56 protein-coding genes (1 of these 56 running past the window's edge) are annotated in these 57671 nt (G+C 36.9%); 2 read left to right on the forward strand and 54 right to left on the reverse strand.

The features are described from left to right. Positions 1 to 284 precede the first annotated feature (284 nt). The 5 genes from MWH28_RS01260 to MWH28_RS01280 form a co-directional block, all read right to left on the reverse strand. The gene (locus MWH28_RS01260) at positions 285 to 1442 is read right to left on the reverse strand and encodes a divergent polysaccharide deacetylase family protein (protein ID WP_248617449.1); all 1158 of its coding nucleotides are present in this window, start codon (positions 1440 to 1442) and stop codon (positions 285 to 287) included. Between the two features lie 91 nt (positions 1443 to 1533). Further along, positions 1534 to 2706 (reverse strand): S41 family peptidase, encoded by a 1173-nt coding sequence (locus tag MWH28_RS01265; RefSeq protein WP_248617450.1) that lies wholly within the window; start codon positions 2704 to 2706, stop codon positions 1534 to 1536. 285 nt (positions 2707 to 2991) lie between these two features. Further along, positions 2992 to 3831 (reverse strand): metal ABC transporter permease, encoded by an 840-nt coding sequence (locus tag MWH28_RS01270; protein ID WP_248617451.1) that lies wholly within the window; start codon positions 3829 to 3831, stop codon positions 2992 to 2994. Further along, positions 3831 to 4580 carry a metal ABC transporter ATP-binding protein gene (locus tag MWH28_RS01275; protein WP_248617452.1) on the reverse strand — a complete coding sequence of 250 codons (750 nt, stop codon included), beginning with the start codon at positions 4578 to 4580 and terminating at the stop codon, positions 3831 to 3833. The genes MWH28_RS01270 and MWH28_RS01275 overlap by 1 nt, the downstream gene beginning before the upstream one ends. Next, positions 4580 to 5503, reverse strand: a complete 924-nt coding sequence (locus tag MWH28_RS01280; protein ID WP_248617453.1) for a metal ABC transporter solute-binding protein, Zn/Mn family — start codon at positions 5501 to 5503, stop codon at positions 4580 to 4582. Before MWH28_RS01280 ends, MWH28_RS01275 begins: the two co-directional genes overlap by 1 nt. A 398-nt stretch (positions 5504 to 5901) precedes the next feature. On the opposite strand from MWH28_RS01280, the gene mntR reads away from it, so the two are divergent. Then, positions 5902 to 6318, forward strand: coding sequence for a transcriptional regulator MntR (gene mntR / locus MWH28_RS01285; protein ID WP_248617454.1), 417 nt, complete (start codon positions 5902 to 5904; stop codon positions 6316 to 6318). Positions 6319 to 6527: 209 nt separating this feature from the next. On the opposite strand, the gene deoC is transcribed toward mntR, so the two are convergent. The 22 genes from deoC to MWH28_RS13040 form a co-directional block, all read right to left on the reverse strand. After that, complete coding sequence (gene deoC / locus MWH28_RS01290; protein WP_248617455.1) at positions 6528 to 7181, reverse strand: deoxyribose-phosphate aldolase; 654 nt, start codon at positions 7179 to 7181, stop codon at positions 6528 to 6530. Positions 7182 to 7468: 287 nt separating this feature from the next. After that, positions 7469 to 8407, reverse strand: a complete 939-nt coding sequence (locus tag MWH28_RS01295) for a transketolase family protein (protein WP_248617457.1) — start codon at positions 8405 to 8407, stop codon at positions 7469 to 7471. 10 nt (positions 8408 to 8417) lie between these two features. After that, positions 8418 to 9230: a transketolase gene (locus MWH28_RS01300; protein ID WP_248617458.1), complete on the reverse strand. Its 813-nt coding sequence runs from the start codon at positions 9228 to 9230 to the stop codon at positions 8418 to 8420. Positions 9231 to 9232: 2 nt separating this feature from the next. Further along, positions 9233 to 10084 (reverse strand): YitT family protein, encoded by an 852-nt coding sequence (locus MWH28_RS01305; protein WP_248617459.1) that lies wholly within the window; start codon positions 10082 to 10084, stop codon positions 9233 to 9235. Between the two features lie 204 nt (positions 10085 to 10288). Continuing rightward, on the reverse strand, positions 10289 to 11020 hold the full coding sequence (locus tag MWH28_RS01310; RefSeq protein ID WP_248617460.1) for a WecB/TagA/CpsF family glycosyltransferase: 732 nt from the start codon (positions 11018 to 11020) through the stop codon (positions 10289 to 10291). Next, complete coding sequence (csaB, locus tag MWH28_RS01315) at positions 11010 to 12107, reverse strand: polysaccharide pyruvyl transferase CsaB (RefSeq protein WP_248617461.1); 1098 nt, start codon at positions 12105 to 12107, stop codon at positions 11010 to 11012. Before csaB ends, MWH28_RS01310 begins: the two co-directional genes overlap by 11 nt. Before the next feature lie 592 nt (positions 12108 to 12699). Continuing rightward, positions 12700 to 14517, reverse strand: coding sequence for a DUF5693 family protein (locus MWH28_RS01320; protein WP_248617462.1), 1818 nt, complete (start codon positions 14515 to 14517; stop codon positions 12700 to 12702). A gap of 451 nt (positions 14518 to 14968) precedes the next feature. Then, on the reverse strand, positions 14969 to 15667 hold the full coding sequence (locus MWH28_RS01325) for an LmeA family phospholipid-binding protein (RefSeq protein ID WP_248617463.1): 699 nt from the start codon (positions 15665 to 15667) through the stop codon (positions 14969 to 14971). Between the two features lie 21 nt (positions 15668 to 15688). Then, positions 15689 to 16414 (reverse strand): ZIP family metal transporter, encoded by a 726-nt coding sequence (locus MWH28_RS01330; RefSeq protein ID WP_248617464.1) that lies wholly within the window; start codon positions 16412 to 16414, stop codon positions 15689 to 15691. A 45-nt stretch (positions 16415 to 16459) separates the two neighbouring features. After that, positions 16460 to 17555 (reverse strand): peptide chain release factor 2 gene (prfB, locus tag MWH28_RS01335; RefSeq protein ID WP_248617465.1). Its coding sequence is split into 2 segments (ribosomal slippage): positions 16460 to 17482 and positions 17484 to 17555, totalling 1095 coding nucleotides; the frame shifts between segments, so codons are not numbered across the junction. A gap of 284 nt (positions 17556 to 17839) precedes the next feature. Beyond that, on the reverse strand, positions 17840 to 20419 hold the full coding sequence (secA, locus tag MWH28_RS01340) for a preprotein translocase subunit SecA (protein WP_248617466.1): 2580 nt from the start codon (positions 20417 to 20419) through the stop codon (positions 17840 to 17842). A gap of 286 nt (positions 20420 to 20705) precedes the next feature. Beyond that, positions 20706 to 21254, reverse strand: coding sequence for a ribosome hibernation-promoting factor, HPF/YfiA family (gene hpf / locus MWH28_RS01345; protein ID WP_248617467.1), 549 nt, complete (start codon positions 21252 to 21254; stop codon positions 20706 to 20708). A gap of 209 nt (positions 21255 to 21463) precedes the next feature. Then, positions 21464 to 21667 carry a cold shock domain-containing protein gene (locus MWH28_RS01350; protein WP_248617469.1) on the reverse strand — a complete coding sequence of 68 codons (204 nt, stop codon included), beginning with the start codon at positions 21665 to 21667 and terminating at the stop codon, positions 21464 to 21466. 108 nt (positions 21668 to 21775) lie between these two features. Further along, positions 21776 to 21979, reverse strand: coding sequence for a cold shock domain-containing protein (locus MWH28_RS01355; RefSeq protein WP_248617469.1), 204 nt, complete (start codon positions 21977 to 21979; stop codon positions 21776 to 21778). Between the two features lie 128 nt (positions 21980 to 22107). Then, positions 22108 to 22836, reverse strand: coding sequence for an amino acid ABC transporter ATP-binding protein (locus tag MWH28_RS01360; RefSeq protein ID WP_248617470.1), 729 nt, complete (start codon positions 22834 to 22836; stop codon positions 22108 to 22110). Further along, positions 22823 to 23482 carry an amino acid ABC transporter permease gene (locus tag MWH28_RS01365; protein WP_248617471.1) on the reverse strand — a complete coding sequence of 220 codons (660 nt, stop codon included), beginning with the start codon at positions 23480 to 23482 and terminating at the stop codon, positions 22823 to 22825. The genes MWH28_RS01360 and MWH28_RS01365 overlap by 14 nt, the downstream gene beginning before the upstream one ends. 316 nt (positions 23483 to 23798) lie before the next feature. Beyond that, on the reverse strand, positions 23799 to 24554 hold the full coding sequence (locus MWH28_RS01370) for a basic amino acid ABC transporter substrate-binding protein (RefSeq protein WP_248617472.1): 756 nt from the start codon (positions 24552 to 24554) through the stop codon (positions 23799 to 23801). Between the two features lie 648 nt (positions 24555 to 25202). After that, the gene (locus MWH28_RS01375) at positions 25203 to 25604 is read right to left on the reverse strand and encodes a four helix bundle protein (protein ID WP_248617473.1); all 402 of its coding nucleotides are present in this window, start codon (positions 25602 to 25604) and stop codon (positions 25203 to 25205) included. Between the two features lie 90 nt (positions 25605 to 25694). Continuing rightward, entirely contained in the window at positions 25695 to 26006 is a 312-nt protein-coding gene (locus MWH28_RS01380) for a flagellar biosynthesis protein FlgN (protein ID WP_248617474.1), read from the reverse strand. A gap of 336 nt (positions 26007 to 26342) precedes the next feature. After that, positions 26343 to 27302 carry an Rpn family recombination-promoting nuclease/putative transposase gene (locus tag MWH28_RS01385; protein ID WP_248617475.1) on the reverse strand — a complete coding sequence of 320 codons (960 nt, stop codon included), beginning with the start codon at positions 27300 to 27302 and terminating at the stop codon, positions 26343 to 26345. A gap of 229 nt (positions 27303 to 27531) precedes the next feature. After that, the gene (locus MWH28_RS01390) at positions 27532 to 27903 is read right to left on the reverse strand and encodes an Rpn family recombination-promoting nuclease/putative transposase (RefSeq protein WP_248617476.1); all 372 of its coding nucleotides are present in this window, start codon (positions 27901 to 27903) and stop codon (positions 27532 to 27534) included. A 2-nt stretch (positions 27904 to 27905) separates the two neighbouring features. Then, entirely contained in the window at positions 27906 to 28220 is a 315-nt protein-coding gene (locus tag MWH28_RS13040) for an Rpn family recombination-promoting nuclease/putative transposase (RefSeq protein WP_428323567.1), read from the reverse strand. Positions 28221 to 28401: 181 nt separating this feature from the next. Here MWH28_RS13040 and MWH28_RS01395 point away from each other — a divergent pair, with 181 nt between their 5' ends. Next, entirely contained in the window at positions 28402 to 29658 is a 1257-nt protein-coding gene (locus MWH28_RS01395) for an RNA-guided endonuclease InsQ/TnpB family protein (protein ID WP_248617477.1), read from the forward strand. A 63-nt stretch (positions 29659 to 29721) separates the two neighbouring features. Here the strand turns inward: MWH28_RS01395 and MWH28_RS13045 are convergent, their stop codons facing one another. The 27 genes from MWH28_RS13045 to nuoF all read right to left on the reverse strand — a co-directional run. After that, positions 29722 to 29991 carry a PD-(D/E)XK nuclease family transposase gene (locus MWH28_RS13045; protein WP_428323568.1) on the reverse strand — a complete coding sequence of 90 codons (270 nt, stop codon included), beginning with the start codon at positions 29989 to 29991 and terminating at the stop codon, positions 29722 to 29724. 188 nt (positions 29992 to 30179) lie between these two features. Next, positions 30180 to 31046, reverse strand: coding sequence for a tyrosine-type recombinase/integrase (locus MWH28_RS01400; RefSeq protein WP_248617478.1), 867 nt, complete (start codon positions 31044 to 31046; stop codon positions 30180 to 30182). 385 nt (positions 31047 to 31431) lie between these two features. After that, positions 31432 to 31626 carry a hypothetical protein gene (locus MWH28_RS01405; protein WP_248617479.1) on the reverse strand — a complete coding sequence of 65 codons (195 nt, stop codon included), beginning with the start codon at positions 31624 to 31626 and terminating at the stop codon, positions 31432 to 31434. Between the two features lie 104 nt (positions 31627 to 31730). Beyond that, positions 31731 to 31934: a hypothetical protein gene (locus MWH28_RS01410; RefSeq protein WP_248617480.1), complete on the reverse strand. Its 204-nt coding sequence runs from the start codon at positions 31932 to 31934 to the stop codon at positions 31731 to 31733. A 54-nt stretch (positions 31935 to 31988) separates the two neighbouring features. Continuing rightward, positions 31989 to 32366 (reverse strand): flagellar protein FlaG, encoded by a 378-nt coding sequence (locus tag MWH28_RS01415; RefSeq protein ID WP_248617481.1) that lies wholly within the window; start codon positions 32364 to 32366, stop codon positions 31989 to 31991. A 187-nt stretch (positions 32367 to 32553) separates the two neighbouring features. Further along, complete coding sequence (locus tag MWH28_RS01420) at positions 32554 to 33141, reverse strand: DUF8042 domain-containing protein (RefSeq protein WP_248617482.1); 588 nt, start codon at positions 33139 to 33141, stop codon at positions 32554 to 32556. Between the two features lie 18 nt (positions 33142 to 33159). Then, positions 33160 to 33588 (reverse strand): flagellar export chaperone FliS, encoded by a 429-nt coding sequence (gene fliS, locus MWH28_RS01425; RefSeq protein ID WP_248617483.1) that lies wholly within the window; start codon positions 33586 to 33588, stop codon positions 33160 to 33162. Between the two features lie 144 nt (positions 33589 to 33732). Next, positions 33733 to 34101, reverse strand: a complete 369-nt coding sequence (locus MWH28_RS01430; RefSeq protein WP_248617484.1) for a hypothetical protein — start codon at positions 34099 to 34101, stop codon at positions 33733 to 33735. 26 nt (positions 34102 to 34127) lie between these two features. After that, positions 34128 to 35828: a flagellar filament capping protein FliD gene (gene fliD, locus MWH28_RS01435; protein WP_248617485.1), complete on the reverse strand. Its 1701-nt coding sequence runs from the start codon at positions 35826 to 35828 to the stop codon at positions 34128 to 34130. A gap of 347 nt (positions 35829 to 36175) precedes the next feature. Further along, a complete protein-coding gene (locus tag MWH28_RS12785) occupies positions 36176 to 38401 on the reverse strand; it encodes a flagellin N-terminal helical domain-containing protein (RefSeq protein WP_282580087.1) in 2226 nt (741 codons plus the stop codon). 548 nt (positions 38402 to 38949) lie between these two features. Then, positions 38950 to 39207, reverse strand: a complete 258-nt coding sequence (gene csrA / locus MWH28_RS01450; protein WP_248617486.1) for a carbon storage regulator CsrA — start codon at positions 39205 to 39207, stop codon at positions 38950 to 38952. 122 nt (positions 39208 to 39329) lie between these two features. Next, positions 39330 to 39773 carry a flagellar assembly protein FliW gene (fliW, locus tag MWH28_RS01455; protein WP_248617487.1) on the reverse strand — a complete coding sequence of 148 codons (444 nt, stop codon included), beginning with the start codon at positions 39771 to 39773 and terminating at the stop codon, positions 39330 to 39332. Between the two features lie 181 nt (positions 39774 to 39954). After that, on the reverse strand, positions 39955 to 40314 hold the full coding sequence (locus MWH28_RS01460) for a four helix bundle protein (protein ID WP_248617488.1): 360 nt from the start codon (positions 40312 to 40314) through the stop codon (positions 39955 to 39957). Between the two features lie 283 nt (positions 40315 to 40597). Continuing rightward, positions 40598 to 41146, reverse strand: a complete 549-nt coding sequence (locus MWH28_RS01465; protein WP_248617489.1) for a DUF6470 family protein — start codon at positions 41144 to 41146, stop codon at positions 40598 to 40600. A gap of 175 nt (positions 41147 to 41321) precedes the next feature. Then, on the reverse strand, positions 41322 to 43235 hold the full coding sequence (flgL, locus tag MWH28_RS01470; RefSeq protein WP_248617490.1) for a flagellar hook-associated protein FlgL: 1914 nt from the start codon (positions 43233 to 43235) through the stop codon (positions 41322 to 41324). Between the two features lie 17 nt (positions 43236 to 43252). Continuing rightward, complete coding sequence (flgK, locus tag MWH28_RS01475; RefSeq protein ID WP_248617491.1) at positions 43253 to 44653, reverse strand: flagellar hook-associated protein FlgK; 1401 nt, start codon at positions 44651 to 44653, stop codon at positions 43253 to 43255. Positions 44654 to 44878: 225 nt separating this feature from the next. After that, positions 44879 to 45349: a flagellar export chaperone FlgN gene (flgN, locus tag MWH28_RS01480; RefSeq protein WP_248617492.1), complete on the reverse strand. Its 471-nt coding sequence runs from the start codon at positions 45347 to 45349 to the stop codon at positions 44879 to 44881. A 344-nt stretch (positions 45350 to 45693) separates the two neighbouring features. Then, on the reverse strand, positions 45694 to 45987 hold the full coding sequence (flgM, locus tag MWH28_RS01485) for a flagellar biosynthesis anti-sigma factor FlgM (RefSeq protein ID WP_248617493.1): 294 nt from the start codon (positions 45985 to 45987) through the stop codon (positions 45694 to 45696). 248 nt (positions 45988 to 46235) lie between these two features. Further along, positions 46236 to 46646 (reverse strand): flagellar protein, encoded by a 411-nt coding sequence (locus MWH28_RS01490; protein ID WP_248617494.1) that lies wholly within the window; start codon positions 46644 to 46646, stop codon positions 46236 to 46238. A gap of 217 nt (positions 46647 to 46863) precedes the next feature. After that, the gene (locus tag MWH28_RS01495; RefSeq protein WP_248617495.1) at positions 46864 to 47586 is read right to left on the reverse strand and encodes a ComF family protein; all 723 of its coding nucleotides are present in this window, start codon (positions 47584 to 47586) and stop codon (positions 46864 to 46866) included. Between the two features lie 247 nt (positions 47587 to 47833). Then, on the reverse strand, positions 47834 to 49678 hold the full coding sequence (locus MWH28_RS01500) for a DEAD/DEAH box helicase (protein WP_248617496.1): 1845 nt from the start codon (positions 49676 to 49678) through the stop codon (positions 47834 to 47836). A 337-nt stretch (positions 49679 to 50015) separates the two neighbouring features. Further along, complete coding sequence (locus MWH28_RS01505; RefSeq protein ID WP_248617497.1) at positions 50016 to 51431, reverse strand: aspartate ammonia-lyase; 1416 nt, start codon at positions 51429 to 51431, stop codon at positions 50016 to 50018. A gap of 177 nt (positions 51432 to 51608) precedes the next feature. Next, complete coding sequence (gene sigH / locus MWH28_RS01510) at positions 51609 to 52280, reverse strand: RNA polymerase sporulation sigma factor SigH (RefSeq protein WP_248617498.1); 672 nt, start codon at positions 52278 to 52280, stop codon at positions 51609 to 51611. Positions 52281 to 52370: 90 nt separating this feature from the next. Beyond that, entirely contained in the window at positions 52371 to 53507 is a 1137-nt protein-coding gene (locus MWH28_RS01515) for a DUF362 domain-containing protein (RefSeq protein WP_248617499.1), read from the reverse strand. A gap of 17 nt (positions 53508 to 53524) precedes the next feature. Further along, positions 53525 to 53650 carry a hypothetical protein gene (locus MWH28_RS12790; RefSeq protein WP_282580089.1) on the reverse strand — a complete coding sequence of 42 codons (126 nt, stop codon included), beginning with the start codon at positions 53648 to 53650 and terminating at the stop codon, positions 53525 to 53527. An 820-nt stretch (positions 53651 to 54470) separates the two neighbouring features. Beyond that, on the reverse strand, positions 54471 to 57173 hold the full coding sequence (gene fdhF, locus MWH28_RS01520) for a formate dehydrogenase subunit alpha (RefSeq protein ID WP_248617694.1): 2703 nt from the start codon (positions 57171 to 57173) through the stop codon (positions 54471 to 54473). A 241-nt stretch (positions 57174 to 57414) separates the two neighbouring features. Continuing rightward, positions 57415 to 57671 carry the 3' portion of an NADH-quinone oxidoreductase subunit NuoF gene (nuoF, locus tag MWH28_RS01525; RefSeq protein WP_248617500.1) on the reverse strand. Its footprint extends 1543 nt past the window's final position, so 257 of the gene's 1800 nt are visible here — the last part of the coding sequence; the start codon falls outside the window, past its right edge; the stop codon is at positions 57415 to 57417.

Below are 57671 nucleotides of genomic sequence, written 5' to 3' on the forward strand. Positions count from 1 at the left end.
CGGTTGACAGTGGATAGAAAAAATCTAAGAGCTGATTTTTTCATCACGAAGGGTTTAAAGAACCCGAAGGAAAACCTTAAAATCAAAACCACTCTAAACCTGTAATTTTAAAACTTTTCATGGGTTTTAAGATTTTGATCTTAACTGTAAACTGTAAACCGTAAACTGTCAACTCTATATTGTGGCACTTTTGTGCCACAATATAGAAAGAAGCACCCCTCAACCAGGCACTTCCCTATTTTAACCTATAATGATTTTACTCAAACTCAGACTTAGCCTTAAACTTATTTCACAATCTGCGAAACATAAACTAACTTGATCCCCTTTTCCTCTAAAACTGGAATCACTTCCTTAATCGCATTGGCTGTATTTGTCCGTACATGGCCAATCGTTACTAACTTCCCTCTTTTTAAAGCAACATCAACTAACATCAGCAGCATCTCTTCAACAGCTTCTTGCTCATCAACATTATCAATAAACAGATAATTTTCAGCTGTTGGAATTCCTGCTTCCCTAGCCTTGTTGACCCCTACTGATTGACTAGAGGTACTACTATCAATAAAGTATAACCCTTCTTCTTTTAAAACTTTCATTACTTCTGTCATTACCCTAGGATCTTCAGTTCCTTTCGAACCCATATGATTATTAATCCCTGCTACTGGAGGTAAATGCTCCAAACTTCCTCGTAACTTTTCTCTAATCTGCTCAGAATCCATTGTAGTATCAATCATTCCTGGCTCAGGTTCAAGTTCAGAATTATGAGCTTCAAAAGGTTGATGCAACATAATCTCATAACCTAACTCTTTAGCCTCTTCAGCCTGCTTTACAGACTGAGACAAGTAAGGCAAAACAGCCATGGTCAGAGGACGATCAACACTAAAAATATCACTAGTTGATTGCCGACTATAACCTAAATCATCGATAACAATTGCCATCTTAGCTTCTGGCCTCTCTTGAACAAATTGAACTGAGTGGGTTTCAATCAAGAGCTCACCAACCTCGAAACCAAAATCAACCTCCAAAATGCGCTTCTCGGCTTGCTCTTCCCAGTCAACTTCGACAACTGGAAATACAGCTTTAAAGTTGGTTATAATTTCATCTTTGATTTCAGGTAATAGCCTTCCTTCTGCTCCAAAGAGAGGCGTTTCTAACTTATAATAGTTGTGTTCCCAGACAAGAGAAGAATTATTCTTTTCTTCTTCCTGTTCTACTTGCTGTTGTTCTAAAATTAGTTTGTTCTTATCTAAATTCAATTCTGTCAAAATTTCTTTGAATTCTGCTTCAAACTCAACAACAGCCGCTTCGTAATCAACAGTAACTTCTTTTATTTCTTCTGGCTTATCCTCTTCTAATATCACTTCTGTATTTAAATTGAAGACAATAGTGATAACAAACATTACCAAATAGAACAAACAGATAGCTAACTTCTTCTTCTCTTTCATCAAAAAATCCCTTCTATATAATCTGAAATTAATTTTTCACCTAACAATTTCAAGTTTAAAAGAGTTTAGATTGATTATATTGACCAAGTCATTAATTCAATTTATTTAATAACTCCTCTATCGCTACTTCCAACTGTTCATCTGCTTCAGTTTCTAAATCAAACTCAACTACAATATCAGGTTCAACACCAACTTGATCTATCTTATTTCCTGATGGTGTATAAAATCGTGCAGTAGTCATCTTAACAGCTGAACCATCAGACAATGGGCTAACACTCTGGACAGAACCTTTACCAAAGGTCTGATTCCCAATGATCATTCCTCGCTCATTATCTTGAATCGCTCCTGCTACTATCTCAGAACCACTAGCACTTCCTTCATTAACTAATATTACTACTGGTTTATCTTCTACAGTCTCAATTGTCGGATCCAATAGTATCCCTTGCTTATCTCCTTCTCGTTCCTGAACATAAACAGCTGACCCTTGTTCAATAAAATTACTGGCTACCTTAGCAGCTTCAGGTAATAAACCACCTGGGTTACTCCTTAAATCAAGAATAAATCCTTCCGCTCCTTCTGCTTTTAGCTCCTCTAACTCTACACTAAGGTCTTGACCAACATCCTCTCCAAATCTACTCATCCGCACATAGCCAATCTTATCTTCTTTTAATTCAGAACTTAAATGTTCAACTTCAATTAACTCTCTTATTATTTCAACTTCAAGCTCTTCAACTTCCTCATCATCTTCCTTAGCTCGCTTAATCGATAAAGCTACTTCAGTATCCTCTTCTCCCCGCATCAGATCAACTGCTTCATCCATCGGCATCCCTTCAGTAGAAATACCATCTATCTCCATAATTTGATCCTCAGCTCTCAAGCCAACCCGATCACCAGGCGTTCCCTCAATTGGAGAGATAATAGTTAACTGGTCATCACGCATCGTAATTATAATTCCAACTCCACCATATTCACCCTCCATACTGGTTTTCATATCATCATACTCTCTAGGGGGCAAATATCCTGTATATGGATCATCTAGTGCCTCTAACATTCCATCAATTGCTCCAGTAAGTAATGTATCTAGCTCTGGCTCTTCAACATAATTATTCCGCACAAGATCAAATATAACAAGTAATTTCTGGAATTGATTCATTTCTTCTTGTGAATTTGCTTCAGCTCCATGCAGGAAAAATCCTGTTATCCCTGCAGCAGATAACATAAGCAAGATTAATATAACGCCAATTGTCTTTTTTGATTTAAACATTATGACCTACCTTTCTGATTAGTGATTAACTTAATCTTAATTTTACCACTCATCTTATAGTTTCGCAAATTTAAAACTTGGTAAGTAACTTTATATCAGTTGACAGTGAACAGTTGACGGTTGACAGTTAAAACCATTTAAAGCTTAAAATCAAAAACAATCTAAACCTATAATTCTAAGGCCTTTCATAAGTTTCAAGATTTTAAGATTTTGATCTTAACTGTAAACTGTAAACCGTAAACTGTCAACTCAATATTGTGGCACAAAAGTGCCACAATATTGTAATTAATCCCTACTAACCCATAGCCCTTCTTGAGGGGAAAATAATAACGCTAGTATGAAAAAGAAAGTAGCTACAACTACAATAGCAGCTCCTGAGGCTACATTTAGATGAAAAGAAAGGTAGAGTCCAACTAAAGCAGATAACACTCCAAAAACACCTGATAAGACCATCATCTCTGATAGGTTGTTCGTCAGTAAGTAAGCAGTGGCACCGGGTGTAATCAACATCGAAACTACTAACACAATTCCTACAGTCTGCAAGGAAGCCACTACCGTAAAAGATAACATCAACATCAATAAATAATGAATCATATCTGTCGGAAGTCCTATAGAACGAGCCATTATAGGATCAAAGGAGGATAGTTTTAATTCCTTGAAAAATAGAATTGTTAAGACTATAACCAAGAGTCCTAAAATAGATATTAGCACTAAATCTGTTCTAGAAACCCCTAGGACATTACCAAATAAAATATGAAAAAGGTCTATATTAGTTGTAATCTTGCTAATAATCAAAATTCCTATCGCAAAGGCAGCACTGAACATAATCCCAATTGCTGAATCCTCTTTAATTTTACTGTTCTCTGCTATAAATCCAATCCCAAGAGCGGTAGTCACTCCTGTTACGGTTGCCCCTATAAAAAAGTTAATTCCTAACAAATAAGCAATTGCCACTCCAGGTAAGACAGCATGAGAAATTGCATCACCCATTAAAGCTAATTTACGTAAAATTAAAATACTTCCCAGGACTCCACAACCAACTCCAACTACAACTGCAGCTAAAAAAGCCCGCTGCATAAACTGATACTGTAACGGTGCTATTAATAAATCCCACAATAATTCCATCAGGTCATCACCACCAAATCATTTTGGGCTGTAGTAGATTGCTGAGAAAATGTCTTCTTTAAATAATTAGGAGTAAAGGTTGATTGAGTTGGCCCGTAAGCAATAATCTCCTTATTGACCAAAATTAAATTATCAAAGTATTCTTCTACCTTTTTTAAATCATGATGAACAACTATCACCGTCTTCCCTTCTTGTGAAATCTGATCAAGCAAGTTATAGATTACCTCTTCTGTTGTTTGATCAACTCCTGCAAAAGGCTCATCTAATAACATAACTTCTGCTCTTTGGGCCAACGCCCGGGCCAAAAAGACTCGCTGTCGTTGGCCCCCAGATAATTTACCAACTTGTCGGTTTTGATACTCTAACATCCCCACCTCTTTAAGAGCTTCAGTCACAATCTGATGATCCTGCTCTCTAGGTCGTTTAATCCATCCTAGATGGACATATCTACCCATCATTACCACATCATAGACTGAAACTGGAAAATCCCAATCGATATCTTCTTTTTGTGGTACATAAGCCACAGATTTTCGATTTTGATCAATAGAACCTCCTAAGACCTCAACTCTTCCTTGATCTAAGGTTAATAATCCAACAATCGCCTTCATCAAAGTAGACTTACCTGCACCATTAGGGCCAATAATCCCCACCTTTGAACCCGGCTGGAGAACAAAACTGACCTTCTCTATCACCGGTTCATCAGTGCCATAAGATACCGTTACATCCTCAAGCCTAACACTCTCTTCCATCACTTACTCCCCCCTAACGCCTCAACGATAGTAGTAACATTATGCTCCATTATACTAAGATAATTATCATTTTCAGAACCTGGCTCATCTGTAGAATCAGAATACAAGACCCCACCAATTGGAACTCCAACCTCTTCCGCTACCCGTTCCATAGGACGATGCGAGACACTTGTTTCTACAAAGACCGCCTTTACTTTCTGATCTTTAATTGAATCAATCAAATCAGCAATCTGTTGTGGTGTTCCTTCTTCGTGAGAATTAATCTGCCAGATAAAACCTTCTTCAAAACCGTAAGCCTCAACAAAATAACGATAAGCACCTTCACTAGTAACTAAGACCCTATTCTCAGCTGGAATCTGCTCTACTTGCTCCTTAATCCACTGATCTAACTCACCTAACTGCTTTTGATATTCTTCCGCTCGTTGTTGGTAATACTCTTCCCCCTCTGGGTCAAGTTCAATTAAAGCATCAAGAATATTAGGGATATAGTAATCTCTTACTAATATCGGATCAAACCAAGCATGAGGATCAGGCTCACCTTGCAATCCACCTTCATAGAGATGGAAAGGTTCAACTCCCTCTATAACCTCTATTATAGTTTGATTAGAAGCAACATTTTGAATTATCCTCTCTAGCCAGCTTTCAATTCCTAAACCATTAGCAAATACTAAATCAGCCTCCGATACAGCTGTCATATCCTCAGGCAATGGTTCATACTCCTCAGGCTCCTCTCCAATTGGCACCATAGTATCCAACTCGACTCTATCACCAGCCACATTTTCGACTAAATCATGGACGATCGAATATGTAGTCACCACCTTCAACTGTTCATCTTGTCTCGTCTCTTGTACAAAAAGTAATCCTAACACAATTAAAATACAGACAATCACAACCACCATTCCAGTCTTAAAATGAAATCTCATCATATCCCTCCCAAATAATTTTTAGTTAGCTTCAACTAACAAAGTTAGCCGCAGTTAACTTATTGACAAACTCAATAACATAATATTCTTTAGTCAAGTAATTGTGAGTTTTTTTCTTATTTTTTAAACAGTTATTACATAGGGATTGTAATGAGTTTAAAGCAAAGAGATTAAATAAAAATCTAAGAGTTTAGCTCTTGCTTACCTTTAGACTTGAACTTTATTGATATTTAGTGTCAGTGTGAGTTATGTGTGTGTGTAAAAGCAAAACCTTAGCCCTGATGGTTTTGACCTCACTCACACTCACACACATAACTGACACATTATTGTAATTAAGCTTATTTTTTAACTGTAAACTGTTCACTGTACACTGTAAACTGTTTTTGAAAGGAGTTATCATGTTATCCCCTAGCTTAGAAGATTATTTAGAAGAGATTTATCGATTTTCCCAACAAAAAGGCTTCGTTCGTACAACAGATATAGCACTTAAGTTGGATGTCTCCTTACCTTCAGTTACTAAGGCAGTCAAAAAATTGACCCAAAAAGGTTATTTAGATTATGAACGCTATCAAAATATCCAATTAACCTCTACTGGAAAGAAACTAGGCAAGTTTCTAGTAGACAGAAATCAGACCTTACGGGACTTTTTAGAAGTGATAGGCAGTGACTGTGATCTAGAGGAAGAGGCAGAGGCAATGGAGCATTATCTATCAGAAGAGACGGTTGATTCAATCACTAACTTGGTCAAATTCTTTGCTGCAAATCCTGATTACCAACAGGAGTTACTGCAATTTCAAGAAGAAATTAAAGAATGACGATCTAAGTCTGAGGCTGAGTTTAAGATTAAGTAAAAATAACTAAAAAAACCAGTTAGAGAAACCTCTAACCGGCTTAATAGTTTCAAGTTATTTAATTATTATGTAAACGTAGCATCCTTTTGCCTTTAATCTTTTTTCTTTTAGTTTTTTTCTTTTGATCTTTAATTGTAAATTGTAAATTGTCAATTATCAATTGTCAATTTGTTTTAACTGTTTACTATCTCTACTCCAAAGCTCGTCCCAATCCTTGTTGCTCCTGCTTCAATCATCTTCACTGCATCAGCCTCAGTCTTGATTCCACCTGACGCTTTAATTCCTACTTCATCCCCTACTACCTCTTTGATTAGCTTGATATCCTCGACTTTGGCCCCTGCAGTCCCAAAACCAGTCGAAGTCTTTACAAAATCTGCTCCTACTTCCTTAATAATTTGACAAGCCTTTTTCATTTCTTCCTCAGTTAGATAACAGGTCTCAATAATCACCTTAACAACTCTTTTTTCTCTAGCTTCTCTGACTACAATATTGATATCATCCTTGACTACATCCCATGCTTCTGATTTTAAAGCCCCTAAGTTGATCACCATATCAATCTCTTGAGCACCATTTTTAATAGCATTTCTGGTCTCAAAAGCCTTACTCTCAGAAGTAGAATCCCCAAATGGAAATCCAACCACTGTACAGACCTTAACCTCACTATCTGCTAATTCTTTACTAGCCAACCTGACAAAAGAAGGATTAACACATACTGAAGCAAATTTATGCTCCACAGCCTCCTGGCACTTAGTTTTGATATCTTCACTGACAGCTTCTGATCTAAGAATAGTATGATCGATCATAGCTGCTAATTGATTACTATCCATTTTTCTTCCCTCCACCCATTAATTTATTAATCGCTATTTAGTGGCAAAATGCCACTAAATAGCAGTGTACAGTTTACAGTGAACAGTGTAGAGTAGATAGAAAAATCTAAGAACAGATTTTTCATCACTAAGGGTTCAAAGAACCCGAAGGAAAGACCTTAAAACCTTGAGAGCAAAATCACTCTAAAATCTAGGTCTTTTCAGATATTTTAAGCTTTTAAGTTTTTGATCTTCAACTGTCAACTGTAAATTGTACATTGTAAACTATATTTAGAGCTCCATTATCTTTATCTAGCAAGCACTTCTTTAACTGCTGTTATAATCTCTTGGGCTGTCAACCCATATTCCTTTAATAATTTTTTAGGTTCTCCTGATTTACCAAATCTATCCTCAACCCCTACTCGCTTTAATCGGACAGGATGCTCTTCACTTATAGCTTCTGCAATAGCACTGCCTAATCCTCCATAAATATTATGCTCTTCAGCAGTAACTGCTGCTCCTGTCTTCTTAACTGAATTAATGACTCCTGCTATATCAAGTGGCTTAATAGTATGAACATTGACCACTTCAGCTTCAATTCCTTCTTTTAACAACTCTTCTCTAGCTGCTAAGGCTTGGGCCAACATAATTCCAGTAGCAAAGATTGTAATATCACTACCCTCTTCAACTACTTTGACTTGACCCCATTCGAATTGATAGTCATCTTCAGCAAAAACAGTTGGCGTTCCTACCCGACCAAATCTTAAATAGACTGGCCCTTGATGCTCAGCAGCTGCTTTAGTAGCAGCTTTAGCTTCTGCATAATCTGCTGGAACAATCACTGTCAGATTAGGAATCCCGCGGACAATACTCAAATCTTCAATCGCTTGATGAGTAGCACCATCCGGGCCAACAGTAATTCCAGCATGAGTAACCGCAATCTTCACATTCAACTCAGGATAAGCAATCGAGTTTCTCAACTGATCTGCTACTCTAGCACTACCAAAAACAGCAAAAGTACTAGCAAAAGGAATCTTACCACAGGTAGCTAAACCAGCAGCTGTCCCCATCATATTCTGCTCTGCAATCCCCATCTGAAAGAATCTATCAGGAAATTCTTCTTCAAAGTAACCAGTCCTAGTAGAACCAGACAGATCTGCATCTAGGACGACTATATCCTCTCTCTTGTGACCTAATTCAACTAGTGCTTCTCCATAGGCATTTCTGGTTGGAATCTCCTCTGTCATACTATCCCTCCTATTCTAATTCCACTAATGCTTCCTGATATTTTTCATCATCTGGAGCTTTACCATGCCAAGCAGCAGTATCCTCCATAAAGGAAACACCTTTACCTTTAATCGTATTGGCTACAATCATCACTGGTTGGCCCGTTATCTGATCTGCTTGACTGAAAGCATCTCTGATCTGTTCTAGATCATGACCTTCAATCTCAATCACATGCCACCCAAATGCTGAAAACTTATCTGTAATCGGCTCTACTTCAATAATCTCTTCAGTTCTATCGACCAATTGGACTCGATTATTATCAACAATTCCGATCAAATTATCCAGCTTATGATGGCTAGCTGCTAATGCACCTTCCCAGACTTGTCCTTCTTGTAATTCACCATCACCTAACATTACAAAGACCCGATAATCTTTCTGATCTAGTTTCCCTGCTAAGGCCATTCCTAATGCAGCAGAAAAACCCTGTCCTAATGATCCAGTCGTCATATCGACTCCTGGTGTCTTATTTAAATCAGGATGCCCTTGCAAATGTCCTTCTAAAGACCTTAACTTCAGTAAATCTTCCTTAGGAAAGAATCCCTTCTCCGCTAAAGCAGCATACAATACTGGTGCTGCATGCCCTTTAGATAATACGAAGCGATCTCTATCTTCCCATTCAGGATTATCTGAATCAACCTTGAGCTCTTCAAAATATAAGACTGCCAATATATCAGCAGCAGATAGAGAACCTCCAGGATGACCAGACCCAGCTTTAGTTAGCATCTTTAAAATATCTTCTCTAATCGTCCGTGCTTTAGTTTCTAACTCTGTTACCTTGCTCATCCTTAAACCTCCTCGATAATATTTTCTTTAAATCCTTCTCCTAAAACTTCGTGTACTTCAGTAATAATCACAAAGGCATCCTCATCAATAGTATGTACCACATTCTTAAGATCTGATACTTCAGATCGACTAATAATACAAAGTAATATATCTTTATTTTCTTCAGTAAAGCCACCTCGACCATTCAAGACGGTTACTCCACGATCCAATTCATTGATAATATCCGCTCTAATTGCCTCTGCAGCATCAGAAATAATAAATGCTCCCTTAGAGATAGTTAACCCCTCTTGAACTAAATCAATCGTCATACTGGTAATTGCTAGAGAAATCAAAGCATACAGAGCCAACTCAAGATTAAAGACAATTCCTGCTAATGAAATAACAAAAAAGTCAATAATTAATAATCCCTTTCCAGGACTCAAGCCAGTATATTTATTAATAATCTGAGCCACAAGATCGGTACCACCTGTCGTTCCTCTCGATTTAAAAACAATCCCTAAGCCTACTCCTGCTAACCCACCACCATAAATAGCAACCAATAACAGATCATCAGTTATAAAAGCTAAATGAGGGGTCAACAGATCTGTAGCCACAGATAAGACTATAATTCCATATAGTGTCTTAAAGCCAAACTTAGCTCCCAACTCTTTAACTCCCAAAAGAAAAAGAGGTACATTTAAAGCTAAGATCACCGTTCCTACTGGCCAATTAAATAGATGAAATAATACCGTAGCCAAGCCACTGACTCCACCAGCAGCAATCCGATTAGGTACTAAGAATATAACTAATGCTAATGAAATCAAAATTGAACCAACTGTAATTCCTAAATAGTCATACATATCTTGCCGTGTCATTTCAACAATCTCCTTCCCGAACTTAAATTCAGTGTACAGTTTACGGTTTACAGTTGACAGTGGATAGAAAAAATCTAAATTCAAAACCACTCTAAGCTTGTAGATATAAGGCTTCTTAGGGTGCTTGGATACTTAGGTACTTAAGCACTTAAACTCTTAAGATCTTGATTTTATAACTGTAAACTGTACACTGTCAACTGTAAACTACTTATTTTTCAACCGTTGCCGCAATACCTTAAGCACAAATTCAGGTATCGCAACCATTCTTCCCGCCCGACTCGGTTCTTGTAACAACCGAAAGAACCACTCCAACCCAAATTTCTGCATTACTACAGGTGCCCGCTTCTTTTTACCAGCCAAAACATCAAAGACTCCTCCTACCCCAATTCCTACTGGTACTTGTAGAGAAGTTAAGTGTTTATTCAGCCACTTTTCCTGTAGTGGAACTCCCATTCCGACCAATAAAACATCTATTTGATTAGCCTCAATCTCTGCTATTACCTTCTCTTCTAATTTACGATCTAAATAGCCATGATGAGTCTTGATCATTAACTGAGGATACTGCTGTTGAAGATTCTTCTTTGCTTGAGCTGCTATCCCTGGTTCGGCTCCCAAAAAATAAAACCTAAGCCCTCTTTGGCTTCCTAACTTCAATAACCTTTGCACCAACCCAACCCCCGTAATCCGCTCCTTTAATTCTGTCCCTAACATCTTAGCAGCTAATAAAAGACCTACTCCATCCGCTAAGGCCAACTCCGCTGAATTTAAGATCTCTTTTAGCTGCCGATCATAGTTGGCCCTGATAATCATTTCAGGATTAGGAGTTACTATTAAATTGGCTTGATCAGACTCCAAAAAAGATTCAATCCGACTCAATGCCTCCTGAAAAGTCAAATTATTGATCTTGACTCCTAAAATTTCAACATTATCTTCCATCCTGACCACCGAACAACATTAAAGCTAATTCTAGATTAGACCTAGCTAATCCTGCTAATTGATCAACTTTTTTATTTATTTTACTCTTAATTCGCCCTTTTTTGGCCCAATTTCCAATTATTTGTTGACTAAGCTGCTCTACTCCTAACTTATCTATCCACCCTACAGGGGATAGATCCAACCTGGATAAAAAACTATCAATCTTAGGATCATAAGAGATCCCAACTAGCGGTACCTTATTCAAAGCAGCAAAGATTAAAGAATGTAACCGTACCCCAAGTAATAAATCAACCTGACCGACCAAACCCAATACCTCCTGTGGTGAATAATTACCAGTAATCATCCCAACCTCTCCTTCCATCAGACTCCTTAGTTTTTGACTAACTTCTAAATCAGTAGGGTAATGCAGAGGAATTAATAACAATTGAACCTCAAACTCTTCTTTAAAACGATCTAAAGCCACAGCTAATTGCTTCAAGTAACTATTATCTCCCCAAGATCGAATCGAAATTCCAACCGTCTGTTGAGCTAAATCAATCCCTTCCTCAGCTAAAATAGCTTCAATTCTATCTTGATTTACTGCCTCTAACATAAAGACTGGATCAGCAGTTACATCAATCGGATCTCTAACTCCTATTCGCCGCAATAACTCCTTCGAATTCTGATCACGAACAGTAATTAAATCAACCCGCTTCAGAACTGATTTGACCAATTTCTGATTGATAGTAGAGTTGATCGGGCCAACCCCTTGAGCACAAAAAAAGACCGGCACTTTTAACGACTTAGCCAAAATCATGATCGATAAATAATAGGGAATTGTCTTCATGCTAGTCACATCCTGTAACAGACTACCCCCACCACTGATCAAAAGGTCAGCTTCTTTTAACTGTCTAGTTATCTCAACTAAGTTGGTTCGACTGATCGCTTCAACCCCATGAACCTCTTCAGTCCAGCTAGGATTAGCAGATAACACAATAATCTCTACTTGTCCCAAAACCTTTTTTAACCCGACGACCAAAGCTGCTAGGATTGCTTCATCCCCTGCATTGTTAAAACCATAATAACCGGATAGGATAATTTTTTCCATTGTTTTACCTCTTTCATTGACTATTGCTGAATTGATATAATGTGTAACTTTTAAAATTAAAAAATTACAATTTAAACCTTAACATCAAAACCATTTTACGGAAAAGTTAAAAACCAAACTTTCTTCCGTGCTACCTTTTTTCACCCCAAGGGCATTTCCTCAGGGCTTATCAGCCCTTCAGGGCACTTGATAAAAAAGTAGCCAAAAAAATCAATAAGAATTTGAATTTTTGCAATCACCAAAATCTAATCATTCTCATTTGAAGTATTAAAATTACTTATAAACTCCTCCACTTCCACCGCAATCGCATAAATTCTTCGGGTAAATCAAAACATTACAATCTAAAAATTTAACATGAGGGGTGTTTCGCAGTGACATCTAGATTTTTTCGTCTAGCTTCTTGATAAGTCGAGAAATAAATAAGAGTATGAATTAGCTAATTTTCCTACTTTTAAATTAGCTTGCTCTTATTTATTCGCAGACGAATCTTAGAAGCTCAGAAAAAATCTTCCCGAACGAGAAATGCCCCTCATGGTTCAAAGCAAAAGTGCCACAATATTGTAATATAGATTTAATTCATCTAGATTTGTGGTTAATATTTTCTCTTAGCAAGAAAATACAACACCGCACAGCCAATTATCGCTCCCAAGACTACCCCTTGGCCAACCCTGATCAACGAAATCAGCAGCGGAGTATGCAAATGAGAAAAGGTATTTAAAATATTAATCTGACCAATCAAACCAATCAATAATAACCAACTATACTTCTTAGCTTGACCTGCCAAGCCAATCCCTAATACTAAAACAGGATGTCCAATTAAAAAAGATTTAAACCGTGGTCTAACAGTCAATATTCTCTCCAAATTCTCCCTGATCAATACTTCAGTAGCACTGACTGGAATCGCTGGATTATTACCTGTCCGTCCTAGATAGATCAACCCACCTAAAGAGATCAAAAGTAATACTAATACCTCTTTCCATAAGACAGGCTGCTCTAAAAAATCTGTCATCTTTCTCTTAACCACATTTAAATCACCATAATTAGCAAATAATCCATAAGCAAAACTGATCACTAATGGTAACATAAAGGCTAGTTTAACCCCTCTAAACTGCCTAATCTGCAATAAATATCGCCTATCTGCTAATAAAGCACTGATGATCAATCCCCCAGCAATACTGGCTAAACTGACCTGCAGAAATAACTTAAGCACTTGGCTAAGCTGTAAAGGAACATTAACCTTATTAATCAAATAGACAAAGATATAACAAGGCAGACTGATAGCAACCACTAAAGCCAAAATCTCTAAGCTGAGATCAACTCCTACCACATGACCTACTGCTAATAAAAGAAATCCACTCCCTACAACATAAAGCCAACCAAGGCCTATCATTTTAAGTAATAAACTATTTAATAATACCAATAAAGCAACTAACCCTAACTTTAAATCTAACTGCTCTCCTAAATCAACAAACGGAGTTGCTTCTGCTGAATTATAACCCTCCACTTCCAATCCTTCTACTAACCTTTCTATAAATTCTAATGTATCCTCTGGCTCATCAAAAGGTCTTAAATATAAAGTCCTGACATTTCTCTCTCTCACCGCTCGTAAATAACGAGCTACAGTCCGCTCAATCCCTAAAAAATCCAACTCTTCCTGCTCCATACTATGTGCTCGAACTGTCTCTAGATCAAGTAACCGGGCCAACGCTCCACTCCCATCCTGTCGAGCAATAAACGGTTCAATCATCCCCAGCTTAATCCCTCTTGCCCTTAACTGTTGAGCAGTCAGCTCAAGCTTGTCAGGATAACCTACTACCTCCTCTCCACTGAAGATAATCTGTTGACTATCCTCTACTGCAGCCAATAGACTATCTAACTGCTGTGGCTCAATCTCCGCTGGAACTCGAGGAATGATCTGCAATCCTAACTCAGAAAATAATTCTATCTTCTGCTCAGAAAAATAGAGTGGAAATTCTAGTAAATCTTCTTCATAGTCAGTAATCTTCAACCCTTTATCTCCAACTGGCTCTAAAGTCACCCGCTTAGCTAGAACTTCCTCTAATTGCTCTAACAATTGTTGGTTATCACTACTAAGATATAGCTCACCAGAGCTAAGTTCTGGCAACTCAGTTAGCTGTGCAGTCAAGCCACTGACCTGATGGCCCTGATAATAACTCAACTGACCATCAGTTGCCAACTGCTCTAAATTATCCATCTCTAACCCAACTGTAGTCAAGCCCAACTCTTTTAGCTGCGGTAATAATTGATCTTGTTCAAATTCACGCAACATACTATAATCAATCACCAGCTCCACAGCTCGGTTCTGACTTTCAACCCGCTGGCGTCTAGCTACTAGGATTCCTGTCAAGACTAAGATTGCTATTAAGGTTATGGTTAGTAGTTTCTTCATAATTGGTCAACTCCATTGCGTTGCTTATAATTAATATATTGTGTAACTTTTCGTTCGTGCAATAATGTGTTTGTGTAGGGGCGAATCTTGTAGATATGGTTTTTATGAATTTCACGAAGAGTCCGAGAGGACTCGTAGATTCGCCCTTGTTTTAGAGAAATGCTTACTTAGGGTGAACACGAGGTTCACCCCTACATTACATGGAAACCAATGTTCTTTGTAGGGGCGACTCTCCGTGGTCGCCCGTGATTTAACATGGGCAGGCACAGAGACCTGCCCCTACAAATATCATTTCTACCCTCCAAATCAAAAGTGCCACATTATTGTAATTAATCTCTTGATCTTAACTGTAAACTGTAAACCGTAAACTGTCAACTATATTGTGGCACCAAAGTGCCACAATATAAAAAAGACCCCTCTCTTTATTTAAGATAGGGATCTTGATGATTAATTATTCTCTTGTGCCACCTAATAACTGCAAACTGCCTTCCTCAATATTAACCTCAGTAATCTCTAAAGGTAGAGGAAAATCAGCCAAACTGATCTTAAAGCTTAATTTATCCTTCAACTGTTCAATTACATCAGTAGAAATCACAACCTGATCAACTGCTAACTTATCAGAATTAAAGATCAAAGTCTGGTGATCATAAACACTAAATTTTCCAGTTAACTGCAAACTTAAATCAGTATTAAAGAACCTCAAATTACCTACCATTACCATCTGGTTAGATGTTAAATCAATCCGAAAAGTATCTAATATATCTAACTCTGGCCTAGTAGCTAGATAATGGTTCAAATCTTGATCAGTCAATTCAATTTCAAGATCAGTATTCTCACCTTGACTGACCTGCCACTCTTCCTCTTCATCCTTGACCAATCTCAAATTACTATAACTAGCTTCAAACTGCTCTAAAGTAAGCCGGTCACTGACTAGATTATTAGCTTCAATCTCTAATTGATCGACCCGACCTGCCAGCAATTTAATAGCTGGAAAAGAATTAATTGTTACATCTAATTGCTCATAATCATCCAATTCTTGACTTAAACTAGTTTCTAATCTACTAGAAAAGATTCGTGGTAAGATTAATTGGCTACCTACTAGCAGTAATAACAACAAAATAACTGCTGGTTTAATTAACTTTTTTAACACCTTTTTCACTCCTAAACACTCCTAAAGTAAGATTGTAATTAAAATTCCAGCTATTAAGCCTAAGATAAGACCAACAGTAGCTCGACCCTTAGTATGACGAAAATTATAAGCACTCGGTATTAATTCAAAAACAGTAATATATAACATCGCCCCTCCAGCAAAACCCAACGTAATTGCTAGTACAATCGGGGAGATATAACCAAGCAACGAACCGGTCAAAGCTCCTAATCCCATTGGAATTCCAGGTAGCACAGTAGCTAGTAAAATCTTAGATGAACTCCAACCACCTGCCTTTAAGGCAGTAGCCATCGATAACCCTTCCGGGAAATTATGCAAAGCCATTATGACAGCCAGACCAAATCCTAACTCTGTAGTAACCAAATAACCAGCCCCAATGGCCAACCCTTCTGGAAAATTATGAAGACTGATCCCAATTCCAAGTAAGATTCCTGTTTGAACATACCAATCTTCCATCTTTTCTAATTTGAAGTAATAAGCAGTCAAATCTAAAGCCAGCAATCCTAAAAAGACTCCTATCACAGCAGCTATAAAACTACCATGCTCAATCGATGCTGGAATTAAATCAACTAATACAATCGATAACATCATACCACCTGTCAATCCCAACAACAAACTGACCGATTTATCATCAGGCTTCCGCCATAAAATAATACTGGCACCACCTAGCCCAGTACCTAACATCCCAGCTAATAGCCCAACTGCTGTCGTCATTAAGATCTGTTCCATCAAGTCACCTCACATATTAATCTATATATGTGAGGCATTGATAGGTTATTCTTCTTTCAGATAAGCTTCAATAAATAAATCCAAATCACCATCAAGTACTTGCTCAGCTTTTCCTGTTTCTACATCAGTTCTGTGATCTTTGATCATCTGATAAGGGTGGAAGACATAAGATCTAATCTGACTACCCCATGCTATCTCTTTATGCTCACCTCGTAATTCATCTATCTTCTCTGCTTGTTTTTCCTGTAAATAATCGAATAATTTGGCCTTTAAGATCTTTAAAGCACCTTCCCGATTCTTATGCTGAGAACGTTGATTTTGGCACTGCACTACAATCCCTGTTGGCTGATGAGTAATCCTGACAGCAGAATCGGTCGTATTAACATGCTGACCACCAGCACCACTGGCCCGATAAGTCTCTATCTTCAGATCATTCTTATCAATATCAACCTCAATATCGTCATCAATCTCAGGCATTACATCAACTGAAGCAAAGGATGTATGTCTTCGCCCTGAAGAATCAAACGGAGAAATTCTGACCAAGCGATGAACCCCCTTCTCAGACTTGAGATAGCCATAAGCATAAGGCCCACTAATCTGTAAGGTCACACTCTTAATCCCTGCTTCCTCCCCTGCCATAAACTCCAGGGTACTGACTTGATAACCATGCTGCTCAGCCCAGCGGGTATACATTCTCAACAACATCTTGGCCCAATCTTGTGACTCTGTCCCGCCGGCTCCAGGATTGATCGCTAATAAAGCATCACTATCATCATATTTACCAGATAATAAAGTCTGTAACTCAAGCTGTTCTAAATCCTTAGCAAGCGGGCCAACTCTAGATTCAACCTCAGCAATCACCTCTTGGTTATCTTCCTCTACAGCTAACTCCAATAACAGACTGAGATCTTGATATTCCTCTTCTAACTGATCAAACCGCTTAATCTTACCTTTAAGATTACTCCCTTGCTTAGCAACCTTTTGAGCTGCCTCACTATCATCCCAAAAATCAGGCTGAGCCATCTGCTCATCAATCTCTTCCTTTTGGGTTAGTAGCTGATCATAGTCAAAGAGATTCCCTCAAATCTGATAATCTATCATCAATTTCTGCTAACTTCGCTTTTAACTCTTGCTCCTGCATTCAATCGCCCCCAAAACTTGTTAGTTTACAGTTGATAGAAAAAATCTAAAAACAGATTTTTTCATCACGAAGGGTTCGAAGAACCCGAAGGGAAACTATTAAACCCTCTTAAAATTATAATTTTAATCTTTAAACTATCAATTTTCAACTATCAATTATCAATTGGTTTTAACTCTCTAGCGCTTTTTACTAATTCTTTTTACTAATTCTTTTTACTAATTCTTTTTACTAATTACTAGTTACTAGTTACTAGTTACCAGTTACTAATCACTAATCACCAGTCTCTATTTATCAATACAGCACTTCTTATACTTCTTGCCACTACCACACGGACAAGGGTCATTACGACCTGGTTCTTCTTCCTTAACAATCGGTTGGCGTTTAACCTCTTGTTTTTCTCCACCAGCTTGAGCTTGTTGTCCTTGCTGAGGTTGTTTAGCAGTATCATAAGCTGTCATCATCGGTCTCTGCTCATAATTTAAATGCTGTGGCTTTTCTTCTTCAGAATCCTCCTTGACAACCTCAATCTTAAAGATATATTTGATAATATCCTCTCTGATCCAAGAGTTCATCTGCTTAAACATCTCAAAACTTTCAAATTTATATTCTACTAATGGATCACGCTGTCCATAAGCTCTCAGTCCAATTCCTTGACGCAATTCATCCATTGCTTTTAAGTGATCCATCCATTTTTGGTCAATCACCTTTAACATTACTAATTTAACTAACTTATTCATCTTCTCAGCAGTCAACTCTTCCCGCTTCGCTTGGTAAGAGTCCTTAAATTGATCAACTAACTGCTCTTTAATCTCTTCAGTTCTTAATCCTGCTAAATCTTCCTCTGTCAAATCAACCTTTAATGATAAGCTCTCTAGCTGATTGATCAATCCAGCTAAGTCCCAATCACTAGGGGCCAACTCCTCATCAGCATAGATCTCCACTATCTCATCTAACCACTGATCGGCCATCCCAAATAATATCTCCTCAAAATCTTCACCGGTCAAGACCTTACGACGCTGTTCATAAATAACCTTCCGTTGACCATTTAAAACATCATCATACTCCAAGATATTCTTCCTGATTTCAAAGTTACGATCCTCCACCTTCTGTTGGGCATTGGCTAATGACTTTGTAATCAATTTATGCTCAATCGGTTGATCATCATCCAATCCTAGAGTATTCATTACCCCTGAGATCTTATCTGAACCAAACAGACGCATCAAATCATCTTCTAATGAAACATAAAAACGGGAAGAACCAGGATCTCCCTGTCGACCTGAACGACCACGTAGTTGATTATCGATTCTTCGACTCTCATGGCGTTCAGTACCGATTACATGTAGACCACCTAGATCTGTAACCCCTTCTCCTAAAACAATATCAGTTCCTCGACCGGCCATATTAGTAGCAATCGTAACTGCTCCTTTTTGACCAGCCCGTTTAATGATCTCTGCCTCTCGTTCATGGTGCTTAGCATTTAAAACCTCATGCGGCACATGAGCTTGTTTTAACTTTCTACTCAACTTTTCTGAGTTTTCAATTGAAACTGTACCGACCAAGGTAGGTTGGCCCTTCTTATATCTCTCCTTAATATCTTTAACTACAGCATTGAACTTTGCTTCCTCAGTCTTATAGATCACATCAGGTAAATCTTCTCTAATTACAGGTTCATTAGTCGGAACTACAACTACATCAAGATCATAAATCTCATCAAACTCACTCTCTTCTGTCTCCGCAGTACCGGTCATCCCTGCTAATTTATTATACATTCTAAAGAAGTTCTGGAAGGTAATACTGGCCAACGTCTGAGTCTCACGCTGAATCTCAACCCCTTCCTTAGCTTCAATAGCTTGATGCAATCCATCACTGAATCTACGTCCACTCATCAAACGTCCCGTAAATTGATCAACGATATGCACTTCACCATTCTTAACTAAATAATCTTGATCCCGCTTCATCAACGCATGGGCTTTTAAAGCTTGATTTAGATGGTGTAAGTGATCTAAATATTGATTATCATATAAATTATCGATCCCTAGCATCTTCTCAACTTTATCTATTCCCGATTCATTCAAGCTGATTGATTTTGCCTTCTCATCAACTTCATAATCTTTATCCTCACCTTCTTCTAATCTAGGAGCAATCTTAGCAAATTTATAGTATAATTTAGGTGATTGTTGTGATGGCCCCGAGATAATTAATGGGGTTCGTGCCTCATCAATTAAGATACTATCAACCTCATCTAAGATAGCATAATTGAGCTCTCGTTGCACCAACTGATCTTCATTAGTTGCCATATTCCCCCTTAAATAATCAAACCCAAATTGATTATTCGTTCCATAGGTGATATCAGCTTGATAGGCTTCTCTTCGCTCTTCATAATCCATATCTTGTAAGATAACTCCTACTTCTAACCCTAAAAATTCATAGATTTGGCCCATCCACTCTTGGTCACGCTCAGCCAAATAATCATTAACTGTAACAATATGAACTCCCTTACCGGTCAAACCGTGCAAATAAGCTGGTAAAGTAGCAGCTAAAGTCTTACCTTCTCCAGTCTTCATTTCAGCAATCTTACCTTGAAATAAGACAATTCCTCCAATCAATTGAACATCATAATGTCTCATTCCTACCGTTCGCTTCGCAGCTTCTCTAACGACAGCAAAAGCTTCAGGTAATAGATCTTCCAAACTTTCCCCAGCTTCTAATCTAGACTTGAACTCATCAGTTTTGGCCCGTAATTCTTCGTCCGTTAACTCAACAATTTCATCTTCCCAACTATTAATCTCGTCAACCAATGGCTCTAACTTCTCAAGTTTCTTCTCATTAGGATCAACAAATAACTTCTTTAAAAAACCAAGCATTTTTTACCCCTCTCAATTTATTATTAACATAACTTAAGTTTAAGGCTTAGGTTAAGGCTAAGTAAATCATCAAAAACATAAGAACTTAGACCTTACTTAAACTTAGACTCAAACTTAAACTTAGTTATAATATCTCTTAGTTTAACTCACATAACAACGATATAATCTACCCATCTTAATTTCAAAGTCCATTATACATTATAACACTTAACTATTCAATAGGCAAACAAAGAAGCTAGCTGCCTAGGCAGCTAGCTTCTTTGTTTGATTCAGCTTCACTTTTTACTTATAATGTCGGTTCAATCAAACCATAATTCCCATCATTTCTTCTGTAAACAACATTTACCTCTTCAGTATTGGCATTAGAAAAGACAAAGAAATCATGATCTAACAAATCCATCTGCATTACTGCTTCTTCAACCGGCATCGGCTTAATCGCAAAACTTTTAGTCTTAACAATCTTAGCAGCTAAATCTTCATCTTCCTCATCTCGCACTGATCTTTTTCCTAACTGCTCTTTAAATTCTAATTTCTCTCGTCTTAATTTATTGCTAATTCTAGTTTTATACTTACGAACTTGTCGTTCTAGCTTTTCAATTACACCATCAATTGAAGCATACATATCTCCAGTCTCTTCTTCACCACGCAAGATCAAGCCATCTGCAAAAATAGTTACCTCAACTATATGTCGCTCCTTGTCCACTTCAAAAGAAATTTGGCACTCAATTACAACATCTTCATCAAAGTACTTCTTGAGCTTTCCAATTTTCTCTCGACCATAATTCCTTAAAGCATCAGTAATTTCGATATTTTTACCTCTAACCATGAATTTCATTTAGGATCAACTCCTTTTTTTTAGAGAAAATAAGTGTATATTATGTTCTTCTTCATCAATTTCCATTCTCCTGCTTAAAATCACTTTTTTCTGCTAAATATAAATAAAATTCAGAATATTGGCAATATCCTGTGAAGCATAGCCTTTAATATTAAAAAAAGACCCTGGACTCATCCAGGGTCTTTCATTTATGTCAAGAACAAACTTACTTACAGTTTAGTTACTTTATCAGCTTGTGGTCCTCTGTCGCCTTCAACGATTTCAAACTCTACTTCTTGACCTTCGTCTAAAGCTTTGAATCCTTCTTCTTCAATTGCTGAGAAGTGTACGAATACGTCGTCTCCTTCTTCTCTTTCAATAAATCCATACCCTTTTTCGTTGTCAAACCATTTTACGCTACCTGTTAATTTCATCAGTTAATTCCTCCTAATTTTTGTTACTGTAAAGCTAAACTCATCATCCTACAACTTAAATCCAATTACTAATTTATAATTATTTTTCAGTTATAGTCAATAATAAACTTACAGCTTAGTTACTTTGTCAGCTTGTGGTCCTCTGTCGCCTTCAACAATTTCAAACTCTACTTCTTGACCTTCATCTAGAGCTTTGAATCCTTCTTCTTCAATTGCTGAAAAATGTACAAATACGTCGTCTCCTTCTTCTCTTTCAATAAATCCATACCCTTTTTCATTGTCAAACCATTTTACACTACCTGTTAATTTCATTAATTCATTCCTCCTATTATTTCTTACCTTTAAAATTTTAGCAGTCTTTCAACTCACTGTCTTAAATATAACATATATTTTAAAACTTGTCAACAAAATTATAAAAAATAATTTTTCTTTCTAGCCGATTATAAAATCTTAGCTAGAAACTTTTGCGTCCGCTCCTGCTGGGGATCTCCAAATATTTGCTCTGGCGGGCCAACTTCCACAATCAGCCCCTCATCCATAAATAAGACTCGATCTCCAACCTCCCGAGCAAAGCCCATCTCATGGGTTACAACTACCATCGTCATTCCTTCTTCCGCCAAATCCTTCATTACCTCTAATACATCTCCAACCATCTCAGGGTCCAAAGCAGACGTTGGCTCATCAAATAACATTACTTTAGGTTGCATCGCTAATGCCCTAGCAATCGCAATCCTCTGCTTTTGCCCACCTGATAACTGTTTGGGATAAGTAGTTGCCTTATCTCGCAACCCAACCTTATCCAACAAATCATAAGCTATCTTTTCTGCTTCTTTTCTATCAACTCCCTTAACCTTAACAGGAGCCAAAATTATATTTTCTAATACATTTTTATGAGGAAAGAGGTTGAAGTGTTGAAAGACCATCCCTGTTTCCTGCCTTATTTTATTTATATCCACTTGCGGAGAATTTATTTGTTCTCCTTCTATCCAAACTTTACCTGCAGTGATCTCTTCTAACCGATTCAAACAACGTAAAAAAGTACTCTTACCTGAGCCACTTGGCCCGATCACTACTACAACTTCACCTTGGTTGATCTCTTCATCAATCCCAGACAAAACCTCTAAATCTCCAAAACTCTTATGCAGGTTCTCTACTTTAATCACCGACATTCAACCTCCTTTCTGCATAGTTGACCAATCTAGTCATAATAAAGGTCATAATAAAGTATAAAAATGCTACAGCAGTAAAGATCAAAAATGACTCATAAGTTCGACTGATAATCAACCGTCCCTGTCTCGTTAAATCTCTGACCGCAATTACCGATACTAAAGATGAATCCTTCAATAAAGCAATAAACTCATTACCCAATGGTGGAACTACCTGCTTGATCGCTTGAGGTAAGATTACAAACTTCATTGCTTGTGGATAAGACATCCCCAATGAACGAGCAGCTTCCATCTGTCCTGTATCGATCGCATTAATCCCCGAACGGACTATCTCTCCTACATAAGCACCACTATTTAATCCTAACCCCAAAATTGCAGCTACATGAGATTGAATATCTATCCCCAAATTTGGTAAACCATAATAGAGCAAAAAGAGTTGAATCAATAATGGAGTACCCCGAAAGAATTCAATATAAGCTTTAGCCAATCCTTTAAAAAGTTTATTCCGTGATACTCTAGCCAAGCCTAAAATCGTTCCAATCACAATCCCAATCATTACAGCAAAAAACGTCAACCTAATCGTCATTCCAGCACCTTGTAATAAATACGGCAGAGCCTGCCTTAAAACGGCTATTTTGTCAGCTATCATCAATCCCAATCCTTTCTTATTAGATTAAATTCAACTTTTAATGAAATTCATCTACATTTTGAATCAAACAAATGTAAGTTTTATTAACCACAATAATTATACAAGATTATTATTATTTATTCAAGAAGAATTAAGTCTAAGTCCAAGGCAGATATCAAGCTTAAGTTCAAGGCTAAGATTAAGTTTAAGTCAACCACTAGAAACATAAGGGCTTAGCTCTTACTTAGACTTAGACTCAAACTTAAACTTAAACTGAATTGTAATTAACTTAAATTCAAACTAAAAAAGCAGCAGGGTCTCCCCTACTGCTTTTTTCTTACTCAAACCACTTGCTAAAGATCTCATCATAAGTACCGTCTTCTTTAATCTCTGCCAATGCTTGATTGATATTCTCAACTAACTCTTCCTCACCTTGACGCATTGCCATCCCATAAAACTCCTCAGTAAATGGCTCGCCGACAATCTCAACGCCACCTCGTTCTTGGATATAATCAGCAGTTACAGGTAAGTCATTAACAACTGCATCAATTCGACCATTATTTAGATCCTCAAAAGCCTCAGGAATTACATCATAACGATTAACTTCCACATCATCCATCTCACTAACTACTATATCTCCTGTCGTTCCTAACTGTACTCCAGCCGTTTTTCCTTCTAAATCATCTAAGTCTTGAATCTCGTCATTATCTTCTAAAACTGCAATTACCTGCCCAGCATTGAAGTATGGATCAGAAAAGTCAACTGCTTGCTCTCTTTCTTCTGTAATTGTCATCGCAGAAATAATCAAATCATACTCATTTGCTTGTAAGCCAGGAATAATTCCATCAAAAGCCGTATCTTGAAGTTCAACTTCAACCCCTAGTCGATCTCCAACCTCATTGATTAGATCAACATCAAAACCAACGATCTCATTATCTTCATCGCGAAATTCAAACGGACGATACGCAGCATCCATTCCCACTGTCAAAGTCTCTTCCTCTTCAATTCGATCCCAAGTTGTTCTTTCATCTTGTGAACAACCTACTACTGCTAATAATCCTACCAATAATAAAATTAATAACGTCTTTTTCATTATTTATCTTCCTCCCTAATTTTTTAACTCACGTCAGTAATTATACACAATTACGCATAAAGATTCAAGAGGAAATTAAAGGTTAAGGCTTAGGCTTAGTCTAAGTTTAAGTAACCCCTTAAATTCTTTAAAATAAAAGTTATCTACAACCTTTAAAAATAATAATTCCTTAAACAATAAAAAAATTGCCCTTCGGCAATTGAAATTGATTCTAACTATGAACTTAAGCTTTATCTAACTTTTGATTTTACTTAGCCTTAAACTTAGCCTTAGACTTAAATTACGCACCCACCTAGCTGACCTGGTTTTTGCCCCCACACCCGCCTACTGGAGAATTCGCAAGATTTTCCCACTACTATCCCTCTCTAGATAAATTAATACTTATGTACAATTTTCCAGGTAGGACTCACTTCTAAGCCGCACCATGCTCAGTAGCTTCTACTACCTTACGTGGATCGTTTTGCCTGCGACTGGCATCGACTTTCAACCACAGACCTAGGTGAGTACGAATCTCATTATATCCTGCTAAAGAAAAAAAATCAAGGGGATATTAGTGGCTAGTGATTTGTAATTAGTGATTAGTCACTAGTTCGTAAAATCTAAAATTATTAAAAACATCCCTTTAGAATTGACTAGGTTTAGATTAAATTATTCGTTATCTTTTTTAACACTATTAATGAAACCATTTAATAATTTACCTACAATATTGGCATCTTTTTTTAAATTACTATATAAGTCTTCTTCTATATATCCTAAATCCCTAGACAGTATCAATAAATACTTGATTTCCTCCAATGAACCACGGGCAACATATAAAAACCGTAATAATTCTTTACTAGTATTTCTACCTGTCCCCTCTGCAATATTATTCGGAATAGATGTAACAGCTCTCTTTATTTGATCTATTAAACCAAACCTCTCACTTTTGGGAAATGAATCTATCGTCTCATATACCTCTAAGACCAACTCATGTGATTTCTGCCACACTTTTAATTTCTCAAAGTAATCTCTAGTGACTTGTGATTTTTTATCTGTAATTGATGAATTCATCTGTATTTTCTCCCCTATAAATTGATGCTATTATTATTCCATATCAAGAATTTAATATTCACTATTCTATATTTTTCTAACAGCCAGTTACTAATCACTAGTCACTAACTCTTGATTTTCTTTCTCCAAGTCATACAACTTCTGCAACGTCGGCTTTAACTGCTTCAGCTTCTCATCATCACTTTGAGCCATCAACTTCAACTTATCCCCTTGGCTGAGATTGAATTTGAGATCAATTCCTGCAATCTCATCTCTGATCTCTCGTTGTTCATCTTTCAGCTCTACTGTCTGTTGGCCCTGCTTTAATAACTCCTGTTCTTCCTCTACTAACTCAACCAATTCTTGATAAAGATCAACCTGCTTCTTCAACTGTTCTATCTTTTCCTCTTCTGATTTTAACATTTTTAAATCTCCCTTTCCTTGGCTAATTTTCTTATCCGTCTTCTGAAAGCCACTTACCTCTACTACTACATTATACCTCATCTTACTCAAAATTCAAACAACTTAACAATTCAACAACCTTAGTCTTTTCTCCATTTTAAGCAAAAAAGCCAGCAAGATTTCTCTTACTGACTCATTATCCTGTTATTATTCTTTTCGAAGATGGCGACATTGCTGGCAATTTAGCAGATATTACCACGATAGTCGCTGATCTCGGAATACTAATTTGAATAAACTTCTAATTCTTTACTATATATAATTAAATTGAACTTAGCTCTTTAATTTAGATATTATTCTTCAATTCAAATATTTATCTATATCATCTAATTTCTCTATATTAAATACCTCATCTATAACTATTTCTAATTCTTCTTTATCAAGTTCTTTTAGACTTTCTTTATATTCTTTAGGCAACCTCCCTATTTTTCTAGTTAATAATTTAAATGCTGTTTCCTGTAATTGTTCCATTTTACCCTCTATTTTACCTTCTTCTTTACCTTCTTCTTTCAATTTTTCTGCAATACTCATCACTTCTCCCCCTTTCTCTTTAGATACTTGCTCTGATATTCTTTTCACATCTTCCAAACCCGCATCGACAGCATCAGTCTCCATTATATACCTGACTATTATCTTAAAATATCCAATTGCTTTATTTTGCTTTTCTAATTCATCCAAGACCTTCAACGCTTCTAGGAGTTTCTCTTCAAAATCACCTTGAAAGATAGCACTCAAGACCTCTACAAAAACTCTCATCTGACAGATCTCTTTAATCTCTCCTTTATCATAAGCAGAAAGATCAAAGAGAATATATTCAAAATCAGGTAGATAGACTTCTGCCTCAATTGGTACTTCCTCTACAATATCACTTAGTTTAAGTCCTATATCCCATTCATATTTTCCATGATAGATTAGCATTGGTACTATTAGTGGAAGCTTATCAGCTCCTTGCTCTTTCTTTAAACTCCATACATTAATCATATATCTCAGAAGTTGTAGGGTAATGTTAGAGTATTTGTAACTCTTATGCTCAAAGATGAAGCATAAATAGCTCTCTTTTTCAGCTAAGTTAGCTTTATAAACTATATCAGAAAAGTGCTCAGCTAATTCATCATCAACGAAACTATCTTTTTCTATTTCTAAACTCGTCATATCTATCTTGGTTAGTAATCCAGATGGTAAATAGTGTTCTAAGAAGTCTTTAGCTGTTTCTTTTTGCTCCAGACTTCTTTTGAAGAATTTATCATGTGGCGTTTTCATTATTTTTACCTCACTTTTTTAGGTTCTATTATTATTATACCTTATCTTACTCAAAATTTAAATAACTTAGCTCCTAAAACGATCCAACTACCTTAGCCTTTTCTCCATTTTAAGCAAAAAAGCCAGCAAGATTTCTCTTACTGACTCATTATCCTGTTATTATTCTTTTCGAAGATGGCGACATTGCTGGCTATTTAGAAGATATTACCACGGTAGCTGCTACTTTTACTTAATCAAGATACTCCTCCAACTCTTCAATTTCTTCCATTTCAAATATCTTTGTACCTATTATCTTTAATTTATCATCACTCTGCTCTTTTAGCTTCTTAATATATTCTTTAGGTATTGACTTGAATTTATTAGTTAATTGTATTTCTATTAAGGCTGCCATTCCTAACCCTTGACCTATTTCTATCCCTTCTTCTCTGCCCTCTTCTCTACCTTTCTCCTTGGCTTCTCTTCGAGCCTCTTCTAAATTACTGACTTGATCATGGATCGCTTTCTGTCTGGCTTCGTACAATTCCCTAGCTTCTTCATCCTGGCTTAATACTTCCAAAGTCTCAGCAGCTTCCTTCAATTCCTTTATTCTCTCTTCAATCATCTTTACCACCTCACTTTTGGGTTTTTAAGAAATAAGAGCCATGGGATCAAATCACTGTCTATCTCATCCTCATCTTGATACTTACCTGCATCAAACTTAGGTAGTTCTATGAAATGTATCTCTTCTAAGTCCGTCAACACTTGATTAGTCTCTTTTTCTTTTAACAAGAAGCAATTATGATACTTATCCATCTCTTTTAGATAGCTGAAGTTCAAAATGTTAATTGCTACTGTCTTATTTAGTGTTCTGTATTTTTGACCTTTTTTCAGTTGTGATGAATATAGTTTCGACCAGTAATATAAGCTTCTCCTCTTCATATTGTATTGATTTTTTAGCTGAATCTCTACATTTATAGGAAAGGCTCAAAAAACCCCTTATGCTCGTCTTAGGGAATGAATGAGCCTTTTAATTTTAAGGTTCAATACCTTGAAATTAAATATCCTTTCTGTATATAGCACATACTAATAGGTTATAATATATATATAAGGAGGTGAAACTATGAGATTAACATTTAAATTCAAACCTAATTTTAGCCATAAACAATTGGAGATAGTTAAAGAGTTAAGTTGGCATACAAGTAAATTGTACAATATAGTCAACTATCAAATTAAGAATAATGAAGAAATAAAACCAGTATATACTAGATTAGAGAAACAATTTAAATCTAATTGGCATACTAATTATTTGCATAGCCATAATAGACAACAATTATTTAAACAATTATCTCGAGATTGGAAAAGTTACTTTAACTCTATTAAAGATTACAATAACAATCCAAGCAAATATCAAGGACAACCAAGACCACCTAAATTTAAATATTTAAATAGTAATCCAAGCGAAATCATATTTACTAATTTAGCTACTAGGATTAAAAGTGGAAACTTGTTGCTATCCCTATCTAAAGAAGTTAAATCTAAATATGGAGTAAAAAGTCTTAAATTTCAGTTGCCTTTAGCAATTGAAAGCTACATAAATTTAGATAACCTTCAACAAGTAAGGATAAAGCAAGATAACCTTTCTAATGAATGGTATTTGTTAGTAATATATAAAGTTGAGCCTAAAGACAAACCACAAGGTAATAATATAATGGCTATTGATTTGGGTTTGAATAATTTAGCTACCTTAACCTTTAAAGACAATACAGATAACTATATTATCAATGGAAAACCTATTAAAAGTAAAAATAGTTACTTTAATAAGGAAATTGCTAGACTTCAAAAAATTAGAATGAAGCAAGTAGGTAGTAAGCAATTTAAAGATACTAACAAGATTAAACAATTAAGACTAAAACGAAAGAATTATATTGCAAATTTTCTACATCAAGCTAGTAGAAAAATAATTAATCTAGCTAAAAAACACCAAGTATCTAAAATAATAATTGGTGATTTAAAGCAGATTAAACAGAATATGAACTATAATAAATCATTTGTTCAAGTACCAATTCAGCGTTTAAAAAAATTAATTGAGTATAAAGCTAAATTAGCAGGAATAAAGGTATATATCATTAATGAAGCATATACTTCTGGTTGTTCTGCACTAGATTTAGAAAGACTAAATAGAGATAATTATAATAAATCTCGTAGAGTTGAACGAGGACTTTTTAAATCTAATACAGGTTTAACTATAAATGCTGATATAAATGGTAGCTTAAATATAATGCGTAAATTTTTAGATGAAAAATGTATTCCCAAACTTATTAATCAAGCTAGGGATAATGGAGCTGTGAATCCTCCAGAACGAATAAGAGTTGCATGATAATAGGTGCAAAAACTTAATTACTAAACTTCGTTCAAACTCACCTAGTAGCAAATTGCTTTCTTAGAATTTGTGAAGTGTGAGAAGCCTCCGTTGCTCGTCTCGGAGGTGATTCACCTTTGTATTATTATTAGCAGTGGCTTTGACATCTAAACGAGATAACTTATCTTCATCCCAGTCCTTATTAATTTCAGCATTATCTATCTTTACCTCTACTATTTCTTCTTCCGTACCCTTAGTTCCAAATACAGCATTTAGAAATGCAATCAATATATTTGATCTTTTCTCCCTCCAAGTCCTTTTAGGACTTTCCGTGATGGCTAAATCAATCAATAATGATTTAGCCTATCTGAGCCAAATATCTTCTTAAAGACAAAGTCTACTTTAGGATCTAATAGTTCTTCTTTCATATTATCTTATCTTCCTTTCTAGTATTTGATTTTTTCAGCTATTAACTCTAATTACTACCTTGTAACTATATTATACCTTATCTTACTCAAAATTCAAATAACTTAAGCTACTTAAAGCAACTCTACAGCCTTAGCTTTTTCCTCCTTTGAGGTACTGAGGTAATACCTGTGAGTTGTTTCAATTGAAGAATGACCTGCTAATTCACTTACCGTTGCTATATCAACCCCTTTCCTGATTAGGATTGTAAAGCAGGTATGTCTGAATTTGTGAGGATAGACCTTCAAATCTACTTCATCCCCTATCTTATTTAAGAGGTTATTGATTGTATCACGGTGAGCTTTAGGACTTCTTTGGGTTAAGATTAGGTAATCACTTTCCTTATACTTACTATTATTCCTCTCCTCTTGCAGATAGCTTCTAATTGACTTTCTTACCTTTTGATTGAGTGGTATCTCCCGATATTTACTGCCTTTACCAACAACCTTTAGCTCACCAACTAATAGGTCTAAATGCTTTAATCTAATCTCTACTAATTCTCCTACTCTAATTCCTGTATATAATAGAAGGTGAACTATCATTCTATCTCTTTGGCTTATTTCTTCTCTGTCTAAGTAACTTAATATTCTTTCAACCTCATCTGCTGAGAAGATTTCAATATTGCTATTACTCCCCTTAGCTATCTTGATTCTATCTTTCTCTGGATAGACTAGCTTCTTACTGATTATCTCTTCTTCTAATAGATAATCATTGAATGACCTTAGAGAGTTGACCTTCTTATTGATAGTACTAACTGCGAATGCTCTTTCTCTTAAGTGATGAAAGTAGTTTCTAAAGTCTGCTCTTCTTAACTGCTCTAAGTCAACCTTGCTTCCTATCCATTCAAGGAAGCCTTTTACATCAGTCCTGTAATTCTCAATAGTCTTATCTGTCTTGGCATCTTCTTTGAGCCAGTTTTGATATTCTCTTAATATCTCCATCTGTATCCTCCTTCTTTTTTCTTCCTACAGTGGCGGCAGAGGCAGCAGTGCTGGCTACTTAGCCGACATAGCCACGGTAGCCGCCAATTTCTGAAGAAGATATTTGGCTATCTATCCACTGACTGCATTACTAAAATAATGCGGTGAGTTAGGTGAAATGAAAAAGTCCCTCTTCCCATGTGTTGTATGGAAAGAGGGATAATCAAGCTTTGTTAGTCTTTTAATGCAGTGAATTTGGACAGTTTAATGCCGTCAGTTTAAGATTAGGCTAGCCTATTTTTATTATAATATATACTTGTAATTTCTGATGGTACGGTCTAAAGTAAAAAAGACTAACAGGTTTGTTGACCTACTAGTCTCAACTTAGGATATTATCTTTCTATTGTTAAGCTCGCACATCTATCACAGTCCCCTTATGACCTTGGCTGATAGCCTGAATAATCTCTGTCTGTTCTTTCATTCCTTCTATTAAGCCCCCAACTGTTCCTTCATCTCGATTCATTGCAGTATTTAGGTTAGCCATTGATAAAGCCTGTCTGATACTGGCTAAGTTTTGACCTCCCATTGCTGACATTCTCACCTTTACACACCTCCTATTTTAGGAGTCTGGAATCGGGAATCTGGAGTCTGGAGTCAGTAAATTCAAAAGAACTTAGCCTCTTGAATTTGATTTTCACTGATTCTTTATTCCTTGTTCCTGATGTCCAGCTTCAACCTATCAAACTCCTGCTTAACCTCTACCTTTTCCTCGACAGTAAGCTCTTCATCTCTGATATAGACCGCTAGTCTTCTCATTGAGCGTAGCTTCATCTCCAATTCGGCTAAGCGTTTCTTTCTGTGCTTAACCTTGAGTAACTGCTCTTTTAGCTGCTTTATTAATTTAATCATTGAGCTACGCTCCTTCCCTTATTAAAGAAAAAAGTTGCCCTAGGGCAACTTGAATTAAATCGTCTCATCAATAATTAAGCCAACCATCTCTCTGATCTTACCTAACATCTCCAAGACCTCTTCTGGTGGCAATTCTTTTAGTACTTCATCTTCTATTACATCTACTACTTGAACTTGCATTCTGTCACTCTCTTCATGTATTTGAAACTTTAAGCCTTTCTGTAGGTTTTCTACTGATTCATTTAATGTTTCTATTCCTTCTTCTAGTTTTTCCTCAGTTAATTCTTCCAACTTCTCATTATTACTTCCCCTATGATCTTTTGCTCCTACTAACTTATTTACTTGATTTTGTTTTTGACCTTTTGCCTCCTCTGAATTCACAGATCCGGGAGACGGAGCAGGGTTGACATTACTAACTCCTGAGATATCCATCCTTACTCCCTCCTTTCTTTTTTTATAAGTTATGAGTGTGTGTGAGTGAATGTTTTTATTACGAAGAGTCTTGATTTTTAAGACTCGTAGGTGAGCCAAAACTTAAAAAGATAAGTTCAAATTCAAGAATAGGTATCACAACCACTACACACTTACACTAATTTTAAAGTCCTTACCTGCTTTCCTACTAGTTCTCTTGCTTAGATAAGCTATTGTTTACCTCAATAAATTGCTCTACAAAGTCTATCGTCTCTTCTTGGATAATTCCAACAACATTATTCAAATCTCCATGTTGGTAAGCTATTGCTGATCTATTGATTGATTTAGTAAAATCATTGAGTAAATTCTCAATTTCTTCTACCTCTTCTTGTTGATTACTTACAGATATGATATTAAAGATTGCTTGAGTGTACCACTCCAAACCTTCTAGACATAAGCCGTACTTCTGATGTGCTTGATTGAGTTTACCTTGCTTGAATAAATTTACTGTATCATTAAGTCCTTGCCTTAATTTAGGTAAATAATCTTGAGCAGTCTCTAAAGTTTCCTTCGTCAGCTCTTCTATATCCTTAGTGATAAATTGAATCTTACTGCTGATTCCTTGAATCTTGATACCACTCTCTTTAAACTCTGCCAAGCTAAACTCTTGCTTACCCAAATATACCTTCTCAATTATCTTGCCCTCAATCTGCTCCTCTATCTTAGCAACTAAGTCTTCTCTGTCTAAGTTGTTAAACTCTTGCTCCAATTTAGTATCATCAAGATAAACCTTCATTAAAATACCTCCACTAATTTATTCGCTTGTTATATCTAGTTTAGCAGCATTGTTCTGTTTGAATACTTTATTGCCAACCTTCTTATTTGCTTCTTGCCATGCTTCTAATAACTCTTTCAGATATTCTTTGACTTGGTGAATAGGTTCTAAGTCTTTATCCTTATTTGCTTGGACTAATAGATGATACATATACTCATATAAAGCATCTAAGTTCTCCGCAAATTCTCCTCCGACCTCTTTATCTAAGGTACAACGAAGTTCTGTGATAATATCTTGGACTCGAATTAGGTGATTGTTGACCTGTTCATAATCTTCTTTTTCCATAAAAACTTCTGTTCGATTTAGAAACTTGATTGCTCCTTGATAAAGCATAATCAACAGCTTCCCTGGACTTGCTGTTTGAACATTATTCTTCTTATACTGCTGTTGAGCATTTGAATAGTTCAATATAAAAACCTCCTTTTTTTAGGAATCAGGAGTCGGGAATCAGGAATCAGTGAGTTCAAAACCTTTACTTCAAAACCATAAAAGCTCTTGACTTTGACCTACGCTTTTACTGATTCCTTGTTCCTGATTCCCTGTTCCTGTTATCTACCTCTTCCGATCGATTATTCTACCGCCGCTTGATTGAGACCCATAACCAGAGTAGCTTTTCTGGTTCTTCTTACCCTTTCTAATTCTAGCTAACTCCTTGCGGATTGAGATCTTTTTTTCTTCCATGGTTTTGATATTCTTCTCTTCTAAGACATTAATCTTTTTTAGTAACTCCTCCACAGTAACGAGGAGCTTTTCATCTTTTATCTCTTCGGCTAGATTAAAGCCATCTAGCTCTTCGATTAGTTCTTGCTTCTTGACAAGTAATTCGATTACTGTTTCAATATTGTCTTCCGCCAACTGTTGCTCTATCTCTTTATTCTTATGATAAAGTTCTTGGTAGAGTTCTAATTTTTCTGCTATCATCTTTACCTACCTTCTTAGCTCTATTATTAACCACCACTTAGACCTTCTATCTGACCATTGAGCCAGCTTTGCTGAGCCTGCATATCATTCATAGCTGTCTCCATTCTAGTAAACTGTCTTCTCATACTTTGTTCTCTTCTTTCCATTCTTCTCTCTTGGCTTTCAATTCGTCTGTCAATCCGATCCATTCTACTATCTAAGGAAGAGTCTCTTCTAGTCAGCACTCCATCACCACTACGGATATACTCCTGAACTCTGTCTCTGACTCGGCGAGCTATACCATCAATCCCATCATCATCTTCTCGTGCCCTAAACATCTTCTGGACAACCTCTGGCTCTTCATCCAATACTTCATCAAAAGTAGCTTCATTAAACTCCATATTTCCTTCATCATCTACCTCAATTCCTAGCTGGGCTATACTATCATAATCCTCATGAACAGGGATAGCATTAGTAATTTCCCGGCGAAGATTGGTCGATAGACGTCGGGCTGTAGTATCACCTTGTAACATCCCATCTTCTCCACTCAACTGATGGAGATAGGTCTGGACTGAATTATATTCATTGACAAACTCAGAGATTGCTTCTTTAGTCTGTTTGTTATCATTGTTTACTTCAAGATTAAATACTTCACCTTTACTAGCACCATTTAGATCAAGGCTGACATTGTCGATCACATCATCAATCCCTGTGTTATTGCCCCTCTCTACCTCAAGTCCATCGACTTCAAAGAGAGCATTTTGAGCCTCGACAAGTTCATTAGTGAATCCTGAGCCTCCAGTAATAGAATCATCTACCGAAAGGTTTTGAAAAACAGTATCTACATCTTCAGACATTTCTGTAATGGATACTGTAGCATCTGCCCCTTCATTTAGAGAACTGAGAGTAAGCTCTTCTTGGACGTCATCCCAAGAAGCAATATTTTCTCCAGTTTGAGTATTAATAAAACCTGCTAAATCCTCTCCAGTATCAAAATCTTGACCTTCAAAATCCATTTCAACAGTTTGAAGAGTTCCTTCTGCATCAGTATACTCAATAGTTAACTCGTCATCAATAGAATTAAGTGTATCTAAATCTCCTAAGCCAGTAGTTAATTGAGCAGGAGTAGCACCAGCACCATCAAGCATCCCCAAATCTTTTAAAGCTGTGCCGTCTGTATCTGCTAGAGAAATTGTATTCTCCTCACCCGTTTCTGAGGAAGTTAGAATTAAGCGGTCATCCATGATACTAGCTTGAACACCAGCATCAGCAACATTGATACTATCTCTAACATCTTGCAAGCTATCTTCTGTATTTATTTCGATCTCTGTTCCATTAACCTCAAACTTGCCATCTAAATCTAATTCAGTAGTAACATCCGCATCTTCACCTGCTATATCAGTTAGCCTAGCACCACCGACTCGATGGGCTGTCGCCAACTGCTTAACCTGCATTTGATAATTTGCTTCATCAGCACCTCGTTGAGCAGTAGCAGTCATTAGACTCTCATTAGCTGAGTTTACCTCTCGACTTTCAAAGGTACTCCGGTCTCTTAAGGTATCAATACTACTGTCAAAGCCTTGTAGCCTTTGGTTAATATCCTGCCAGAGCTCTTGTTCAACTTCAGCTTCTTCCTTTTGTGCTTCAAGACGACGAACGGAAACCCTTTCTATCTCCATCAACTGCTCAATCATCTGATCCGTTTCTAATCCTGAAGCCATACCATCAAAAGATATTCCTTGTACCATTTTAAACACCCCCTCTTTAGGAATCAGGAGTCCGGAATATGGAATCTGTAAGTTCAAAAAACAACTTGGGAATATGGAATCTGGAACATGTAAATTCAAAAACCTTAACTTCAAAACCATAAAGCTCTTGACCTTGACTTTGATCTTCACAGATTCCCGATTCCCTGTTCCTTATTCTTGTTTTTTACTTATTCCTTGTTCCTGTAATCCACAGATTCCTGATTCCCTGTTCCTTATTCCTATTTTTCTACTGATTCCTTGTTCCTATATTACAAAAACCGACCGACTATTGAAAAGCCGGTCGGCTTATTTAATCTCTATCTAATTTAATTATACTCCCGAACTTATTATCCTAGTAACTGTAATACTCCCTGTGATCCTTGGTTAGCTTGTGCTAACATAGAAGTACCAGCTTGCTCTAAGATCTGTTGTTTAGAGAATTCCATCATCTCTTCTGCCATATCAACGTCTCTGATTCGAGATTCTGCAGCAGTCAAGTTCTCAGCAGAAACCTCTAAGTTAGAGATTGTATGCTCTAATCTATTCTGAACCGCACCAAGCTCAGAACGTTGGCTAGAGATATCTTCAATTGCACTATCAATAGCAGTTATAGCTTCACCAGCTGCATCTGCACTTGAAACATCGATACCTGATACATCTCGCTCAAAGTTATCAGCAGAAAAATGATCTGTAACTTCAGCATCAGACATTTCATTTAATACTTCAGAATCCATCTCTTCTAATTCAAATCTTATTCCTTCATCAAAGGACACTTCAGTTGCTTCAGCACTTACCCCTGTTTCTTCTTCAACAGTAGCACCATCAGCATCTACAAGAGTGAAGTCAACACTTGAATCTCCACCTGTTATTGCATCATCTCCAGTCTGTTCTCCACCGAATAATTTAGTGCCACCCTCCTCTGTAATATCACTATTTACTTCAATAATTGCATCTTCACCTTCAGCACCTGAGTTAAGATTTAATGTACCAGCTTCATTATCAACTTCTGCAACATCAGTATTATCAAATTCACCAGCCGCATCAGCAGCATTATTGATCATCTCAGCCATCTGGTCAAGGCTGTAAGTTCCTTCATCAAAATCAACCTCAATATCTTGGTTTACACCATCTTCATCGGTAACTGTAAGTTCTAGTTCTTGGTCACTATTAAACTCCACGCTATTATCATAAACTTCAATATCTTGATTTAATTCAATATTATCAGCATCATTTATATCTAAATCAAACTCAATACCATGATTATCATAATTAAAACTATCTGGCTCATCTAAACTATAAGTATCTGATGATAATACATTACTACTATCATCAAGAATCTCAACTGTAATTTCAGCATCACCAGATTGTAAATCATCTCCATCAATGTTTATTTCTGCTGCACCTTCTAACCATTGATCATCAGCCGGATCGATTTTTATACCATCGTCAATTTCAGCATATCCCTCGGTCAATGGATTAGTTCCATCGGTCATGGTATCCCATGTATCAGCAGTCGAAATACCATCAGTAAAGTCAGCATTGTCGGCTTCATCTATCTCGGCTAAATTAACATTAATAGCATTATCATCTAAATCTTCAAAATCAGACTCTGATAAACTAAAATCCAGACCATGGCTATCATAATGGAAGTTTCCATCTTCATCAGCAGAAATTGTATCATCCACCTGTGTTCGATTTCCATCATCATCTATAACATCAATCTCTATTTTAAGATCATCTCCATCTGTTGAAATATCAATTTCATTATCAGCATCAGTACTATTTGTATTAATACTATCCCAGTCGATATCACCATCAGTATTGACTCCAATTTCATTTTCTCCATCAAAAGTTACATCACCATCATTACTAATTCCTACTGCATAATGAACATCTATATCTTCAGCATGGCCATCTGTATCAATTCCATCAGTATCTGCTTCTAATTCAGCAGCTACTGCTCCACCTGCTTTAGCTTCTAGAGCATAATCTTCAATAGGAACACCCAAATCTGCATCAATACCTTGAACACCATCGCCAGCATCCATATCGATAGTATCAGAAACAACTTCAAGTGCCTCAGCACTCATATCGTCAATACTAACATCAATATTTTGACCTTCATTAGCACCAATCTGGAAGATTTCTTCTTCTAGACCTCCATCTAATAGAGTTCTATTGTTAAATTCAGTAGTATCAGAAATTCTATCCAATTCTTCTGCTAACTGATTAATCTCCTCTTGGATCTCATCTCTATCACTATCAGTATAAGTATCATTTGATGCTTGAACAGAAAGTTCTCTCATTCTCTGTAAGATCTCATGTGACTCATTTAAAGCACCCTCTGCAGTCTGAATCATAGAGATACCATCTTGAGCATTACGAGTAGCTTGATTAAGACCACTGATCTGTCCTCTCATCTTCTCACTGATTGCTAGACCTGCAGCATCATCAGCAGCTCTGTTAATTCTAAATCCAGAAGATAACTTCTCCATGGACTTTGATTGTGCATTATTTGTTTGACCTAAGTTTCTGTACGAATTAAGTGCATTAACATTAGTTTGAATTCTCATTATTATTTCATCCTCCTTGAGTTTTTGTTGTTTTTTCAGCATCCGTGCTGAAAATAAGTGTGTGTGGGTGTTGTGTGTGTGAGTAAGTTCAAAACCTTTAAACCAAAATCATCAGAACAAAACCTTCAAATTACGGCTTTGAATTTGACCTTGGTTTTCCTCACACTCACACTAGTCACTCACACTAATAGTTACCCCAGTAGCCACAGACAGATCCTAGGTATCTGTTGTTAGCCACAGGTTTCAGTAACCTTTACAACTTTGCTCTTTAGCAAAGCTTTAAAAGCTACTGAATCTTTGTCGTTCTGTTCTAATTATCGAGTTTAGATTAATTTTCCTTAACCACATATCAAGCGATTAATCATCTTTAAAGCTGATTAAATTCTTTTAAGTCCATTTAACTATCTAATTTGACCTTTTTGCTGTTTATTTAGTGTGTGTGGGTGTTATGTGTGTGAGTAAAATCAAAACCTTCAGTTCTTTCTCACACTCATCACTCACACTTTTTAGGTTTTCTCTCACACTCACTATTCGCATCTTTTTAGCTTTTATTCTTTAAGGTCTTTCTCACACTCGCCACTCACACTGCTCTTTATCCCCTTCAAAAATTCTAAATCCACCTTCTGCTTAGCTGCTTCTTGATTCTCAGCTTTGATCTCTTCATAAACTTCTTGGCGGTGGATCTCTATATCAGCAGGTGCTTCGATACCTAGCTTGACCCTACCGCCTTCGACTGCTAAGACTTTAACTTCTATTTTATCATCAAGAATAATACTTTCTTCTTTTTTTCTAGTTAGAATTAGCATTGAAAAACCTCCAAATAAAATTACATTAGGAATCTAGAATCTGGAACAAGGAATCGGTAAGTTCAAAGCCATTTTAGGATCTTGATTTACGCTCTTACTGATTCCTGATTCTCGACTCCTTCTTATCCACTACTTACACTTTTTTGTTCTTTAAACAATGGATATTTGACCGAATAGTCTTCATTTTCAAGGATAATCTGTCGTCCCAGATTCTTCTTTTGATTGATTACGATTGGTGCTTTTAGATTCATCGTCATCTTCGTATGGTCTTCCGGTACTACCACAAGATTAATGACCATTACTTCTGATTTATCTTCTATTTCTAGTTCTTGTTGAGCTTTTTTAGATAGCTCAAATTCATACCCTTGATAAAAATTACCCGGTTCAGCTACTATAAAGCATAATTCAGGGTTATTCACTGCATGAAGCCAAAAAAAAGGGCTATCCTCTTCATCTAAGATGACAAATTGAGTCTCATCTTCAAAACCATATAACCCTTGCTTAAAGGTTAAGATCTCAGCACCTTCTATCTCTATAGTACCAAATCTAGCACTTTCTAATTCCATCTTGACACCTCCCTGGCATAGGAACATGGAATTTGGAATATGGAATATGTGAGTTCAAAAAAACTTGGGAACATGGAGTCTGGAATATGGAATCCGTAAATTCAAAACTATTTTAGGAGCTTGATTTACGCTCTTACTGATTCCTGATTCTTTGTTCCTTATTCCTGTAATCTTCCGCTTCCTAATCCCTGTCCTTAATCGATTTTAACATTCCAGTTAACATTTTGCTTATTATTTCTATTTTACTTTTGAAATATAAATAGTCATCACCATTTATATATCCTAAATCCTTTGCTAATAATAAATGATATTTCAGTTCTCCAACCGATCCTCTAGCTATCCCTATAAAACGTTTATAATCTGGATTAGTTCTTCTATGACTACCTTCCATTAAATTAGAATTAATCGAAGAACTAGCTCTTCTAATCTGTGACACAAGACCGTATTTTTCTTCACTAGGAAAATTAGAAGTCATTTTATATAGTGCAATTGTTAAATCATGAGCTTTCTTGAAAACATTCAAATCTTCAACGCATTTCATTATACCCACCCTCTCAATAAATATAATTTATGTATTATTATGCCATTGAGTGGCAGGGTGTATACTATTGTGGAATCTGGAACTTGGAATATGGAATCTGTGAGTTCAAAAAAACTCTTGGGAAAATGGAATCTGGAACTTGGAATCCGTAAATTCAAAAGCATTATCTTCAAAAAAATTTAAGGTCTTGACTTTGACTTTTACTGATTCCTGATTCTTTGTTCCTTATTCCTGTAATCTACTGATTCCTGATTCCTGATTCCTGTAATCTCCTGACTCCTTTTTATACCCGAAGATCAACCACCCTAATATTTAATTCCGGCTGCTGAGCCAAATAGATATCAACCCTAGGATAAGTGGCATCTATCCTGGGCCAATTGGGTCGCGTTTTAAGATTGAATTGAGCAGGTTGCACATTTATCTCTTGGCTATCCGGTCTGACATTGATATCTATTGGTCGTTTAGGACTTAAGACTACTTCTTTTTCATCATTGATACCAGAGTTTTCAACTGCCTGTCTGACTAAAGCATCTCCGCCATCTTCTATTTGGGCCAACTCATAGCCCTGACGGGCATATTTAGCTGTACCTTCCATGCCAGCATTCAAACCCTCTTGGGCTATTTTTTCTCCAAAAGCTCGGGGAGAGTAGATATCCATGTCTTCCTGAGGAGCAGTATAATCAATATCAATCTCGACAGGCTCACTATTGATTTCTATTTGACTAGAACTCTGTTCTATTTCAAAATCAGCCTTCGGCTGCTCAATCTCAAGCTGAGCTGGCCTCTGTTCTAAGGCCAACTGACCAAAGGTTTGATCTATCTCAAGTCGCATTAGTATCAACTCCCTTTGTTTTAGGAATCTAGAACATGGAGTCTGGAATCTGTGGGTTCAAAAAATAACTTGGGAACATGGAACTTGGAATATGGAATCTGTAAATTCAAAAACATTATCTTCAAAAAACATTTACGGTCTTGACTTTTCCTGGTTCCTGGTTCCTGGTTCCTGATTAACGTAAGAAATCAACTAAAGTCGGTTGAATAATCCTCGCTCCTGTAGATAAGGAAGCTCGATAGACATTTTCACTCATCTGTAAATTCATAATTGCTTCGGCAATATCGGTATCCTGATTCTCTGATAGCAATTGCTTGAATTTGATCTCATCGTCCTTCAACCGCTCTTTAGTCAAATCCAAGCGATTTTGCTTAGCTCCAGTCTCTGATCTGATCCGTAATAGATTATCAATCTGCTGATCTAAATTTCTGATTCGATCATTAGAGATCTTATGTAATTCACCCTCGCGTAAATTTCCTACTAATTCATCCAATTCATCAATGGTATCCTTTAAGAAACTACCATCCTGACTGATTCCTACCTCAACTCCTGCTGCAATCTCTCGGTTAATCTCATTTTGATCCCCTTGGTAAACCAATTCAAGCTGATCTCCATCTTGATTACTATCTAAGATTCCAGTAGTTACTGGCTCTTCAAATTCATATATTCCATCAGTTAAATCCTCATCTTCTAAAACTATATATTCATGACCATCTTTTGATAATGCTACTAACTCTCCACTTTCATCTTCCAAACCGTAAGAACGACCGCTAACTTGCTCTAAGGTGATCCCATCTTGATCACCTGTAACTTTTACTCTACCATCAGTTAAAAACTGACCGAACTCAAATTCCTCACTATCATCAAAATAATCTTCATCAGTTATATCATTCATTTCATTTATATTATCATCATCTATATTAATCAATTTATCATTAATAATAGAATAATCTATGCCATTTTTACTCTGCCCCACAACATCTTCATCTTCATTAGTTAAAACATAATTTCCATCATCAAGTTTGTTAACATCTAATTTTTCTCTATCCTCAGTTTCAAGCTGATCAAAAGAAGAATCTTCAACATCCGCAAAATAATCAGGATCTTCATCAGTTATATCATCTATTTCAGTTATATTATCATCAGCTATATTAATCAATTCATCATTATCCATATCATTAATAATAGAATAATCTATGCCATTTTCGCTGTACCCCACAATATATCCATCTTGATCAGTTAGCACATAATTTTCATCATCTAGTTTGTTAACATCTAGTTTTTCTCCATCCTCAGTTTCAAGCTGATCAAAAGAAAAATCTTTAACATCCGCAAAATAATCAGGATCTTCATCAGTTATATCATCTATTGCAGTTATATCATCATCAGTTATATTAATCAGTTTATTCTTAATGATAGAGTATTCTATGCCATTTTCACTATGCCCCACAATATCTCCATCTTCATTAGTGAGTACATACTGATCATCATCAAGTTTATTAACATCTAGTTCCTCTCCATTCTCAATTTCAAACTCACCTATATTCAAATTAGCACTATCAATCAAATTATTAAATTGAACCACTTCAAATTGACTATCACCAACCAAGTAATTATCAGTTTGATTTTCCGTACTAGTAACCTTCTCTTCAGGAAATGGTTTAGTCAAAGTCTGCTGACCTGCAAAGAGATAACGACCATTGTGATTAGTATTCGCAATCTCAATCAACCCTTCTCGCAACTGTTCCACTTCATCAGCTACGGCATTGCGATCAGTATCACTCAAAGAACCATTTGCACCATAAAGAGCCTGTTCACGAACTCGATTGATGATCCCATTAGCACTATCTAATGCTTCATCAGTCGTCTCCACCCAGTTAATTGCTTGATCAATATTTCTAACATACTGCTCATTTCTCTTAATTGCACTCTTAAGATCCATACTTCTAACTACACCGACTGGATCATCTCCAGGTAAGCTAAACTTCTTACCCGTTGATAATTGATTATTATACTTATCCATTTGACGCATATTATTATTTAAGTTATTCAATAAATTTTTAGACATCATCTGATTGGTAACTCGCATCTAATCGACCTCCTCGCTTATCTGATCAGCCCATTAACTAAGACTTCCAACATTTCATTCATTGTAGAAACAACTTTGGCTGCTGAATTATAGCCATGTTGGAATTTAATCATCTCACTCATCTCTTCATCTAGAGAAACCCCTGAAATCTTCGTCCGTTGCTGTTCTAATTGGCTCATTACTTGATCTTGATTTTCAATCATTCGCTCTGCTCGTTGACTATCAACACCTACTTCAGAGACTATCGATTTATAAAAATCATTAAAATCAGCATTACCATCATCATAGATCTGTTCTGAAGCAATCTTAGACATCTCTAAAGCATTATTTCCATCACCAACAGCTCCATCAGCACTAGCAGCAATCTTATTCAAACCATCTTCTGCCTGAATCTCTTCACTGACCTGAATATCACCAGCAGTATTACCACTAAAAAAATCAACCCCTGTACTTCCATCTAACCCATAGCCATCACCATGAATTTGATTCATCTCTTTTACTAATCCACTCGCTAGTTTATCTAATTCACCTTGATATTTGACCATCTCTTCATCACGTACTTCTAATAGACCTTGTATTTCACCAGTTTGAAATTGAGCAGGATTTCCTGTATTCTTCCATCTAATCTCACTCTGGGTGACATCATCATCATCAACTTCAAATTCCATCTCATTTGCTTGATCACCCCAAACTAACTTACTCCCTCCAATACTGACCATCACATTATTTTCAGCATCCTCTTTAGTATGTACATTTGTAATCTTAGATAACCCTTCAATTAAATGATCCCGTTCATCACGTAAATCATTAGCTTTTTGACCACTGGATTCAATACTTCGAATCTCCTGATTCAAATCAGCAATCCGTTCTCCATAAGAGTTGATCTCATCAACCTTATTTCCAATTCGTGAATTAACTGAACGTTGATACTCATCAAGCTGTTGATCATAATGATTGAAGGTGTCAGTCAAGACCATCGATTTTTGTCTAACTGTAGCCCGAACTGCTTTACTCTCCGGCTCACCACTCAACTCTTGTAATGAATTCCAAAATTCATCTGCTGCCTCTTGTAATCCTTGCTCAGATGGTTCACTAAGGATCATCTCCACCTCTTCTAATCCTTCCTGCTTCATTTCCCAATATCCACTACTACCTGACTCTTGTCTAATTCTCTCATCAATAAATTGATCTCTAGCTCGTTCAATACTAGCGATCTCAACACCTGTTCCTTGTTGGCCAACACTCCCCCCCGAATCCATACCTGGTATTGTATGAGGACGAGTAGCCTTCTGAACAGCATTTTGCCGACTATATGCTTCATTATTGGCATTAGCTATATTATGACCGGTTACTTCCAATGACTTTTGATTCGTCTGTAGTGCTCTTTTTCCTAGCTCAATCCCACCAAATGTAGACATTCCATTACCTCCCTCTATAGAATTAACAATTTATATAGTGTGAGTGTGAGTGATGTGTGTGAGCAAAAGAAAAACCCTAGCCCTTAAGGTTTTGACCTCACTCACACTCACACACATAACTGACACAATTAATCTTTTAACTATTCACTATTAATTGCTCTTCTTATACTCTTGACTTAGTGTTTTTAACTGTCAACTATCAATTATCAACTATCAACTGCTTTGTCAGGCTTTCTGATTAATCACTGTTGTTTGGCCCTGCTGACGATCAGCATCAGCCCCACGCTTATTATAGGTGCCTTTCCCTTGATTATTAGTCAAAATATTGAGATTAATATTCGTTAAATATAATGCGTCCTTGAGCAGTTGCTCATTAGTCTTATTTAAGTAAGCCAACTCCTCAATCACTCCAAACATTCTCTTCCTCAGCTTGCTCAGTTGCTCTCGATACGGCTGCCCTACTTCTGCAATCAAATCTGTCATCTTTTTATTCTGAACTAGGTTGGCTCGAGCTCCTTCTAATTTTTCCAAATCAGCCAGATAACCTTCCTCTTCCCTAACAATCTCTTCTAATACTTCAACCTCTTCATTAATAATCGCACCCTGCTTCTTCTCACCTAATTCCAGTAAATTCTGATTCAGTTGATATTCAGCTTGTAAGATTTTAACTAATTTCTGTAATTGGGCTTCTGTCACTAAGGTCACTCCTTTATATAAATTTACTAATGTACAATAACCAATTTACAATTAAAAAATACTCTTTTTCATAATCATCTAACTTTAAAGCTTTATTAAGTCTTGCTGCTATTCCCAAATCCCGCTACAGGTTAAAACTTGTAGCTCTATCTTTTAAATGGTTGATTTAAACTTAAACTCAACCTTAACCTCAGACTTTATAGCTGTTTTTATTAGTGCTAATTCGTGTGATTCGTGGTTACCGCCTTTGAGCTTTTGATCTTTAACTATTATCTATTATTTATTCACTGCTTTTTAGATTTTGATCTCCCAATTGTACATTGTTCATTGTCAATTGTTCATTGTCAATTGTTCATTATACCGTCTAGCATCTTCTCCGCTATAGCTTCGCCATCAACATTATAAGTCCCTGCCTGAACTTCTGCTTTTATCCTGTCAATTTTCTCCTGCCGTTCTGGAGAATCAACCTCTTCAGTCAACTCTTGCTCTACCTTCTGTAACTGCAAAGCCTCCTTGGATAAAGAAACCCGATCCTTCTTCTGTTTTACCCCTGCATCCTTATCCCGCTTGTCCTGTTGCTTATTATACTTGTTAAAAACCCGGGCCAACTTCGCTTGTTGGTTCTGATCAATTTTCATCCTACCACCACCTTTGATTAGTAACTAGTAATTTGTAACTAGTTATTAGTAAAATCAAAACCACTGTTAAATAACTCTAGTATTTTGGTTTCTTTTTTCTAATCACCAATCACCAATCACTAGTCACTAACTTTATCGTTATTTCCCTAACTTTAATTAATCTCTATCTCAAACAATAAAAAAGGCTTAAGGAAGATTAACTAACTGATAAACAGTTATCCTACCTTAAACCCCTCTCACAAAGGCTATTATTTTTTCCCACGTCGATTCCTAGTAAACATCGCACTACCTTTCTTCTTTTCTTTCTTCTTTTTCTTCGGCTTACTCTTAGCTTTGGAAAAGCCATCCTTTAAAGCATCTCGACAACTCTTACAAAATCGCCCACTTGAGATTGGTGCTCCACAGCGATCACAATCAATAGATAGCTCTAACTCTCCTATCTGATCAAAGCGACCTTGCTTCACAAACTCACGAATCAACTCTTTTTCGACATCAGTATCTTGATGAACTTGCTCTATTGTCGCTCCAGGATTATCCCATAAGTAATCCCTGACAAGCTTAAACTTCTCTTCTTCTTTTCTTCGACAATCAGGACACCTCTTCTCCTTCCGCACAGGAGCAAAGATCTGCTTACAGTCCTTACACTTCTGGATTCCCATTTCAGCACCCCCAAATTCAATTGATAATTAAGAATTGATAATTGATAGTTAAATTCAAAAAAACTAAAACCTTTCAGCTTTCAATATCTCTTTCTAATTGAGAGCAATAGTAATTAGCAACTATTAATTTATGATTAGTTAAATGCTCTAAAACCTAATTACTAATTACCAGTAACTAGTTACTAATATTATTCTTCATTACCAAGAAAATTCCTTGTTATCTGACAAAATCTTTTCCAGTGGCCAGTGTAATTACCTTAACATCTTCCGCTCCTGCTTCCAGTAATAGTTTACTGGCTTCATTGACCGTTGCTCCCGTAGTGAAGATATCATCAACCAGTAATATCCTCTGCCCTCTGATCAACTGCTGATTCTCCACTCTGAACTTACCCGCTAGATTCTGCAATCGCTCCTGCCGGGCCAACTCACTCTGCCGAGCAGTATCTGCCACTCTAGCCAGCAGTGACTTAATCGGCAATCTAAGCTCACTATTTAATTGCTTAGCCAACAGATAAGCCTGATTAAACCCCCGCTCCTCCAATCGTTGCTTGTGAATAGGAATATATGTTACCAGATCTAACTGATTAAGCTGATAATAATACTCAGCATATTTTGCTAATAAACTTCCAAGTGGCTGAGCTAACTGCTGTTGCTTATCATACTTGAACTGTTTGATATATTCCTTCAATCCCTTATTATAGAGCCCAATCGCCCGGGCCTGACTGAAAAAACGCTCCTGCTCCCTACAATCAAGGCATATTTTATTTTTAGTTAACTTCCCACACTTGACACAGTAATCAGCACCGATAAATTCAATCTCATCGATACATTCTGAACAAAGACCGATCTCACTACTGCTAAACTCCCGCCCACAAGCTGGACAACTTGGCCAGGCGGGGTATAGAATATCTAGGATGAAATTGTAGATTCTCGATAGCATCTTATCACCTCGCATCAATAGTGTACAGTGTACAATTTACAGTTTACAGTTAAAAACCTGAATTGATAGTAGATATGGTTTCTATGGGTTTCACAAACAGTCTGTTTTTTAGACTGAAAAGTTCAAAATCTAATCCTTTTAATACCTTTTCTTATTCCCTATTTTTTATTAGTGCTCATTTGGGTTCATTCGTGGTTCACCGAATTTGATTTTAAGGTTTTGATCTTTAACTGTCAACTGTTCACTGTCAACCGTCAACTGAATTTAAGTATCCTTTCCCCCTCGCATCCTGATTCAACTCACAGATCATATCCCTCGCTAGCTCCATCTCATCACTGATCTTATTCCCGATAAACCAGACCCTCCCTTCAGGATAAGTAAGCGACCTCCCTGACCTACCAGCCATCTGAATCAGAGTCTGATGATTAAAGATATAGTCCCAATCAGCAAATAAAACCAGAACATTGGCCTTCTCCACCGTTACACCCCGCTCCATAATCGTCGTTGACACCAAAATTGGATAATCCCCTGCCAAAAATCCTTCCCGCTTCTCTTCCCGAGATTGATCCTGAGAATGGCTACCTTGTACCCAACTGACCCCATTGACCTCTGGGAACTGATCTCGTAAATACTGAACAACAAGCTCCACTAAATCCCTACTTGGAACGAAGAGAAAGACCTGAGCTCCATCTCCCTCAACCGATAACCACAACTTGTCCAAGACAAGCTGGGCCAACTCTACAGTCCCCTGATCCTGATCATACTCCAGCTCTGCCCTCAACAATTCAGGCTCTGGAAGTGGATACCCATGATACCTAGCCGATAGCTTGATCAACTTCGATTTTCCCTCTTCTAATTCTGCAAACTCCTCTGGCCCAGGAGTAGCAGTCATATAGATAACTTGCCCTTCATCCTTTCTCGCTTCTTGGAGTACCCGCTTTAAGATCTCACTTCCTTGATAAGGAAAGGCATCCATCTCATCTAAGATGATCAGATCAAAAGCTTGATAATACCGCAAGACCTGATGGGTCGTGGCAATTACTAATTCTGCCTGCTGATAGCGTTCATCACTCCCGCCATAGAGTGCCTTAATGCTGACTTCAGGGAATGCCTCCCGTAATCTTTCTGCCAACTCAACGACCACATCCCGGCGAGGAATTGCAAATAGAACCTGTCTGCCTTGATTCAATAATTCGGCAATAACAGCAAAGGTCACCTCTGTCTTACCGGCTCCACAGACTGCCCAAACTAATGCTTGCTGATAATCCTGATATGTAAATTGAACCAACTGATCAGAGACATCTTGCTGTAGTGCTGTCAACTCAAATTCCAGCTCAGGCTCAATAAACTTTAAAATCGATTCATTCTTAACCGCTGGGATTAGATACAACGACCGACACAGTCTAGCCTCCCCCATCATCAGACAATCCTGACAATGATAATCTACACCTTCACAATAGCCACACTCGATCTCTACCACTTCCGTGCTTCCACAGCGTTGGCAAGTGATCGAACTAGCTCGATACTTAATTGCTGGTACAATCTCCAACCGACCTATCAATTTTAGATATAATAAAACCTTACTTAAATTGCTAACTACTAACTTATTACCTCTTATCAATTGTCTAATCTCACTATAATATAACTTCTGCCCCGCCACCAGCTGATAGACCTGTTCAAACTCCACTGCCCGAGGAAAAGAGGTAGCCAAGATCTCTTGGTGAGCTACCTCCTCTTTAGTAACTTTAGTTACCAGTTTGAACTTCCTTAACACCTCTACTATCTCTGCTCTTTTATCTTCAACTACCTTAGCCAACGGGTCAAAATCTAGGAAGAAATTAAACAATCCTCCCGCTACCAACCTACCATCAAAGTTGGCCCCGCTTCGTTCCTGACTGGTAGTTATCTTCTGATATAGATACTCTGCTACTCCCCAATCCAACTCCTCTGTCAACAGAAATAACTTACAGTCCTGATCTATAACCCCCTGCTGTAGATAATACTTAGCATCCAACTCAGGTAAGGTAGATAGACCAAGTAGATATTTAGTCTGATCTGCTAAGAGATAAATTATTGGGCGTTGTTGCTCCATCCCACCACCTCATTTACATTTATTTACAGTTATCTATATTTTACTATTTTGTTTCTGAGATGTCAATGGTTGCTAGTGATTAGTGACTAGTGATTGGTGCTTAGTGATTGGGAAAGAGCAAAGATTAAGTTTGTTGATATAAAGTGTAACTTCAATTGATAATTGATAGTTTAAAATTGATAGTTAAAAACCTTCAAAACCTTTGAATTTATGAGCTTGATCTTCAACTCTCAATTATCAATTATCAACTATCAATTGTTACCTTCCAAATGCAAAAAGAGCACGATATATCGTGCCCCTTTTATAGGATCCCCCTAGCAATTTAATTCTATAAAGCCTATGCTTCCTTAGGCAACAACTTCTTACCTGCAATTCCTGGCTCAGTCATCTCGATTGGATTTAATACCTCTGCTAACTTCTCTTCATCCATAATATTTTCATCAAGAATAATCTCCTTCACAGATCTATCCTCTCTTAGTGATTTCTTAGCAACTTCACATGCTTTCGCATAACCGATGTGAGGGTTGAGTGCCGTGACAATCCCTACACTATGTTCAACAAATCCACTACATCTTTCTTTATTAACAGTAATATTCTTAATACACTTTTCAGCAAAGATCTGATTGGCATTGGTTAACACTTTAATTGACTGTAATAGATTAAAGACTATCACTGGCATCATGACATTCAACTCTAATTGACCTGCTTCCGAAGCTAGAGTAATCGTCTGGTCATTACCTAAGACCTGGAAAGAAGCCTGATTTACCATTTCAGGAATTACTGGATTGACCTTACCAGGCATGATCGATGAGCCAGGTTGTACTGCTGGTAGATTGATCTCATTCAACCCTGCCGTTGGCCCGGAATCTAATAGCCTAAGGTCATTAGCAATCTTAGATAAACTACTAGCAAAAGTCTTTAACCGTCCTGATACCTCAACGAAAATATCGGTGTTTTGCGTACCATCAACTAAATTATCAATCGACTTCAAGTTTAGGCCTGTACTCTTTCTTAAATCATTAAGGGCCAACTCAATATATTTAGGATCAGCATTTAAGCCGGTTCCTATCGCAGTCGCCCCTAAATTGATCTCTGTTAGATCACTTCTAATCCCTGCAATTCGCTTCAAAAACCGATCAACTGCCTTTTGATAAGCCCCAAACTCCTGTCCTAATCTAATAGGTACAGCATCCTGTAGTTGAGTCCTTCCCATCTTCAAGATATCATCAAACTCTTCTTTCTTCTCTGCTAATCTCTCACTGACCATTGTAGCAGCTTCAACTAATCCATCAACCTTTCTTAAAGTAGCTATTCTGACTGCAGTAGGTATGACATCATTGGTCGACTGGGCCATATTGACATCAGTATTTGGGTGTACCCGCTCATAATCACCCTTCTTATAGCCTAAAATCTCTAATGCCCTATTAGCAATTATCTCATTAACATTCATATTAATCGAGGTGCCTGCCCCACCCTGAATCGGATCGAGTATAACCTCATCATCAAACTCTCCTGCTGCTACTTCCTCAGCAGCCTTGATAATAGCCTGTCCTTTATCCTTATTAAGATAACCTAAACTCATATTTGCTTTAGTTGCTGCTTGCTTGACCATTCCCAAAGCATGAATCAACTCACCTGGAATAGAAGCTCCAGTCACCATAAAGTTTTGAGCCGCTCTTTTACTCTGCACTCCATAATAAGCCCCATCTTCAATCTCCATCTCTCCTAAGAAATCCTTTTCAATTCTTGCCATTGGTATCCCTCCTAGAATTTATTGATATATAGACGTTAAGTTCAATTTGCAATATATAAAATTTACAATTGAAAATCATGAAGCCATTTTGCAATAAAGATTTATATTCATTACTTTAACTGATTAATGTATAAAAACTAAAAAGCTGCCCTTAACGGACAACTTCTGTTAGTTGTTTTAATATTCTTTTATTTCTTCAGTCAGTTTATCCTTCAACTCATCAATCTTACGACGAGCTCGTTGTAGGGCATTATCGACAGTCTTGACATTACACTCAATATCTAAAGCTATCTCTTTATAAGATTTACCTTGAATATACTGATCAAATACATCCCATTCTAGCTCGGTCAGCATCTCGCGTAATTGATAGGTCACTTCTGTTACTAATTCACGGTTGACATAATTTCTTTCGGGATCATTATTTTGGTCAGGCAAGATATCCAATAAAGTACGACCCCTTCCTCCATCATCCTTAGAATACTTCAATTTCTTATCGATAGAAGTGGAATTATTCAACGGCATGTGTTTTTGGCGGTTAGCTGTTTTAATTGCTGATATAAGTTGCCTGTTGACGCACAAATGAGCAAAACCGCGAAATGATGCTTCCCTCTTTACTTTATAATCTCTAATTGCTTTGTGCAATCCTACTAGCCCTTCTTGAATTACATCATCATTATCCAGCCCTTTAATATAAAATAATTTGGACTTGGCATAAACGATATCAATGTTGCTGTCGATTAGATATTCTTCAGCCAGCTTGTCCCCCTTTTGAGCTAATCCAATCACCTCATGTTCAGACATTCCTTCATATCTACTTTCTAAATCTAATTTTTTACTGGCTTCACTCATTATATCCCCACCTTGTGCGTTTTTTTTAGATTTCTACTTCTAATAATAAACACAATTAATTATATCACATCACTAATACCTAGTCAAAAATCAACTCAAAAACTCTTTAATTGACCTCATTAGTCTGACTAGCTGATGCTCTCTAACAGTTATTGCCTCTTGAGGGCATAACTCTTGACAACAAAGACATTTAATACAATCTTTCTCTTCGATCTCTAACCCCTCTCGATCAACAATCACATCTTGTGGACAACTTTCAACACAGCGTTGACATTCAATACACTCCTGCTGGTTAATCACAGGCTGTGATAATAAAGAGCCAAACAGAGGTTCTAATAACCAATTAGGCAATAAGCTCAATAAAGCATTAGAAGGCAAACGATACTCTCGTTGACTAGGTTGAAAGTTCCCTACTATCTTTATCTGTTGTAAATTATTACTCCCTAAACCTCGCTCTGCAGCTATCCGAGTAATTGGTACCTGATTTTCGGTATAACCCAAATAAGAAGCAGCAACTGTATCTAAAGCAACCAAATCTTGAGCTGCTAAAATAACCCCTACCTGACAGGTGTCTCCTGTAGCCCCTGGCCCATTTCCTTCCAAACCGACTATCCCATCCATCACTGCTAAATCAGGCTTGACTAATTCAAAAATATCAACAATCAACTCTGAAAAGTCAACCGGATGTGGACAACTACGATGATACTCCACCTTCTTCATTCCCGGAATACAACCATATAGATTCTTGATTGCTCCAGTAAATAAGGTCAAACTATGGGTCTTTAATTTAGGAAGAGACACCACCAAATCTGCTTCTAATAATATCTGAGGTAATGGAAAGTCATATTCATCACTACTGACTATCTCAGTAGAAATTCGATCAAAATTAATTACTTCAACACCTAGCTTCTGACAGACAGCCAATACTCCAGTCTTTTGAAATGCTTGTTCAGTCAGAGATTGATTAACCATCATCCCTCCTGAGCTCTCCCCTACTTTGACCTCTGCTCCTAATTCTTGAAAATATCTAATTACAGCTTCAACTACAACAGGATGAGTAGTAATTCCTGCTTGAGGAGGGTGAGGGCTCAATAAGTTTGGTTTTAATAATACCGTATCGCCTCTAGTTACTAATTGCTCAACTTGTAACTTAGTTAAAGCCTCTCTAACCTTCTCTATTGCTAATTTTGGTTCATAGTCTTGACAACCAGCTGCTACAACTTCCACCTTACCATCTCCCAACTTCAGGAAAGTATAACAATTAAATCCTGTATTTCTCCTCCTAATATAATATAGATTACAAACAGTAAAATTATAACTAAAATAACTAAAATTCCATATTCTAATAATTCAAATTCATCTTGCTTCATGTTAAACCCCCAAAAATAAAATCAATTTACAATTGATATTAAGTGTCAGTGTGAGTAGTTTGTGTGAGTAAAAGCAAAACCTTAGCCCTTATGGTTCTGATCTCACTCACACACACACACATAACTGACACATTATTGTAATTAATCTCTAGATTTTAACTATTAAATATTCATTATTAACTATTCACTGTTTTCCTGATGTTATTATATCAAAAAAATTATCGAAACAAAAATCATTTCCATAAAAAAAAGAGCTCTTTAACCCTATTTTAGGATTAAAGAGCTAACACTATTTATTTTGAAACTTACAAAAGGAGGCTTTACATTATAAAAAATAACTTAGAGTAGTAATCATTAGCACTTATCAAACCATCAGCTTATCCCAAAAATTACTACTCCAAGAACTCTAATACCTGAGTTACTTTTTTCACAATCATACTTATACTAAAAGGTTGTTCACAAAATTAACGATAATTATTTAAGTATCATAATCCAAAGACTTATAAACTTATGTTACTCATCTTCGTTAATCATATTATACCACAATAAATCAATTTGTCAAGTTTTTCACAAAGTTTTTTATTTAATTTAAGTGTCAGTGTGAGTAGTGTGTGTGAGTAAAAGCAAAACTTTAGACCTTATGATTTTGACCTCACCCACACTCACACACATAACTGACACATTATTGTAATTAATCTCTAGATTTTTAACTGTAAACTGTAAACCGTAAACTGTCAACTAAAAAAGGGCCAACCCCCTAAATTCAAGGAAGTTGGCCCTTCTTATTTCTAATCTCTAATCACTAATCACCAGTCACTAGTTACACTTTCTCCACCTTAACAGCTGATACCTTATACTCAGGAATCTTAGCTATTGGATCCAGCTCAGCATTGGTCAATCTATTAGCTGGACTTTCAGCATAGTGGAATGGCATAAAGACCTCACCAGGTTTTACTATACTACCTATCCGAGCATAAGTCTCTACTTCACCCCGACGAGAAGCAACCTTGACTCGATCGCCATCTTCAATTCCTAACTCTTTTGCATCCTCTACATTGATCTCAACATAAGCATCTGGCTCATGCTGATCAACAGCTGCTGAACGTCTAGTCATACTTCCACCGTGGAAGTGATATAACATTCTTCCAGTCATCATAATATAACTATACTCATCATCTGCTGCTTCAACAGGTGCAATATGCTCTACTGGATGGAAGATTCCCTTACCATGAGCAAATTCACCCTGATGCAAGAACTTAGTACCAGGATCATCTTGATCGGTACATGGCCATTGTAACTCCTCATCTTCTAGCCTATCATAAGAAATTCCACCATAGATTGGAGTTACTTCTGCTATTTCAGCCATAATCTCTGCTGCAGATGAATAATCCATCTCATAACCCATCCGCTTAGCTAACTCACAGAAGATCTGCCAGTCAGTCATAGCTTCTCCAGGAGCATCGACAGCTTTATTTACAAATTGAACCCGTCGCTCACTATTTGTAAATGTTCCATCCTTCTCTGCAAAACAAGCTGCAGGTAATACAACATCAGCAAATTCAGCAGTTTCAGTCAAGAAGATATCTTGAACTACTAAAAACTCTACCGCTTCTAAAGCCTCTTCTACATGTTGCTGATCTGGATCTGATAAGACTGGATTCTCACCCATCACATATAATCCTCTCAGCTCACCATCAGCTGCTTTGTTGATCATCTCTACTACTGTCAAGCCAGCTTCAGCAGATAATTCATCTACTCCCCAAGCATTCTCAAATTTCTCTTTAAGCTCTGGCTCTTCAACGCTTTGATAACCAGGATAGACATTAGGTAATCCTCCTAAGTCACAAGCTCCCTGTACATTGTTTTGACCTCTTAGTGGATTAACTCCTGTACCTTCTTTTCCTACATTACCGGTCAACATCGCTAAGTTTGCAATCGCAAATACATTAGCAGTACCTGATTTATGCTGAGTAATTCCCATTGCATAATAGATAGCTGCTCTATCTACAGAAGCATATGTCCGAGCCATCTCAATAACATCTTCAGCAGCAACCCCTGTAATCTCTTCTACCTTTTCGGGAGTATACTCCTTAACTGCCTCTTTTAAATCCGCGAAGTTTTCAGTTCTCTCTTCAACATACTCCTCAGCATACAACTCTTCTTTAATAATGACATGCATTAAACCATTTAATAAAGCAATATCTGTTCCTGGTTTCTGAGTAACAGCAATATCTGCTGCTTCAGTCAAACCAATATTTCTTGGATCAGCTACAATCAAGTTAGTTCCATTCTTAACAGCTTTCTTCATCTTACTAGCAATTACTGGATGTGCTTCAGTCGTATTTGATCCAGTTACAAAGATTGTATCTGCTTTTTCAACCTCACCAATAGAGTTTGTCATTGCTCCACTACCAAAACTTGCGGCTAGACCAGCCACTGTAGCAGAGTGTCATAACCGGGCACAGTGATCTATACTATTTGTGCCCACAACTCCTCGCATGAATTTTTGTAACAGATAATTTTCCTCATTAGTACATCTAGCTGACGTCAAAGCAGCAACTGCTTCGCCACCATCTTCTTCTGTAATTGTAGTTAACTTATCAGCTACATAATCTAATGCTTCATCCCAGCTTGCTTCTTCAAACTCTCCATCCTTTTTAATCAATGGCTTAGTCAATCGCTCAGGATGATCGACAAAATCATAAGCAAATCGTCCCTTAACACAAGTTTCTCCGATTGGGTTAGGGCTGTCTTCTTGATAGACAGAACCTACCTTGACGATCTTATTATCTTTAACCTTTAATTCAATCTGGCAGCCAACTCCACAATAAGGACAAGTAGTTTGAACAGATTCTAGCTCATACTCTCGACCTAGACCTTTAGCAGGCTTATAAGTCAAAGCCCCTGTTGGACACATCTCTACACATTGTCCACAAAAGACACAACTAGAATGATCAGCTCCTAAATCCTGATCGAAAGGAACTCCTACCTTTGATTGAAAACCACGCTCTGTAAAGTCGATCGCCCCAGAACATTGAACTTCGTTATCGACTCTAACACACTTACCACATAAGATACATTTATTTTGATCAAACTCGATAAATGGATTTTCATTCTTAACTTCAAACTTTTGCTCTTCCATTAAACCAAAGCTTGGCTCAGTAACACCATACTCATAAACTAACTCCTGTAGCTCACAAGCTCCATCCGCTTCACAAGTCATACAGTCATTAGGATGATCAGATAGTAATAACTCAAGGTTCATCTTACGTGCTGTAATAACCTTATCACTAGCAGTCTTAATCTTCATCCCATCAGTTACAGGTGTAGCACAAGAAGCCAATAAATTTCCACTTTCTGCATCTTCCACAACACAAATTCGACAAGAACCATGTAAGGTCAAGTCTGGATGATAGCAGAGAGTTGGTATCTCTATATCCAATTTATTAGCTGCATCTAATAAAGTAGCCTGTTGGTCAACTTCAACCTGTTGACCATCTATCGTTACAGTAATAGTATCCATTTTATCACTCCTTTTAATAATTTTAGTGCTCTCAGTTAAATTAAATCCTGTTATTGCAATGCTTCACAGATAATTAAATTTCTCTGCAGATCCGTCTAATTGAAAATTGACAGTTGACAATTGACAGTTAAATTCAAAACCATACAATCAAAACACTAAAACCATCAATATCTGCAAGATATTATACAATTAAACATTCTCATTTACAATATTTGTTTTTAACTGAGAATAATCAATTTATTTATTGGGTAATTGCATCGACTGGACATTTCTCTACACAAGCTCCACAAGCAATACATGCATCCTCATCAATTTGATGCTCTTCTTTAGCCTCACCAGAGATTGCATCAACTGGACAAGCATCTGTACAAGCAGTACAGCCTACACAAGCTTCTCCATCAATTACATAAGCCCCTAGTAACTCTTCACAAGCACCAGCTGGGCAATTTTGCTCATAAATATGAGCTTCATACTCATCACGGAAGTATCTTAAGGTAC

Origin of the sequence: Natroniella sulfidigena (assembly GCF_023223645.1) — a bacterium.
Taxonomy (GTDB): domain Bacteria; phylum Bacillota; class Halanaerobiia; order Halobacteroidales; family Halobacteroidaceae; genus Natroniella; species Natroniella sulfidigena.

Coding starts and splice junctions, on each gene's coding strand:
- MWH28_RS01260 (WP_248617449.1), bottom strand. CDS start 1,442: ATGAAAGAGAAGAAGAAGTTAGCTATCTGTTTGTTCTATTTGGTAATG.
- MWH28_RS01265 (WP_248617450.1), bottom strand. CDS start 2,706: ATGTTTAAATCAAAAAAGACAATTGGCGTTATATTAATCTTGCTTATG.
- MWH28_RS01270 (WP_248617451.1), bottom strand. CDS start 3,831: ATGGAATTATTGTGGGATTTATTAATAGCACCGTTACAGTATCAGTTT.
- MWH28_RS01275 (WP_248617452.1), bottom strand. CDS start 4,580: ATGGAAGAGAGTGTTAGGCTTGAGGATGTAACGGTATCTTATGGCACT.
- MWH28_RS01280 (WP_248617453.1), bottom strand. CDS start 5,503: ATGAGATTTCATTTTAAGACTGGAATGGTGGTTGTGATTGTCTGTATT.
- mntR (WP_248617454.1), top strand. CDS start 5,902: ATGTTATCCCCTAGCTTAGAAGATTATTTAGAAGAGATTTATCGATTT.
- deoC (WP_248617455.1), bottom strand. CDS start 7,181: ATGGATAGTAATCAATTAGCAGCTATGATCGATCATACTATTCTTAGA.
- MWH28_RS01295 (WP_248617457.1), bottom strand. CDS start 8,407: ATGACAGAGGAGATTCCAACCAGAAATGCCTATGGAGAAGCACTAGTT.
- MWH28_RS01300 (WP_248617458.1), bottom strand. CDS start 9,230: ATGAGCAAGGTAACAGAGTTAGAAACTAAAGCACGGACGATTAGAGAA.
- MWH28_RS01305 (WP_248617459.1), bottom strand. CDS start 10,084: ATGACACGGCAAGATATGTATGACTATTTAGGAATTACAGTTGGTTCA.
- MWH28_RS01310 (WP_248617460.1), bottom strand. CDS start 11,020: ATGGAAGATAATGTTGAAATTTTAGGAGTCAAGATCAATAATTTGACT.
- csaB (WP_248617461.1), bottom strand. CDS start 12,107: ATGGAAAAAATTATCCTATCCGGTTATTATGGTTTTAACAATGCAGGG.
- MWH28_RS01320 (WP_248617462.1), bottom strand. CDS start 14,517: ATGAAGAAACTACTAACCATAACCTTAATAGCAATCTTAGTCTTGACA.
- MWH28_RS01330 (WP_248617464.1), bottom strand. CDS start 16,414: ATGGAACAGATCTTAATGACGACAGCAGTTGGGCTATTAGCTGGGATG.
- secA (WP_248617466.1), bottom strand. CDS start 20,419: ATGCTTGGTTTTTTAAAGAAGTTATTTGTTGATCCTAATGAGAAGAAA.
- hpf (WP_248617467.1), bottom strand. CDS start 21,254: ATGAAATTCATGGTTAGAGGTAAAAATATCGAAATTACTGATGCTTTA.
- MWH28_RS01350 (WP_248617469.1), bottom strand. CDS start 21,667: ATGAAATTAACAGGTAGCGTAAAATGGTTTGACAACGAAAAAGGGTAT.
- MWH28_RS01355 (WP_248617469.1), bottom strand. CDS start 21,979: ATGAAATTAACAGGTAGTGTAAAATGGTTTGACAATGAAAAAGGGTAT.
- MWH28_RS01360 (WP_248617470.1), bottom strand. CDS start 22,836: ATGTCGGTGATTAAAGTAGAGAACCTGCATAAGAGTTTTGGAGATTTA.
- MWH28_RS01365 (WP_248617471.1), bottom strand. CDS start 23,482: ATGATAGCTGACAAAATAGCCGTTTTAAGGCAGGCTCTGCCGTATTTA.
- MWH28_RS01370 (WP_248617472.1), bottom strand. CDS start 24,554: ATGAAAAAGACGTTATTAATTTTATTATTGGTAGGATTATTAGCAGTA.
- MWH28_RS01375 (WP_248617473.1), bottom strand. CDS start 25,604: ATGAATTCATCAATTACAGATAAAAAATCACAAGTCACTAGAGATTAC.
- MWH28_RS01380 (WP_248617474.1), bottom strand. CDS start 26,006: ATGTTAAAATCAGAAGAGGAAAAGATAGAACAGTTGAAGAAGCAGGTT.
- MWH28_RS01385 (WP_248617475.1), bottom strand. CDS start 27,302: ATGAAAACGCCACATGATAAATTCTTCAAAAGAAGTCTGGAGCAAAAA.
- MWH28_RS01390 (WP_248617476.1), bottom strand. CDS start 27,903: ATGATTGAAGAGAGAATAAAGGAATTGAAGGAAGCTGCTGAGACTTTG.
- MWH28_RS13040 (WP_428323567.1), bottom strand. CDS start 28,220: ATGAAGAGGAGAAGCTTATATTACTGGTCGAAACTATATTCATCACAA.
- MWH28_RS01395 (WP_248617477.1), top strand. CDS start 28,402: ATGAGATTAACATTTAAATTCAAACCTAATTTTAGCCATAAACAATTG.
- MWH28_RS01400 (WP_248617478.1), bottom strand. CDS start 31,046: ATGGAGATATTAAGAGAATATCAAAACTGGCTCAAAGAAGATGCCAAG.
- MWH28_RS01410 (WP_248617480.1), bottom strand. CDS start 31,934: ATGATTAAATTAATAAAGCAGCTAAAAGAGCAGTTACTCAAGGTTAAG.
- MWH28_RS01415 (WP_248617481.1), bottom strand. CDS start 32,366: ATGGATATCTCAGGAGTTAGTAATGTCAACCCTGCTCCGTCTCCCGGA.
- MWH28_RS01420 (WP_248617482.1), bottom strand. CDS start 33,141: ATGAAGGTTTATCTTGATGATACTAAATTGGAGCAAGAGTTTAACAAC.
- MWH28_RS01430 (WP_248617484.1), bottom strand. CDS start 34,101: ATGATAGCAGAAAAATTAGAACTCTACCAAGAACTTTATCATAAGAAT.
- fliD (WP_248617485.1), bottom strand. CDS start 35,828: ATGGTACAAGGAATATCTTTTGATGGTATGGCTTCAGGATTAGAAACG.
- MWH28_RS12785 (WP_282580087.1), bottom strand. CDS start 38,401: ATGAGAATTCAAACTAATGTTAATGCACTTAATTCGTACAGAAACTTA.
- csrA (WP_248617486.1), bottom strand. CDS start 39,207: ATGCTAATTCTAACTAGAAAAAAAGAAGAAAGTATTATTCTTGATGAT.
- fliW (WP_248617487.1), bottom strand. CDS start 39,773: ATGGAATTAGAAAGTGCTAGATTTGGTACTATAGAGATAGAAGGTGCT.
- MWH28_RS01460 (WP_248617488.1), bottom strand. CDS start 40,314: ATGAAATGCGTTGAAGATTTGAATGTTTTCAAGAAAGCTCATGATTTA.
- MWH28_RS01465 (WP_248617489.1), bottom strand. CDS start 41,146: ATGCGACTTGAGATAGATCAAACCTTTGGTCAGTTGGCCTTAGAACAG.
- flgL (WP_248617490.1), bottom strand. CDS start 43,235: ATGCGAGTTACCAATCAGATGATGTCTAAAAATTTATTGAATAACTTA.
- flgK (WP_248617491.1), bottom strand. CDS start 44,653: ATGTCTACATTTGGTGGGATTGAGCTAGGAAAAAGAGCACTACAGACG.
- flgM (WP_248617493.1), bottom strand. CDS start 45,987: ATGAAAATTGATCAGAACCAACAAGCGAAGTTGGCCCGGGTTTTTAAC.
- MWH28_RS01490 (WP_248617494.1), bottom strand. CDS start 46,646: ATGGGAATCCAGAAGTGTAAGGACTGTAAGCAGATCTTTGCTCCTGTG.
- MWH28_RS01495 (WP_248617495.1), bottom strand. CDS start 47,586: ATGCTATCGAGAATCTACAATTTCATCCTAGATATTCTATACCCCGCC.
- MWH28_RS01500 (WP_248617496.1), bottom strand. CDS start 49,678: ATGGAGCAACAACGCCCAATAATTTATCTCTTAGCAGATCAGACTAAA.
- MWH28_RS01505 (WP_248617497.1), bottom strand. CDS start 51,431: ATGGCAAGAATTGAAAAGGATTTCTTAGGAGAGATGGAGATTGAAGAT.
- sigH (WP_248617498.1), bottom strand. CDS start 52,280: ATGAGTGAAGCCAGTAAAAAATTAGATTTAGAAAGTAGATATGAAGGA.
- MWH28_RS12790 (WP_282580089.1), bottom strand. CDS start 53,650: ATGAAGCAAGATGAATTTGAATTATTAGAATATGGAATTTTAGTTATT.